Origin of the sequence: Rhizobium sp. 862_C5_N1_2 (assembly GCF_051811205.1) — a bacterium.
Taxonomy (GTDB): domain Bacteria; phylum Pseudomonadota; class Alphaproteobacteria; order Rhizobiales; family Rhizobiaceae; genus Rhizobium; species Rhizobium leguminosarum.
Genome location: NZ_JBPWPT010000001.1, coordinates 682,609 through 737,229, shown reverse-complemented (window position 1 = coordinate 737,229; position 54,621 = coordinate 682,609). Strand labels below are relative to the sequence as shown.

The following is a 54,621-nucleotide window of genomic DNA, read 5'->3' as shown; positions in this document are numbered from 1 at the left end:
GGCCGACGTCTTCCGCATCACGCTGAACCCCGGCGCCGTCATCACCTTCGTCGCCGAACTGTCGACGCCGGAACTGCCGCAGATCTATCTCTGGGAACCGGACGCCTACAAGGACACGATCAACGCCTTCACGCTCTATCGCGGCATCGTGCTCGGCATTGCCGGCCTGCTCGCCGTGTTCCTGACCATCCTCTTCGTCGTCAAGGGCACCTCGATGCTGCCGGCGACGGCGGCCCTTGCCTGGGCGGTGCTCGGCTATATCTGCGTCGACTTCGGTTTCCTCGGCAAGCTGATCAGCGTCGCTTCGGCCGACCAGCGAATATGGCGCGCCTGTGCAGAGGTGGCGCTGGCGTCGAGTTTCGTCATCTTCCTGTTCACCTATCTCAACCTCAACCGCTGGCATGCGCATCTCGGCTACGCGACACTTGCCTGGGTGCTTGGCCTTGCCCTGCTCTTTGGCGTGGCGATCTATGATCCGTCGATTGCCGCCGGCATCGCCAGGCTTTCCTTCGCGCTGACGGCGACGATGGGGCTGCTTTTGATCATCTATCTCGGCTTCAACCGCTATGACCGCGCCATCCTGCTGGTGCCGGCCTGGGCGCTGATCCTCGTCTGGCTGTTCGGGGCGTGGCTGACGGTCACCGGACGGCTCGACAACGACATCATCCAGCCCGCACTCGGCGGCGGCCTGGTGCTCATCGTGCTTCTGATCGGCTTCACCGTCATGCAGCATGCTTTTGCCGGCGGCGCCTTCCAGCAAGGGCTGTTTTCCGATCTCGAGCGGCAATCGCTGGCGCTGACCGGCTCCGGCGACATGGTGTGGGACTGGGACGTGGCGCGCGACCGCGTCGTCACCATTCCCGACGTCTCGATCAAGCTCGGCCTGTCGCCGGGCGCCATGCATGGCGCGGCGCGCAACTGGCTGCCGCGGCTGCATCCCGACGACCGCGACCGCTTCCGCGCCACGCTCGACGTGCTGCTCGAACATCGCCGTGGGCGGCTGAACCACGAGTTCCGCATCCGCGCCGAGGACGGGCATTTCCACTGGCTCTTGATCCGCGCCCGGCCGGTGCTCGGCTCGAACGGCGAAATCATCCGCTGCGTCGGCACGATCGTCGACGTGACCGAACAGAAGAATTCCATCGAGCGGCTGCTGCATGATGCGCTGCACGACAATCTGACCGGCCTGCCGAACCGGCAGGTCTTCCTCGACCGGCTGCAGTCGGTGCTGGCGCTGGCGCCAGGCGGCGACACGCTGCGCCCGACGGTGATGGTGATCGACATCGACCGCTACAAGCTGGTCAATGATTCGCTCGGCGTTGCCGCCGGCGACAACATCCTCATCGCACTGACGCGGCGGCTGCGCCGGCTGTTGAAACCGCAGGACACGCTGGCGCGGCTTGCCGGCGACCAGTTCGGCCTCATCCTGGTTTCCGAGCACAATCCGGCCAAGGTCGCCGATTTTGCCGATGCGATCAGCAAGGCGATCATGGTGCCGATCAACTTCGCCAATCGCGAGATCATCCTGACCGCCTCGGTCGGCCTCGCCTCCTGGGTCGACCGGCAGGAGAGCGCCACCGGCCTGCTCAGCGACGCCGAGCTCGCGATGTACCGGGCAAAACGGGCCGGCGGCAACCGTGTCGAACCGTTTCAGCCGGCCTTCCGCGACTTCGGCACCGACCGGCTGCAGCTCGAAACGGATCTGCGCCGCGCCATCGAACGCAAGGAATTGTCGATGGTCTACCAGCCGATCGCCCGGCTGGAGGATGTCGAGGTCGCCGGTTTCGAGGCATTGATGCGCTGGGAACATCCCAAACGCGGCAATATTCCGCCGTCCGAATTCATTCCGATCGCCGAGGCCTCCGATCTTATCGGCCCGCTCGGCATGTTCGCGCTGGAACAGGCGACCAACGACCTGATGAGCTGGCAGCACCAGACCGGCGAACTGCCGATCTTCGTCTCGATCAATCTGTCGAGCGTGCAGCTGCTCAACAACGAGCTCTATGACGACGTGCGTTCGGTTCTCGCCAAGACGCATTGCCAGCCCTCGCGCCTCAAGCTCGAACTGACGGAATCCATGGTGATGGAAAATCCGGAACAGGCCCGGCTCGTGCTGCAGAAGCTGAAGGAAGCCGGCATTGGGCTGGCGCTCGACGATTTCGGCACCGGATATTCGTCGCTCGCTTATCTCACCCGCTTCCCCTTCGACATGATCAAGCTCGACAAGGCGCTGGTGCGCGACGGCAGCGACAAGAAGGCGACCGTGCTCCGGTCGGTGATATCAATGGCGCGCGAACTTGAGATGAAGGTGGTGGCGGAGGGGATCGAATCCAACGAGGATGCGATCGAACTCGCCAAGATGGGCTGCAACTACGGCCAGAGCTACCTTTTCGGCCCGCCGATCCCATCGGAATCGGTGCTGCGGCTGCTGCGCGACCGGTTTCCGCTGACGAAACGGGCGTAAGCGGAGCCGCCGGTCTCGGCGGTTTCCTCGGTAGCAACCAAAGGCCGCCTTCAGCCCGAGGCGGACATCTGTTTGTTGTTGAGGGATGCGGCTACTTTGCGCCGTCTTGTTGGTCGTTAAGATATCCGGTTTCTCGTTCTGAGAGCTGCTCGACTACGAAAGCGATAATGCCGCCTGTGAGTCGTTCAGGCGACTAGCGTTCCCGCAATAATCGAGTGCCTCCCATCCCATTCTCATTACTTTCAGGGCGTCAGGTGAGTTGAGCGAGGATATCGTCGACGACACTTGGGACAGTACCCGTCGTGTCGATATTGATGCCGATGGGAAGATATTCCCGGGTATGATGATAGCGGAGCACCAGCGTCCGCTCGGCCGGCTCGAAGCCCGGCTCATTTGGCCGCCCATCCAATCGTCGGTTTAAAGTCTCAACGTCTATGTCGAGCACGAAAACCTTATCGAAAAGGTCCAGGAATTTGTGGAAATTGCGCGAGCCGCCACAGAAGAAAGTGGCAGGATGGATGGTGTCGGCAGCAATAGCGCGGACCTTGTCGACACGCCAGATCCAGTGGGCGTATCCCCAAACGATGCGGTCCGCGCCTTCGGGTGGTCGTGCGAGTGCCTGGCCCGTCTCGGGGTCGCCGACATAGGCCAAGACCCGGTCACCATGGACGACATGGTAGCCCCGCCGCTCCAGTTCGGTAGCGACAGACGTTTTCCCAGTGCCGGAACCGCCTTCGATCAAATAGTTCTTGATTCCCATAGGCGCCGCTTATCATGGACTTCGATCTGGTGAAAAGACACTCTCCCTAAGAACGCGTCGCCAAAGAAATGGCAGCCCCTCTCACCGCTCACCTATGTGTTCCGAGCGGCCAATCCTTGGCCGACCAGATCCTCTTAGATCATACCAAGATCGACAACACTTCAGGTACCCCGGGGGGGGGGGGTGGATATTGAGGATGCACTGGAACTAGAGCCTTTCCGGCTGGGTGACGGGTCTTCGTTGCTGGGCTGTATCCGTCAGAACCACTCGCCTTCGATGGTTCAAGCCCTCATCCGGGGGGTTTTGGCAAACACACTAAGACCGAGCCATTCCTGCATGTCGCGCGCGAGGACCCTGTCCCCTTCAAGTCTCAGCGTTTCTGCATCGGTTTCCTGACGTATGGTCGTGAGGCCCATCCAAATTGCGGTCATCGAACGGAGCGACCCTTCAACGAGAAGGTCTACATCATAGCCCGGATCGAAGTTGCAGAGATCGACTTTTCCGTTTTCGACCACAAGCCACCAGCTCTTTTGCGCGGCCGAAAGTTCCGGGTACAGAAACTGTATCGTACAACGGCGGGTCGGAAGTCTTCTTGTATCGAGGCTCCGCCGCATGTCCCACATGAGCAGAGAAGGGTCGAGATTCTTCAAGGAAAGTCGCGATTCCATCCACCGTTGAGCCCAATTTCCGAGACCTATGATCAGAGGTCTCAATTCTTCGCCCGCTGCCGTGAGTTGGTAATCGGCAATGCCGTTCGCACTCCTTGTCACCGTGATGACGCCCGATTGCTCCAGTTCTTTCAGGCGTTTTGACAGGAGTGCCGGAGACATTTTCGGTAGACCGCGACGCAACTCATTAAAGCGCGTCGATCCGCAAAGGAATTCGCGGACGACCAAGGTCGTCCACCGCGAGCAGAGGATTTCCGACGCCATTGATACTGGACAGAATTGCCCGTAGCCGTCACGCTCTACCATAAGGACCTCCACCGGTCTGGATCAGGCACAATATTGTAAAACAACCGTCCCTCCAAATGCTCCTTGCCTGGCCATACGGCGGCGGCGTTCAGTACAGTTCGTGTACTAGCCGCAATTGTGAAACGAGCGCAGAGTCTCAATCCTCACGAGATAGGAGGCATTGATATGCTCGGGCTTACAGAACCAAAACAGAACCTTGCCGACGGTCGGACCATTGTCGAACTAACCAATTCGGTCCTGCCCACCATCGCGCAACGCGCCGCATCGATCGACGAGAGCGACACCTTCGTCGGCGAGAATTACGCGCTGCTAAAGGAATCTGGACTCGTGCGGGCAGGCGTTCCAATCGAATTGGGCGGGCTGGGCGCGGAAGTGCCCGAACTTTCTGAGATGCTCAAATCCATTGCTCGTGCATGTGGGTCCACTGCGCTTGCCTTTTCCATGCATACCCATCAAGTCGCCATCCCCGCCTGGCGCTGGCGGCATCAAAAGGTGGCCGCGGTGGAGCCGCTCCTGAGACGTGTTGCATCGGAGCAAATCATATTGCTCTCGAGCGGCGGATCGGACTGGATCGGCGGATCGGGCAAGGCCATGAAAGTTGATGGCGGATACCGGATCACCGCGCGTAAACGCTTCACTTCCGGCGCGGCGGCAGGAAACATCCTGATGACCGGTGCTGTTTATGAAGAACCGGACGGCGCGCGCTCCGTCATCCATTTCGGCGTTCCGATGGCATCGCCAGAGGTTTCGATAGAGGATACGTGGCGAACACTTGGAATGAGGGGAACCGGGTCAAACGATGTCATCATCGAAAACCTCTTCGTGCCGGATGCCAGTGTCGCATTTTCCAGAAGCGCGGGACAATGGCATCCAGTATTTCAGGTCATCGGCACGATCGCGTTTCCTCTGATCTACGCGGTCTATCTTGGCGTCGCCGAGAGCGCCCGCGACATCGCAGTCAAGATGGTCCGTAGCAAGGCCAACAGCGATCATGTGATCGGGTTGGTCGGGCGCATGGAAACGTCTCTGAGGGCCGCACAGATCGCGCATCGCTGGATGTTAGAGGTAGTTGCTCGAAACGAACCGTCCGCGGAAACCGTCAACGAGGTTATGATCGACCGTTCCTTGGTCGCACGGCATGCTATCGAGGTGACGGAGCTTGCAATGGAGGTCGCAGGCGGCGCGGCATTCTATCGAGAGAACGGGCTGGAGCGCTGCTTCCGTGACATACAGGGCGCTCGCTATCATCCGATGCAGCCCGGAGCCCAGGCGCAATACGCGGGTTCATTCGCGCTCGGACTTCCCACCGAGAAGATTTTCTAGCGCCTGGCGCAACGACGAACTCCGCGGAATCATAGGCTAGGTGGGTAGTTTGACGTCCAGAATTCGAATGGACGAGCCTCGCCAGCAGGGACGACCGAGCAACCTCTTGTGCGCTTTGGGCCGATATGCGACCTCGACCACGGCAGCAATGCGCCCCCATGTCGGCCACAGAGGGGATCTTTGCCTTCGCCCGGAAGCCGACATTGCGGTGACCACCTAGAGTTCATAGTCGCGCCACAACCGGCCATTTCCGCAAGTTCTGTGTGCGTCACGCCCGACTCGCCCGAACGCTCAGCCACCGATCATGGGGCTTTCCGACGCACCGACGTACCTCGCTAACGATCCAGCCGGCGTCTGTGAGTGCGGACCGCAGGGCAGACTCGCGCCAGTACGTCTCGACGTAGCGCCGGGGCGCTGCAGCACTGCCGTGTGTGGACACATCCTCGCCTTCGCCCTCTCTAACCGAGGCGTGCAATCGGCCACCGGTCCGGGTCGCCTCGGCAAGCCGTCCAAGCACCGTGCCGAAATCCTCGCGCGCGACATGAATCAGGCAGGCACAGGCCCAGATCCCGTCGTATGGCGTGCCGGGACGCTGCGGGTCGGCCAAGTCTTCGGTCAGCGGGTCCAACAGGTCGGCCTCGAAGCCATTTTCGCGAAGCAGTTCGACGAAACCCTTTGCAATGTCGGTGCGCCGGACGCTAATTCCCCGCCTCTCCAGCTCAAGTGCATCTCGCCCGCCACCGCTTCCGATTTCCAGCACCCTGCCCGAGCCGCCCAGCTCGGTCACGAACGCATCGATCTCTGTCGCGACCCATTCGGGCATCGCCGCAGCCTCCGCAGCGTACTCCGCCGCGACCGTATCATAGGACCGCACGGTATCCAGGTCGGTGCTCATCCTAGCACTCCTCCTTCAAGACAAGAGGCCCGATGAGCGAGAGGCCCATCAGCCCGTTGCGCCGTTCACACTTCGGCAGTTGGTGACATCGTGGGCGATTTACTTCCCAGCTTTAGCAGAAATGCGATCAGAGACGCCACCGACCGAGCCAATGCTGCCGAGCGGCAATGCGCCCTCATTTTGGTCACTCACACCACCCGCGCGAGCTACTGGAAGCCGTCGGTCTGCTTCGCCAGCGGTCGCGCCCGGAAAGCGCCAGACCAAGACATGTTGGAGGACGCTTGGCAGACTGAATTTCGCGGGGCTTTACCAAGGCGCTGGTATCCGGTTTCGTCTCCATATCAACATCCGATGTCAATTTCCGATCGTTTGCGCGACATTCGATAGCTTCACGCCTTCAACGCTGCGATCAGCATGTCGACAAACACGGAAACTTTGGGCGGCCGAAATCGCCCGGCGGGATAGACCGTGTACACGCCGCCGGATGGGAGTTGCCATTCAGGCAGGACTGGAATGAGGTCTCCCGCCAATATGCCGGCGGTCGCGAGAAAATCGGGCAGAACCGACAGACCTGCGCCTTGTCGGACCGCCTCCATGACCGCTGGCGTGGTATTGATCGCGATGTCCGCTTTAAAACGGACGCTCCTGGCGTCTCCATCGCTGCGAGTGAACGTCCATATAAGCGGCTCTCTCAAAGCGTTGTTGGCCACGAAGGGTAGAGGCGTGCAGTCAATCGGCTCGCTCATTGCCGCTATCTCCGCGGCCAAGGCTTGCGATCCCACCAAGAGTTGGCGGAACGATCCGATTCGTCGTGCCTGCATGCTGGAATCAGCCAGCCAGCCGACGCGGATGGCAAGGTCCATGTTGTCGGCAACCAGATCAACCATCTTGTCGCTGAGGTTCAGTTCCACCTTGCAATCATTATAGCGTCGGCTGAAGGCGGCGACCAAGGGCACGACAACCGAGGTACCGTAGTCGTAGGGGGCGGTGATCCTCAGAAGGCCCTTGGGTTCCGTCCTGCGCTGAGCCAACTCTCCCAGGGCATCCTCTGCGTCGCGCAGGATCGAGACGCATCGGGCGTGAAACAACAGCCCGGCTTCGGTCGCCTGCACCCGCCGCGTCGTCCGCATCAGCAATGTGGTGCCGACCTCCTGTTCAAGCCTTGCGACCTGCTGGCTGACAACCGCCTTGGTGATGCCCAAATATTCCGCAGCTCTCGTGAACGATCCCGCGTCAACGACGGCCGCGAAATAAGCCAGCCGATTGAGATTGGTCGCTTCCTGCATAGTATTCTCCGATTTTATTGTCAGCCTCTAGCATACATTCTGTCATTTTTCTCGATCTTCTCGTTCCAATCGGCTCATGTCATCTATGGCTCAAGAAGGAGCCGACATGACTGGCAAGACCCACATCACCTATCTCTTCGATCCCCTTTGCGGCTGGTGTTATGGCGCATCGCCGCTGCTCGCACAGCTCGCCGCGGCACCTGATCTGACAGTGTCGCTCGCCCCGACCGGTCTGTTTTCCGACTCCGGGGCCAGAGCGATGGACGAACAGTTCGCCGCCTTCGCTTGGTCAAACGACCAGCGCATTGGGAGCCTCACGGGGCAGCGGTTTAGCGATGTCTACCGGAGCCAGGTTCTGGCAAAAGGCGGCATGCTGGATTCTGGTCCAGCCACGCTGGCACTAACTGCCGTTGCCCTGACGGCGGGGCAGCACGAACTCGATGCGCTCCGGTTCATCCAGGAGGCGCGCTATGTTTCGGGCCGCGATGTCACGGACATGTCCGAACTGCAGAGCGTGCTGGTCAGTGTTGGACTTGATGCGGCAGCCTCCCGCCTCGCTTCTCCCGATTCCGACCTGCTGGCCGCCAATCGAGCGCGCATGGCCTCGGCGCGCGCCCTGACGCGTGAGTTCGCAGTCAATGGCGTACCGGGATTGATCGTGGATGACGGCGCGGACCGGACTTTGCTCAAGGCGCAGGACCTATTCAGCGGCGGCGATCTCCTCGCCAGGCTGTCCAACACAGGCGCTTCACCTGCACGTCTCGGTCGCAATAGCCATCCGATGAAAGGATAACCCGATGATGATCAAGCGCACGACCTATACAGCACTGGCTGTCTTCATGCTCGCGGCAGCATCGGCGACGCCCGGTTTCGCCCAGAGTGTGCCACCCTACGGCGCGCCGATCAGCATCGAGCGCGCCAAGCAGGTCGCCGCGGCCGCCCTCGCGGAAATGCGCAAGAAAGGCTTTGAGATGACGGTCGCCATCGTCGATTCCGGCAGTAACCTCGTCTATCTCGAACGCTCCAATCAGGCGGGTATCGGCACGATCGACGCCGCGCTCGGTAAGGCGAAGGCCGCAAACGGTATCAAGACGCCGACCAAGGCGATCGAGGATATGATCCTTCATAACAACCAGAGCAATCTGCTTGCCGTGCCGGGAGCTTTTCCGGTCGAAGGCGGAGTGCCTCTCGTCGCCGATGGCCAGGTAATCGGTGCGATCGGCGTCAGTGGCGGCATGCCCGCAGATGATGGCGCGATCGCCAATACCGGCGCGAAGGCGCTCTAGCCCGACCGCCGATCCACATTGATATGACGCATGAATGAACCAAGACAGGACACCAGGACCATGTTCACCAGGAGAACCATCATGAAAACCACTCTCGCCGCTGGCGTGACTGCCGTACTTGCACCCGCAGGCCTCGGCCACGCAGCAGGAAGCCTCACTTGGAAGCATTTCCCTGCAGGGCAGAATGGCTTCTTCCGCGCCCCCGTTCTGGTTTCCAGCGCGAACGAAGCTGTGCTGATCGATGGCGGCTTCACGCTGCCCGATGGAAAGGCGCTCGCCGACGCCATCAAGGCGACGGGCAAAAAGCTGACCACGATTTACATCAGCCAGTCCGATCCGGACTATTACTTCAGCCTCGGCCCGATCAAGGTAGCTTTCCCCGATGCCAAGGTGATCGCTGCCTCGGCGACAGTCGATGCGATCAAGGCGAGCGTCGAAAAGAAGCTGGCCGTCTGGGGGCCGCAGCTCAAGGAAAACGGTCCCCAGACCCTGGCTGACATCGTCATGCCGGAAACCTTTGACGGAAAGAGGCTGACTGTTGATGGCGAGACCATCGAGATTGTCGATGCGGAAGGCATGGCCAATCGTCGCTACCTCTTCGTTCCATCGCTGAATGCCGTGTTCGGCGGCGTGATGATCTTCAACGGCGTCCACGTCTGGACGGCAGATACCAACAGCGCGGAACTGCGCGCCGCCTGGGTTGCCAATCTCGAAAAGCTCGCGGCGCGCAAGCCGGCCGTCGTCGTGGCCGGACACATGACGTCCGACGCCAAGAACGACCTCGCGGGTGTGGAACATACCATCGCCTACCTGAAGGCCTTCGAGGAAGAACTGGCCAAGGCCAAGGACTCCGCATCGCTGAAGGCCGCCATGGAAGGCCGTTTCCCCAACCTCGGCATGGCTGTTGCGCTCGATATTGGCTCCAAGGTCGCGACCGGCGAAATGAAGTGGGGCTGATCGCCATGAGCGCTAATCTCGAAATCATCCGGGCCACCTATGAGGGCTCATCGGAAGACAATGGCCGCAATCTACTTGCGGCCTTGGCACCTGATGCGACGTGGACGGAAGCCGAAGGTTTCCCCTACGCTGGTACCGTTGTCGGCCACTTGTTGAGGTCTTGAAGTCAGCTATCTCAAGCGGGAAAATATCCGGAACGCTGAGGCGCACGCATGACGAAGCATCGCATCTATTCAGTCAGCGTCGCCAGCGTCTATCCCCATTATGTCGCCAAGGCAGAGAAGAAGGGACGCACGAAGACAGAGGTCGACGAAATCATCTGTTGGCTGACGGGACATAGCCAGCAGAGCCTGGATGATCAGCTGACTGAGAAGACCAACTTCGAGGATTTCTTTGCGCAAGCGCCTCGGATGAATCCATCCCGATCGTCGATTACAGGCGTGATCTGCGGCGTCCGCGTGGAAGATATCCAGGAAACGACGATGCGGGAAATCCGCTATCTGGACAAATTGATCGACGAACTCGCCAAGGGGAAAGCGATAGAGAAAATCCTGCGGAAATAGCCAGTCGGGCTTGCATGCCAAGGCATCGGCGCAGAATCCGGCACCGCCTCGTCCAGGAATGACGAATGTTCATTGTCGCGGGGCAAGGCCATCAAGCAGGAAGTCGAGGCCCTTCCTGAACGCGCCGTCCCAATCATTGTCCAGCAGCAGACGAGAGCGCTCGATCGTCGGGTAGTCTTGGCTGAGACCTGTCAGGCGCTGTTGCGCAGCGGCCCTGTCGTCGTCCGAGAGGTCGAAGTTCGCCCGGGTGGTGGTCGCGCCGATCACAAAATTCCAGAGCGACCAGATCGCGACGTTCAAATCAGTATCGGCGACACCGGCTCCGGACAAGGTCTTGCTCAGCCGTTCCAGGCGGCTGAGGATGTTCGGGCCGAGCGCCCGGCGTGGCAGCAGCGATGCCGACCAGGGATGGCGCAGCATGCTGGCGCGCCAGTCTTCGAGCATATGAACGACGTCGCCGCGCCAGTCTCGGGACGCATCGACTTCAGGCGGGCCGCGATATTCAAGCACCGAATCGAGCGCCAGATCGAAGACCTTTTCCTTGTTGTCGACGTGCCAATAGAGGCTCATCGCGCCCGCGCCGAGGCGATCGGCCAGCCGACGCATCTTCAATCCGTCGATGCCCTCGGCGTCCAGCAGTTCCACCGCGGTCGCCACGATCCGTTCCAGCGAGAGAGGCGGTTCATTGCGCGGCTCCTGCCCGGACTGGGGTGACACACCTGTCCGCCCGGACCCTTTGCTCTCAGCGCCGCTGCGTTTGGCTGCCATTCGTCTCCCTTTACTCATCAGACGTCGATCTAAGCCGACAATGCTGGGAATGTCGATCCTGACCGATTGACTCGTACGTCGTACGATGCAATTTAATCGTACGACGTACGAGTCAATTCTATAGCGATAAAGTTCCATCCTGCAGGCCGCGAGGATCCGTTGCTCGCAGTCCTGAGAAGCCGAGAGAAAATCGTGTCAATCAAACATCTCATTATCGGAGGACTCATCATCATGACCATCAGCGTTCCCACTGCGGCGCCAGCCAATGAGGACGATCTCAAGCTTGATATCGTCAATCCGAAAAACCTCTACGACCCCTCGCCGAATGGCTACAGCACGGCGGTGATCGTGCCCCGCCAAGGCCGGCTGGCCTACATCTCCGGACAGGGCGGCCAGGACAGCACGGGAGCCTTGTCGCCCGATTTCGCCGTCCAGGTGAAGCAGGCCTATGCGAATTTGCGCACCGCCCTCGATGCGCTCGGCGCCAGGCCGGATCAGGTCGCCAAGCTCACGGTCTTCGTGGTCGATCACGATATGTCCAAGCTCGAGGTGCTGACCAAGAACGTCAAGGACATGTTCGGCGCGTCGCTGCCGGCGCAGACGTTGATTCCCGTTCCCAAGCTGGCCATCGATCCCATGCTCTTCGAGGTCGAAGCCACCGTCGTTCTGGAATAGCGGCGGCGCCGGATCTACACAATTTCGGATTTGGATCTACACAATTTCGGATTTTCCCGGTGGCGCGCCAACATCTGCTTGGCGTGCCACCTGCGCTTTTGTGGGTGGCCATTGACCAATCGCCTGCGATGTGCGCCACTCATTCCTTGTACAAGGAAAATCCCATGCTCAAGTTTCTGCTCGCCCTCTCGATGGGTGTTTTTTGCGTATCGCCGCTTCAGGCCGGCGACGTCACTCCCGTTACCAAGAGCTGCCAGCCGGGGGCAAAACAGGCGCAATGCGAGCGATGGGTCACAGATATTAAGAAAGCCGTCGAGCTGGCGTATAAAGGCGATCACGGGGCGCAGGCGACCGTTGCCTTCTGCCTGTCCACAGGTTGCCATGGTGCCGTCGCCATCGACAAGGTCGCCTCCTGCAGCTGGCATCTCGTCATCGCCAATTCCGGTACTACAACAGTGCTTGACAGTTCGAACACCAGGATCACCTGCCGGCCGATGACGGCGGCTGAGAAAGACGAAGCCCGCGCGCTGGCGAGCGATCTCGTCCAGAAGATCTACAAGCGGCCTCTGGCTAAGACCGACCAGATGTAATCTGCCGGCTCACAGCTTGCGGCGCAACGCCTGCGTGAAAATAAATCTCATTGCTCTCCCGGCTTTCGCCGCTATTGTCCTCCCAAAGAAAATCGGGCCAAAGAAAATCGGCCAAACAAAATCGGGAGGACCACGGATGATCCTGCACTGCGTATTCCTGCGGCTGAAAACCGCGGTGACGACCGACGACAAGCAGTCGCTGTTTGCGGCAATCGTCGCCCTGAAACAGGTCATTCCCGGCATATTGGACATCAAATACGGGCCGAATGTTTCGCCCGAGGGACTGCATGGCGGCTTCGTCGACGGTTTTGCCGTGACCTTTGAAAGCGCCGAGGCCCGCGACGCCTATCTCATCCATCCCGAACATGTGGCTGTTGGCGAGCGCATCGTCTCGTCGACGGATGGAGGCCTTGCCGGCATCCTGGTCTTCGACCTCAATTTGTGAAGACTGCGGGGTCAAACCCCGCAGCCCTCCGTTGATCAGCTCGATTTCGCCATGGCGGCGGCGAGCTGGTCGACATTGTATTTGAACATCTTTTCATAGGTCGGCGCCGGCCCCTTGGCGTCGGACAGGGATTCGACATAAAGCTCGCCGCCGGGCTCGGCACCGGTTGCCTTGGCGACCTGCTTGACCAGGCGCGGATCGTTGGAATTCTCGAAGAAATAGGCTTTCACATGCTCGCCCTTGATCTGCTCGATCAGCTTGGCGACGTCGGCGGCCGAGGCCTCGCTTTCGGTGGACAGACCAAGCGGCGCCAGGAAGCTGACATTATATTCGCGGCCGAAATAACCGAAGGCATCGTGGCTGGTCAGCACCTTGCGGCGATCGTCGGCCACCTTGTCGAATTTCGCGTGGGCGTAGGCGTTCAATTCATCCAATGTCTTTGTGTACTTCTCGGCATTGGCCTTGAAGGCGGCGGCGTCCGTGGGATCGGCCGATGACAGCGCCTTTTCGATATTGGCGACCCAGACCTTGACGTTGACGGGGCTGTTCCAGACATGCGGATCGGTGATTTTTTCGCCGTCCTCTTCCATGGTGCGGGTGTTGATGCCTTCGGAAACGGTGACCGGCTTGCCCTTATAGCCCGAGGCGGTGATCAGCCGGTCCATCCAGCCCTCCAGCCCCTCGCCGCTGACGAAGGTAACCTGCGCCGCGTTCAAATTCTTCGCATCGGCTGGCGACGGCTCGAATTCATGGGGATCGCCGTTCGGCCCGACGAGGCTCGTCACCTTGACGTGCTCGCCGCCGACCTGTTTCACAACATCGGCAAGCACGGTGAAGGAGGCCACAACCTTCAGCGTTTCGGCGGAGGCGGGCAAAGCCGACAGCGCCATCAAAGCGGGGATTGCTGCGGAGAGAAGCAGTCTGTGCGATGTCATCGAAGTCTCCAATGAAAGAACGCAAGGGGCAGAACACCAGCATTTGGCGGCTTTTCCTTGGGTTCGGTTAAGTTTTGACCGGCATTCGTACCGATCGGCAAAGTCTCTCTTTCCGCCGGACAGATCGCTTTGCTGTCCTTCGGTTCTTGAACCAGTCTCCAATGCGTGACCTGATGCCTGGGGCTTCGGTCACAGAGTGGCGTTCGGCTCCCGGTTTCCCATTCTCCTTGAGAAGCGCAACCCAGTTCTACCGGGCTCGCTAGACTGCCATCAGGACAACCGGGATATCGTCGACGCGCCTTCCATGGTGCTTTCGCCGCGCGGCTCGTAGGCGCGCTGGTCACGCAGGATCTGGAAGGTGATCGTCAAAAGCTTGCGCGCGATGGCAACCCGCGCCTTGTTTATTCCTTTGATCTTCAGATGCTCGTATTGGGCGCGCAGCTGTGGATCGCTGGCGATGGCAGGTGTTACCGCCTCGACGAAGGCCCAGCGCAGCCACTTGTTGCCCTGCTTGATGATCTTGCCGTGGAAGGTCTTGCCGCCGGAGGAATAGGTCGAGGGCACAAGCCCGGCATAGGCGGCAAGCTTCTTCGGTTGGCGGAACCGCGATATGTCGTCGATCTCCGCATCGATCAGCCGGGCGAAGAACTCGCCGATGCCGGGGATCGTCTTCAACAGCTTGACGTTGGCATTGGCCTTGGTCATCGCCCGGATCGTTGCTTCCGACTGTTTGATCCGCATGTCGATGTCGCCGATGAAGGCGAGACCACGGTCAATCTGGATGCGGTCGATCTCAGAGACGTTCACTTGAGCCAGCTGGACGCGGCCGGCCTTGCCAAACAGGTCGCCAAGCTTCTTCAATTGCGCCGTCTGCTCCGGATAGCGGTCGAACACCGTGACGATGCGGTTCTTGGTCATCGTGCGCAGCCGCACGTAAAACATCCGTTCGCGTAGCGCGACGCGAAGGTCCCGCGATCTCTCGCTTGGCGCCCAGGCTTCGGGTACCAGGTCGGCTCTGAGCAGATGTGCCAGCACCGTCGCGTCGATCTTGTCGGTCTTGATCTTGGCGTCGGCGATCGCCTTAACCTTCAGCGGATGGGCGAGAACGACATCATCACAAATGTCGTCGAGCCAGTCGTAGATCACCATCCAGTTGCGCGTCGCCTCGACAACCGCATGCGAGTTCTCCCGATAGCGTTCGAGAAACCCGCCGAGCGACTGTCGGTCGTTCTTCACCCGGCCGGATCTCAGCGTCTTGCCGCTGCTGTCCTGAACCACCAGGTGGCTGTAGGATTTGTGGTAGTCGACCCCGATATGGTATTCATAAGAGGCAGTCATGCTTCCAACTCCCTTATTGAGATCTTCGAAACCCCAATAAGATAAGCCGAAAGGCTGGAAGTGTGACTGTCCCTCGATCATCATCTGCATCTCAGTGATCCGTTCTCTCAACGGCCGCGGCCTCTTTCATGCCACCTCCTTGGGATCAGCCCTTCAAATGCGGGCGGGGAAAGAAGCGCCGGGCCAGGCCGGAGGGCGCGAAAAGAATAGAAAGGCCGTAGAGGATCGCCGCCGTCATGATGATCGTCGGGCCGGAGGCGAGCTCGAGATGGTAGGAGGCGATCAGGCCGAGATAGCCGGATGCGGCGGCACTTGCGGCTGATATCGCCATCATCACAGGCAGGCTGCGCGACCAGAGCTGGGCGACGGCTGCCGGCAGCATCATCAGGCCGACCGCCATCAGCGTGCCGAGCGCCTGGAAGCTGGCGACGAGGTTCAGCACCACGAGCAGCAGGAAGAGCACGTGATAGACCGGCCCGCGCCCGCCGACGGCGCGCAGGAACCCCGGATCGAAGCATTCGGCCACCAGCGGCCGGTAGATGAAGGCGAGGATGACGAGGGTCAGCGAGGTGATCGCGCCGATCAGATAAAGGGCGGGCGCATCGATCGCCAGGATGGTGCCGAAGAGCACATGCAGGAGATCGATATTCGAGCCGCGTAGCGAGACAATCAGCACGCCGAGCGCCAGCGACGCGAGATAGAAGCTGGCAAAGCTTGCATCTTCCTGCAGCACGGTCATCCGGCTGACGGCGCCGGAAAGCAGCGCCACCGACAGGCCGGCGATGAGGCCGCCGAGGCCCATCGCCGTCAGCGACAGCGAGCCGGCGACGAGGTAACCGATGGCAGCCCCCGGCAGCACGGCATGGCTCATCGCGTCGCCCATCAGGCTCATGCGCCGCAGCATCAGGAAAACGCCGATCGGGCCGGAGCCGAGCCCGAGGCAGAGGCAGGCGACGAGCGCGCGGCGCATGAAACCGTAATCGGCAAAGGGCGCCAGGAAGAGATCGTAGGCCGTCATGCCGCCGGCGCCTCTTCAGGTACGCAGGCATTCGCATCCTCGTCCCAGCGCTCGGCCATGGCGCGCGCCTTCAGGAGATTGACGGAGGACATGACGTCTGCGGTCGCACCCCAGCCGACAAGTTCGCGGGCAAGCAGCAGGGTTTGCGGGAAGTGGGCGCGGACGAGCTCGAAATCGTGCAGCACGGCGATCACCGTGCGGCCCTCGCCGTGCCAGCGGGTGACGATATCGATGAGGTCCCTGGTCGTGCGGGCATCGATCGCCGTAAACGGCTCGTCGAGCAGGATGATGCCGGCATCCTGCAGCAGCAGGCGGGCAAAGAGCACGCGCTGGAACTGCCCGGCCGACAGCGACCCGACATGGCGCCGGCCGAAGCCTTCGAGGCCGACGGCCGATAGCGCCTCGCCTGCCCTTTTCACCTCGGCGGGCGCGATGCGGCCGAAGGCTCCCGTCTTCTTCCAGGCACCGAACATGACGGTGTCGATGACCGAGATCGGAAAGCGCCGGTCGATCTCCGCCGCCTGCGGGAGGTAACCAAACTCCGCCCGCCCCAGCCGGTGCTCGACCCTGCCCTCGGCCGGACGAAGCTCGCCCATGATCGCCTTCAGCAGCGTCGACTTGCCCGCCCCGTTCGGCCCGGCGATCGCCGTCAGGCTGCCCGAGGCGAAGGCGCCGGAGACATGATGGACGGCGGGGTGCCTGTTATAGGCGACGGTCAAATTCTCCAGACGGATCAGCGGCGTCATGGCAAGAGAACCGCCCAGTGGATCGCCAGCCAAAGGATTGATATGACCAGCGCCATGCCGATCACCCTAGATAAAGCCGACTGTCCCAGCAGGCTGACGGAGGGGCGATCGGGGCTCGGGGGCATGGCGCATCCTACAATGTAATAACATTACGGTTATGTTATAACGATTGCGGCGAGATTGAGGCGAAGGCCAATCCCAGATTCATCGCTAAGCTAAATACGGGCAGCATTCGACATGAGATGATCGCGTGCGTGCACCCATTTGACAGCCATGTGCTGCCGGGCCAGACTTGACACATGATCAGGCCATGGCCCCTACTTGTTGACCATATTCGCAACGTGCGAGGACATTCGGAAGACGAAAAATTCTCGTCTGCCTTGCAGGGCATTGAGCAACTTGCCGATTTCATCGCTCGAAGTTCGCTTCGGAGTGCGCTGTTCGGATGGACATCGATGGCTGATCTATGCGTCCAACAAACCGACCATGCCCCTCCCTCGGTGCCCTACCTTCGGATTTCAGCGCAATCATCGGGCCTGATAGAGTTTCGCTATATCGACACGCATGTGGAACGCCGGCAATGGACGCGGACGGAAACGCCAGAACGAGCTGTTCAAAGGCTTAGGACCTTCTTGGGCCAACTTCATTGGGTTTCAGGTCCTGACAGCTTTGCTGCCATCCCGAACTAAGAGTTTGCGGCCTGGCCATCCAAACTCGCACCGGCCCATCCCGCCTTCAATTAGCCAACCAGCGTTACGCAAAGGGAAATGAAAAGTTGACCAGATCGCCTCCTGACGTTTGCGATGCTCTGGGTTTCTGCTTCACGCTCGATCGACACGGTTGGAGCGATCTTCTCATCTCTTGCAATGGCGGAATAGTGAGGTGCCGCATCAGTGACGTGTTCTCGGATCCAGCATCAGAGCTTCTGAAACTGTGCCGTGGCGTCTTAGCCAACGAGGTCGTGTCCATTGCGCTCTATGATGAATCCGGCGGCCATGCCCTGTCAGTGACCCCGGACGCTCGGCAACAACATACGATGCTGCTTATGATCCAAGAGTTCCCGCTGTGTCATGGGGCCTATGAGCTCACTGGCGATGAGAAAACCATCATCTCAATCCGGGTTAAACGCAAGCAACTGCTCGGGCTGCTCATGGCGGAACTGTGGAAAGTTGGTCGCTTCTTGCTTGAACCTTCGTTTCAAAAGGATCGGCAGCAGGGATTTCCAACAGAGACGCTCCAGGCGCTGAACGAGGAATGGGATGCCCATGAAACCCTCGGTCCATCATTCCTAAAGTGACGAAATGTAACTGTGTCCCATAATACTTTCCATTCGCGAAACTCGCGATGAAGGCGACATTGTTGCGACGCGTCCGATCTCCGCATTCGGGGCGGTCTCTGACATTTGGCGGAGATCGGCCTATGCCGCCCTTCAACCAAAGCCCAAGCCTCTGGCCGCTATAGGCCGAAACGAGTGTATCCTGACCCCTGCATCGTGCTCGAGGAAGGGCAAACTACCCTAGGCCCATACCCTCAGCGCCCGTTCCATCCGGTCGGCGGCATATGTGACGAGATAGGCGATCACCATGTAGATGACGACGGCGATCAGGAAGGCTTCGAGATAGTAGAAGTTCAGCGCCGCGGTCAGCTGTGACTGCGCGAAGATGTCGACGACCTCGATGGCAAATCCCAGCGACAGTGCCTTCATGATCACCATGATAGAGTTGGCAAGATCGGGGATGGCCGCGACGATGACCTGCGGCAGCATCACCCGGCGGAACACCTGGCTGCGCTTGTAGCCCAGGGAGTAGGCCGCATCGGCCTGACCGTTGTCGAAGGAGTTGAGGGCGCCCTTCACGACTTCCGCCTGGAAGGCTGCGACGCAGGCGGTCAGGGCGACGATGAGCGTGATCCAGTTCGGCGTCGAGTGGCCGTTGTAATCGATGCCGACGAGCGAGGTCAGGAACTGCAGCGTCGGCGGCAAGCCGTAATAGGCAAGGAAGATCACGATCACCATCGGAACGCCCTTGAAGACGACCTTGTAGGCGACGACCAGTTCCCGAAGCAGCGGGACCCGCCGGTATTCCACCATCGCAAAAAGGCTGCCGACGATCGTAGAACAGACGAAGATTCCAAGCGCCATGGCGAGCGTCACCGGGACCGCGCCGAGGATGTCCCAGAGATCGGGCAGAAGGACTTCGGAATCGAACATGTGATGACCTCCTATTCGATCAGACGCTTGCCATCATGGTGGCCTTGGCCGGTGCGGTATTGGGCGCAAACTTTGCGTTTCGCGTTTCGAAAAAGCGCACGACCATCCATGCCACGAGGCATAGCAGCGAATAGATCACCGCCAGCACAAGGTAGGTCTCGAACTGGTACTGATTGTAGTCGCGCTCCATGACGAGATGGGCGGTCGCCATGACATCCGCGGCGCCGATATACATCACGAGTGCGACGTTGTGGATGAGGTAGATGATCGAGTTGCCGTAGCCTGGCAGGGCGATGTGCACCGCCTGGGGTCCGACGACACGAAGGATCTTCTGAAGGAAGGTGTATCCGAGACTGTCGGCGGCGTCATGCTGACCGCGTTCTACGGCGAGGTAGGCTGGCCGCAGAACCTCGGAAAGATAGCCTCCATGGTAGAGGCTGAGGCCGACGATCGCCGCGACATTCGGGGACACGAAGTCCTCGACCTCGAACAAGGCGACGACCAGCGGCAGTCCGTAAAAGGCGACGAACAGTTGCAGCACGACGGGGACGCTCCGGGCATAGGACACGTAGAGGTCGGCCAGCTGGCTGAGAACCGGTATCCTGCGTACCCGGAACGTCGTCGCAATCAGGGCCAGCAGGAAGCCGGCGATCATGGCCGTGAACGTGATCGCAAGCGTCAGCGGCAATGCCTTGAGCAGCTCGGGGATCATGATGGAAAGGTCCACTTGGGAACACTCCTTGTTTCAAATTCAGCCTTGATCGTCGGCCCTGCCTTGGGCGTTACTTCATGTAGGTGGTGATGTCCTCGCCGAACCATTTCTGCGAGAGCTTGGCGAGCGTGCCGTCGGCCTTGAGCTCCTTCAGAGCCTTGTCGATGTCTGCGGAGAGCGCCTTGTTCTCCTCGGAGCGATGGATCAGCACGAATGTGTTGTTGATCGCGACCGGCTCGCTTGCCTTAACGTTGAGCTTCTGCTGGTCGATGACCGTCTGCTCGCCAAGGTTCGACGGCAAAACCAGCGCGTCGTATTTGCCGTTCTCGACCTCTTTCAGGCGATCCGGATAGGGAATGCCGGCGCTGGAGGCGGTGATCTCGATCTTGAAGTCGGGATTCTTTTCCTGCCAGGCGGTGGCGAATTTGTAGATGCCGCCGCCGGCCGTCACCGGCACGATCTTCTTGCCGACCAGATCCTTCATCTCGTTGATGCCGCTATCCTTGCGGCTGTAGATCTTGATCAGGCTGGCGCCGATCGGGCTCTCGGGAATGAGGAACTGCTTTTCGCGAGCGGGCGCCCGGTAGTAGCCGCCGGTCGCGATGTCGTATTTGCCGGTCGCAAGGCCGGTCTCCTGAGCGATGTCGGCAGCACCCTCCATCACGAATTTGTACTGGGGCAGCTTGGCGTTGATCGCCTTCAGGACATCGGGTTCGTAACCCTGCGGCTCGACGCCGATGGCACCCCACGAGAGCGGCTTGGATTCGGCAGCCGTGGCGATCTTGATGGTGCGCACGTCCTCGGCATGGGATAGGCCCGCGGTTGCGAGGGCAAAGGCAACGCCGGCGACAGCGAGGCCGAAGGTGCGGCGGGAAGTCGACTTGATGGAAGACATGTCAGGCATCCTTTCTTTACTGGATGGAGTGTTCGGAATTCAGGAACTGGGCAAGGCGCGGGTTGGAGGGCGTGTCGAAGATCTCGGCAGGGCTGCCTTGAGCGGCGACGACGCCCCGATCCATGAAGACGATGCGGTTCGAGATGTTCTTTGCGAACTGCATCTCGTGGGTGACGAGGAGCGAGGTGATGCCTGATGACGTGACGTCCCTGATCACCTTCAAAACCTCGCCGACGAGTTCGGGGTCGAGCGACGACGTCGGTTCGTCGAAGAGCATGACATCCGGCTTCACGGCCAGCGCACGCGCGATGCCGGTCCGCTGCAGCTGGCCGCCGGACAGCTGGGACGGGTAGCTGTCGACCTTGTTCGAAAGGCCGACCCGCTCAAGCTCCTGCAAAGCGATCGAACGCGCCTCGTCCTTCGACTTGCGCTGCACGACGACGAGCGGATCCATCACGTTCTGAATGACGGTCATGTTCTTGAAGACGTTGAACTGCTGGAAGACCATCGCTGTCCGCAGCCGGATCGCCTGGACCGCGGTGCTGTCCGGCTTCCGGTAGTCCATCTTGACCTGATCGAAGGCGATCGTGCCGGAGGCCGGCTTGGCCAGATAGTTGATGCACTTCAGCAATGTTGTCTTGCCGGTGCCGCTAGGGCCGATGATCGACACCACGTCGCCGCGGTTCACCGAGAGATCGACACCGTTCAGGACCTGGGTGTTGCCGTAGGACAGCTTTAGATCTTTGAGCTCAAGCATTTCGGGTCGGTGTCCTTTCGGCAGAGAGGTCGGAAAGCGTCGTGGTCTCGTCGTCGCTCCACTCGTCTCCGAGCAATTCGGGCGTGTCGAACGCCTGGAGATCGGCGAAATGACGCTCGCGGTCGGCGACGAACAACGCCCTGACGATGCCGCGGGCGAGCCGGTCGGCGCCTTCGCTGATCGCCGGAATATCGCCCGTGAGTTTGCCGTGGCTGAGCGTGGCCGGGAAATTGAAGCAGTGGATGCGGGCCAGCGCCGGGCAGGCGCCCGGCTCAACCTCGAGGAACTCGAACGCCTCGCCGAGGTCCGGCGAGGTTTCAAGCTCGTCGTTTCGCATGTCCGCGGGTACGGGAAAGCGGTCGCGCCAGAGACGGATATGCGATGCGACGGGGCCAAGTTCCGGCCGGTTCGTCAGGTCGACCTTGAAGCCGGTGCCGAAGATCAGGAAATCGACGGGATAGCTGCCTTTCGGCGTCGTCACGACGATATGATCGCCTTCCTGTTGCAGCCGGTTGATCGGGCTTGCGAGATGGAGATGGGCCTGCGGGAATGCGCTGACACGTAAGACGCTCGGACGCGGCGGCGGCGTCTGCGAGCGCATGGCGTAGTCGAGAAACCGCCACTTCCAGTCATCCGGCAGACCGGCGAAGCCGTGCACCACGCCCTGGCTGCCGATGCCGGTGAATTTGTTGATCCGTGGCAGGTCGGTCCTGCGCACGAACAGGTCAAGCCGGGCGGCGCCTGCCTCGAGCGCGGTGGCGGCGTTGTCCATCGCCGAGGCCCCGGCGCCGACGACGCCAACCCGTTTGCCGCGCAATGCGGCGAAATCGATTTCGTCGGCGGTGTGAGCCCAGAACTTGCGATCGACGTCATCGGCGATCGGCGGCACGAAGGGGCCGCCCAGGCCGTCGCGGCCCGTCGCCAGCACCACATGGCGCGCGATCGTCGTTTCGGTCCGGCCATCGTGACGGCAGACGACATCGAGCAGGCCGTCGGCGCGCGGACGAATGGCCTCGACGGCGACCCCATTGCGCACCGGCAGGTCAAGCACGCGCCGGTACCAGACGAGGTAGTCCATCCATGTCTGACGCGGCGCCCTGTCGAGCGCGACCCAGGCATCGCGGCCATGACGCGCCTCGTAATAGGCGCGGAACGTCAGCGCCGGCAGGCCCATCGCAGGCCCGGTCAGTTGCTTGGGAGAGCGTAGGGTTCGCATCCTGGCGAAGGTGACCCACGGCCCCTCGCTTCCGGCAGGCGCCTTGTCGAGAACGACGTGGTTGGCAACGCCGAGCCGCTTCAGCATGGCGGAGGCCACGAGCCCGGCCATACCAGCACCGATGATCACGATGTCGACCACCCCTTGGCCATCGACGACGCGGGGCGGAACCCAGGACTTGGCCGGCAGCTCCAGCCAGGCAAGGTCCTGCCGCAGGCGTGCCTCGAGGGCTTCGAGATTGTTCGGAAACGCCGAGAGGTCGCTCATGACGGCACGTCCTCGGTCATCGGGCTACCGCCGTAGACGGTGTCGGCCAATGCTTCGACGCCGCCTGAGTCATGCAGCCGGCACCCGGGCATCGCCAGGGCCACCGCGCGCGCCGCATCGATGACGGCGGCGACCGTCGGGGTCAGCGGCATCGCGGCCGGCGAGATGGCGCCGAACAGGAAGGGGATGGTGTGGTCGAGGACGCGCATCACGATCCCCTCGAGCGGAACTCCGCAGACGGTTGCCGGCTCGACGATGGCCGCTCCCAGTCCGGCCCGGACCATGGTGAGCGCCGTCAGCGAGGCGTTGACGTCGATCATCCGTTGCGGCGCGACGCCCGCCCGTTCCAGGGCTTCGTCGATGCGGTGCCGCAGGCGGTAGGGATTGGCGAGCGTGATGATGCGGCGCTCGGCAAGATCGGAAAGACGCACCATCTCATCGTTGGCCAGCGGATCGTTGGCGGCAAGAGCGACGACACACGGCGCTTCGGCAATCCAGTGCACGTCGAGGCCGGGATGTTCCAGCGGCAGGCTTGAGATCCCGAAGTCCGCCGAGCGGGCGAGCACCGCCTGCACGACGTTCTCGGCCGCCAGCGCCTGCACGTGGAGATGACGCGGTATCAGATCTGGCGAGACGGCCGCGATCGCCTGCGGCAAAACGCCGGCCGCAAGTGAAGGCGTGGCCGCGATTGTCAGCGACGGCGGCTCATCGAGACCGATGGCATTCGCTCGTTCGCGGATATGGGCGAGGCTGGCAAGATGGCGCTCCACCTCGGCGTGAAAGAGCAGACCGCGCGCGGTCGGGCTGATGCGCGGACCGCTTCGGTGCAGCAGCGCATAGCCGATATCGGCTTCCAGATCCTGAATCAGCCGCGTGACCGCCGGCTGCGACCGTCCCAGCAGCCTTGCCGCCCCGGTCACGCTGCCGGCGGACATCACCGCTGCGAAGGCTTCAAGTTGCCTTATATCGAAAGAGTTAGAATGCATAGTGGACATCAAACACTCTCCTTCATGTCAGTAAAGCATGACAATTCTCATTTGACGACTGGCAGTAGATAAAAAATTCACATCTAATGCTGTTTATCATTCCAGTTTGACATAATGAGGCGTCAGGCCTACCTAGGGCTTATGTCCTTTGACGTCTTGAGGAGCTTGTTTTGACACTCATCGAAACTCTTGCCTCCGTGAGCCCGGGTTCAGCCCTCGCGGTAGCCATGGGGAAACGCGCGGAAATCCTGCGCCTCAGTGAAGCCGCCCACGACGCCGTGCTTCTGCCGCGCGATCCCGGCGGACTGTCGCACGGCCTGAGGGCCGCCCTCGCCGCCCGCATGGCGCGCCACAACCGCAGCCCGGCGCTCGCAAGCCACTACGACACGCTCGTTGCCCGCGCCGACGAAGCGGCGACAGCCTTGCTCGCCGAGCCCGGCACGAAGGTGACGGACCCGCGCACCGTCGAGATCGTTCGTCATGCCGACCGGCTGACGCTCGCACCGCGCGATGCCACGCGTGCCCATGTCGAGGCATTGCGTCAGGTCGGCGTCACCGACGCCGACATCGTCCGGCTCGCGGAGCTTGCGGCCTTCGTCAATTACCAGGTGCGGGTGCTTGCCGGCCTGAAGCTGCTGGGAGAAATGCGATGAGCGAGGTCGTCCACACCTTCACCACCACGGTGCCCCGCTGGCAGCCCTATGTCATTCCGGTCGATTTCGCGACCGCCACCGACGAGCAGCATGCAGCGATGCAGACGACGCCGTCGAACAAGGGCATCTCGCCCTATGTGCTGACCCTGGCGCACGACCCCGAGACACTCGCGGTCCGCTCGCCGCTGTTCAACCTGATCATGTACGGCAAGGACGGACTGGCGGGGAGCGAGCGCGAACTGGGCGCGGTCGCGGCCTCCGTCGTCAACCGCTGCGTCTACTGCGCCGCCGTCCATGCCTCCCGGTTCAACAATCTGACAAAACGCACCGATGTCATCGAGGCCGTATTCACCGATGGTCTCGAGGCGACGCTCGACGAGCACCTCCAGGCAATCTTCGACTTTTCAGCCCGACTGTCGACCACGCCGCCCGAGGCGGTCGCGGCCGACGCGCAGTCGCTGGCAGATGTCGGGCTCGACGAGTTGGAGGCTCTCGATCTCGTCCTCTCGTCGGCCATCTTCGGCTGGGCGAACCGCCTGATGCATACGCTCGGTGAGCCGATGAAGGACTAAAGCGCGTCACGATCGCGCTGGATCTGGCTGCCCGGAGCGAGCCGATCACACAAGCGAAAAGAGCGACCGAACGGCCGCCCTTCATCTTTCAGGAATGAGCGCTCAGAGCTGCTCAACCCCGCACTAACCCGCAACCGCGCCGATTTGTTGCAACAAGCTCAGCAAGTCGGGTTGACCACGCTCTTCGACAAATTTTCCATTAGCCAGACGGTAGAAGTTCACGGCCTGGACCGTGATCGACTTACCTGTCGGCTCAACGCCGAGGAACGGACCCTGGTGCGTGCCGCGCATTGTGAAGCGTGCGGCTATCTTATCGTCTTCAGCGATGATTTCTTCCAAAGTCCATTGGATGTCGGGAAAGCCGCCTCGCATCATTCCAATGATCTCGAGGTACCCATCCGGGCCGCGCAGAGGCTCTTGCCGCCCAGGGACATGGAAAATCGCCTCCGGAGCAATCAACTCCGCGGCGAGTTGTTCGCTAGCTGTATTTATAAACTCGACAAACCGGCGCATTGCCATTTTGTTGCGTTCCATTGCCATTCCTGTTCTCCTTCAAGCACTGTTTCAAGCTGGATGGTTGCGATCGATCGACGATGAGTTTCGGCTTGTCGAAACGGCGGCGGTGAATTTCATGCGGCGCTCTGGGGAAATCGGCGGGGCATGAAAAGCGGGATCCGCGAGACCACCTGACGATAGCGCCGCGTCTTTTCGGAGTGTCGTCATGGTTCCTTGCCACGGCCACCCCACTCTTATCCTCAGAAGGAACCATCTGTCGACTTGGACAATTGCTCGTATGCGCGCAGCGCGTCGAGCTGTCCTTCGAGGGTCGGCTGGTAGGCCGCAAGAGCATCGCTTCCAGCCAGAAATTGCTTTGGCGGATTTTCCATGCCGACGAACTTGACAAGGACGTCGGCCAGCTTTGCGGGATCACCACCCTGTTTGCCGTTGTAGCCTGACCACATGTCTTCAGCGCTGCCTTCGGCGGCGTAGTCCTCGATGGTGCTGGCGGCGTACTTCGCATTCCGGGCGTCGAGCAGGTCTGTCCGGAAGAAGCCAGGCGCGACGGCGGTGATCTTGATGCCGAATTGTTCGACTTCCTGAGCAACCGCCTGCGAGAGGCCTTCGACCGCGAATTTCGAGGCGCTGTATGCCCCGCAGTGCTTGAAGCCGACGATCCCGGCAAGCGAACTGATATTGATGATCCGGCCCGACCGCTGCTTGCGCATGACCGGAAGAACCGCGCGCATCGCATACATGACCCCGTAGAAATTGGTCGACATCAGCCCTTCGATTTCGGCGGTGCTCAACTCTTCGAAGTTGCCGAGCAGGCTGTAGCCCGCATTGTTGAGCAGAACGTCGATGCGACCGAACGCCTTCACAGCTTCGTCTACCGCAGTTCTGGCCTGTTCCTCATTGGCGACGTCCAGCTGGACGAATAGAAGGCGGTCGCCTGCGACGTCGCTCAGGGCATTGCGTACCTTGTCGAGGTTGCGGCCGGTCGCGACGACGCGGTCGCCAGCCCTCAGGGCCGCTTTGGCACTGGCAGCACCGATACCGCTGCCTGCACCCGTGATAAACCAAACCTTGCTCATATCTCACTCCTGTTCCTGATGAACCGGAGGATAGATCGCCTAGCGGGGCACGATTAGATGGTATTATCGGCATGAACTTAGAAATGAGATTTATGAATGCGCCGGGAGAACGGACATGCTGACGTCCCGCGCCCCATTAAACCCCACTGGTGTTCAATCCTCCTTGTGAAGGAGGATTGAACCATCCCGTCCCCAAAGACGGGATCCTGTTTAAAGGGGAAGACGTCTGCGTTTAGGCGACGTTGATGTGAGTGGCGAACCAGTCCAGCACCAGTTGCGGGTTCTTCGCGAAATAATTGTAGCCTTGGAAACGCTGGTCCGTGCCTTCTATCCAGAAAAGCTTCTTATCCTTTGAGGAAATCGTGTCGTAGATCTCCTGAACATTAGACGGCTTGGTCAAGAAATCGTCGCGGACCTGCGCGACCAATGTCGGAACCGTCACCGACTTGGCATATTCCATCGGCCAGACGTCGGAGAGATGATAGCCGGTCCGCTTGTAGTAGGCGGCATCAAACAGCTCGACACCGTTGGCGATTTTTTGATTTTCCATCGCTGTCTGGACAAAGACGGCAGGCGTTACCGGCTGCAATGCAATCATCGCCTTGATGTGGGTGAACTCTTCCGGGTGCTTGTGCATGCCGACGATGGTAGAGTTGGCGCCCAGGCAACGGCTGTAGAGGGCCGTCTTCATATCCTTGGTGTCGGGCCGCGATTTGGCGTAACGCAGCGATCCGATCACGTCACGATATTCCAGGGTACCATGGGCATTGATGCCACCGCTTCCGCTGCCGCTGCGGCCATGGTTGCGCATGTCATAGGTGATGATGTTGTAACCTGCGTCATGCAGGATCTTGTATTCCGGCAGGAAGTTCACCTCGAAGCCGCCAAAGTCCTGCCAGGGCGCCATATGCCCCGGATAGCCATAGCGATTGCAGGGCATCGGGTGGTTCATGATGAGCAACTTGTCGGAGCCGGCGGCTGGAATGAACCAGCCCTCGATCGTGATGCCGTCCATCGCCGGGAAGAAGATTTCCTCATAGTCCATGCCGTATTCGTTCGGCCACCGCAGAACCGGTGTACGCGTCGAATGCGCCATCAGGTCGGCCATGCCGTTGATGAACGCTTCGGAGTTTGCATCCGGCGCTGTCGCAGCCGTGGCCGCTTTGGTATCTGCGGCCTGCGCGCTGGTCGCGGCCGCTGCCATGAGAGGCAGCGTCGCGAGTGCCGCGCTGGCTTTCAGAAGTTGGCGGCGGCTGTTGAAAGCACCTTCCGGTGAAACGATCTTATCAGTTTGCTTGGCCATATCAGGCTCCTGTTTGCTTGAGACGTTGCGTTATCGGGACGAGGCAGAGGGCACCGGGTAGGGGTGTCGGCACCCTCTGCCACTGTCCGCGTTCACTGCTTGGGAGGAACGAAGCCTTCGGTGATGATCACCGAGCCTTCGGTCGAGGCGACGCGAAATTTCCGCGCGGCCGTGTATTCCGGAGAATTGTAGAAGCGCTGCGCGTCAGCCACGCTTGGGAACTCGGCGATGGCCATGACCTTTTTCGGCTCGCCTTCCACCGCCGTCGCATTCAGATTGAACACGATGATCTTGCCGCCGAATTTCGGAGCGAGCGGACCGGCCTCTTCCATATATTTGTTGTAGCCGGCCTGATCCTTGATCGTATAATTCGCAATCATGTAGCCGGGGGCCTGCGAATCCTGGGCAAAGGCGGTCGTGGTGAGGGTCAAGGCGATGGCGGCAGCCACACCGAAAGCGATCTTCTTCATTGTGTCGGGTCCTTTGGTTTTTGAGTTGAGGATGATCAGAGAGATCCGTCCGTCGATCTGGACAGCTCGTCATGGGTTCGCATGTCGCTGAGACGGCTTTCTATGCCGGGCGCGATCATGGCGATCGCATCCGTTCCGGCGACGAATATCTTCGGCGGATTTTCCATGGCGGCGACGGTGACGACGGCCGCGCCGAGCTTGTCGGGATCGCCAGGTTGCACGCCATGGAAGCTCGACCAGGTGGCCTCGGATGTTGCATCGCCGGCATAGTCTTCGATGCCGCTTCGGGGAACGTAACGAACATTCTGGCTGTCCAGCAGATCCGTGCGGAAGGCTCCGGGTTCGACGGTCGTGAACTTGACGCCGAATGGCTCGACCTCGATCCCGACGGAAAACGCCAGACCCTCGATCGCGAACTTGGTGGCGGAATAGGCACCGCAGTGTTTCAGGCCGATGACGCCGGCTGCGGCGCCGATGTTGATGATGTGACCCGACCGCTGCCTGCGCATGACCGGAAGCACGGCGCGCACGACATGCACAACGCCATAGAAATTGGTGGCAAACTGGGCTTCGATCTGGGGAAGGCTCTGCTCTTCGAAGTTGCCGAGCAGGCAATAGCCAGCATTGTTCACCGCGACGTCGATGCGTCCGAACCGCGCGACGGCGTCTTCTGCAGCAGCATTGACCTGTGCTTCGCTGGTCACGTCCAACTTGATGAACGCAAGATCGTCACCAGCAACGTCGCGCAAGGCATCACGGGCCTTGTCGAGATTTCTGGAGGTGGCAACGACCTTGTCGCCAGCCTTCAATGCCGCTCTGGCGACCCCGGCGCCGATGCCGCTGCTCACGCCTGTGATGAACCAAACTTTGCTCACGCTTAACTCCCTGTTTCGACAGACAGGAAGATAGATGCGCTCAGTCTATTTGATTAGAATGCATAATTTGCATGAAGCTAGAAAGCGGGTTTCTAAATAGACCCGCGTTCAACTGCTTTATGGCCGACAGTACGCGTCCGGCGCTTTCGGCCCCTGATCAGCTTCAGGCCATAGTGGGTGATAGACACGAAAAGCCCAATGATCGCTATGTGATGCAGGAAAAAGGCCGGCGTCGCAGTCTGGAAATCCCAAAAGTCGAAGCTCATTTGCATGAACAATTTTGATCCGACATTGACAGTGAGCAAGCTCTGAACGCCATAGACGGCGATGGTGATGGCGACCACACGCAAAACAAGCGTCGGCAGTCTGCCCTCGGCCGTCATGCCGAACCTGCTGCTCACCACGCCGATGATCATCGACCAGTGCAGACCCAGGTGAATGGAGGCCATGAGCAGCGCCAGATAAGCCGCCGACGCGTGGATCTGGCGCAAGGTGAAGGTGCCGGTCAAAGACAGGAAGCCAAAGACGGTCTCTGAGATGATTATGCTGGTTACCAGCAAGGTCAGCATGGTGATCAGAAGCGAGAGATTGATCACCCTGGTGACGATACCGCGCGGTTCGCGCCAGCCCTTCGTGATCATGCCGTACCAACGGCGGTTGAAAATGTTGTGGCTGATCAGCAGCAGGAACATGCCTGTGCCGATTATCTCGTGTGCCGCATTGCCGAGCCAGTTGTAAGCCAGAGCGGCCTGCAACAAGCCGGCCGCCAAGACATCGAGGATCAACCGCAAGAGAAACAGCGGCTTCAAGGGACGTAAGCCCGCATTCTGTCGGTCGTGAACATGAAGTCATTATCTGCCTGCGACCCGTGGCACGATTGGCATCGCTCGGCGAACGCGGTCCGACTGACCTGCATGTTGGTATCGAACTGCTGAAAATGCCAGTCTCCGGTGCGCTGCTCCTCCGGGACGCTGAGACCCCAGTCCACACCTTTCTCCATGACGAAATAGCCGGTGAGCTTGTAGTCAGCCCAGATGCCCAGGACCAATTGCGTGCCGGGCGGCAGCGGTCGGCCGGACTTCGCGATCTCCAAAGTTTCGCGCGTTGCAAACGCCTCCTCCCTGGAAGAGCCACGGTCGTAGGTCGCATAGTGGACATACTCATCGAAATTCTTTGGGAAGGTTGCCCGGTTTCCGGTTGCCTGCGCCATTGCCGAAGAACTGAATGGGCCGAAGACGCTGAAGACGATAGCGGCCACGGTCACGACAAGACGTTGGATCGCGGCGAATGGTTCATTGGATTTTTTGGATCTGGCGTCAGCCATAGAGGATTCCCTTGGTTTGCCGGAGCGGGATTTGACACAGACAATCGACGACACCGTAGTCCGGCGAAGCCGATCAGATTAGGCGGTGGTATTTGCATGGGCTTAGAAAGCGGGCTTCTTAATCCGGCAATTGCTGCAGCAATTCAAAGTGCTGCAGCGTCGCGCGTCTGAAAAACGCGCGGCGCCTGTAGGTCGGAAAGATCGCGACGCGCTTTAGGTTGTTTGGTCAACCAGACCCATTTGCATTTCGTTCATGCGTCCGCCATGCACGGTCAGTGCCGCGAGGCCAGTCCCGATCTCGCGGAGGTCGTCAGGCGTCAGCTCGACCCGAAGTGCACCCAGGTTCTCGTTCAGATGATCGATATTGCGCGTGCCTGGGATAGGAACGATGAACGGCTTCTGCGCCAGCAGCCACGCCAGGGCAATCTGAGAGGGCGTTGAACCTTTCTTTTCGGCGAACTGCTTCAACAGCTCGACGAACGGCATATTGGCTGCCAGGTTTTCAGGGCTGAAGCGGTCGAATGTCGAGCGCAGATCGGTCTTCGGGTCGAACCGTGTGCTCGCGTCGATTTTGCCTGTGAGATAACCCATTCCCATGGGACCCCACGGGACGAAGCCGATGCCAAGCTCCTCACATGCTGCGAGAACGCCATTGCGTTCCGGGCTCCTTTCCATCACGGAGTATTCGGTCTGGACCGCCGTCACAGGCTGGATGGCATGTGCCCGGCGAATTGTCCCGGCGCTCGGCTCCGAGAGACCGAAGTGCAGAACCTTGCCTTCCTGGATCAGCTCCTTGATCGCACCAGCCACGTCTTCGATCGGTACATTGGGGTCGACGCGATGCTGATAGAAGAGATCGATGCGATCGGTTTTCAGGCGTTTGAGCGAAGCCTCCGCCACCTGCTTGATCCGTTCCGGACGACTGTTCAGCCCGGCCGTGCCGTCAATTGCGAAGCCGAACTTGGTGGCGATTTTCACCTGATCGCGTATCGGTGCCAACGCTTCACCGACAAGCTCTTCGCTCGTATACGGCCCATAGACTTCGGCGGTATCAAAAAATGTAACGCCTTTTTCGTGGGCGGCGCGGATGGTCTCGATGCCTTGGGCTGTCGAGGCGGCCGGCCCATAATTGGCGCTGATGCTCATGCATCCAGCTCCTATTTCCGAGACTTCCAGTGTTCCGAGTTTCCGGGTCTTCATCTGGGCTTGTCCTGCCTGGGGCGTGCTTTTAGTTGCCTGGGGCTGATCCGACGAAGCGGCCCAGGCCGGCGATGCGACGGTCAACATTGCCCCGGCGAGCGCCGAGTTGATCAAGAAGTCGCGGCGAGCAACACCCGGATGCTCGTTGGCATTGGAACCCGCATTTGGCTTGTTTTTGTCCATAGGTCGTCTCCTGAATTTAGCGGCAGAGCCGTCTTTTCATCGAAGGAGGGACGAGCCGTGCCAGGCCAGCTTGCACTCAGGCGATCTCGATCACCTCGCCGGCACAGTGATTTTGCGCCCGTCCTCGTGAGGTGAGATAAGCAGCGCAGCACCAGCGATTAGGCCCCATTTTCTGCATGGGGTTAGAAATGGGATTGATAAATGCCGTTACGGTCCCCGGTAACGGAGTGCCTCGACCAGGAGGGAGAAGGCCGGGGTGTGTTGTCGCCGGCTTGGATAATAGAGGTGATAGCCTGGGAATGGCGGACACCAGTCTTCCAGAACTCGGATCAAACGTCCCTCGGCCACATGGTGAGAAACCTGACTTTCGAAGACATAAACAAGCCCCAGTCCGTCAAGGGCCGCGTTTTCGAGCATCTCATTGTCATTGAGAATAAGCGATCCGCTGACGCGCGCCTCCAGCTCAATGCCGTCACGCTCGAATTCCCAGGCATAGAGACCGCCTCCCCTGCTCTGCCGATAGCTTACGCAAGCGTGGTTGTTCAGGTCACGTGGCGTTTCCGGGCGCTTACGATTGGCAAAATAGGAGGGCGATCCGACAACCGCCATTCGAACCTCGGGGCTCACCCGCACCGAGACCATGTCCTTCTCGACCTGTTCGCCGAGCCGTATGCCTGCGTCAAATCGGCCAGCGACAATGTCCGTGAGCCCTTCATCGACATTGATCTCAACGACGATGCCCGGATACTCGGGCGCGAGTTTCAGCAATGCGGGCCAGAGCACCATCCGGGCGGCATGCCGAAAGGTGGTGATGCGAATCGTGCCTGCGGGCTTGTCGCGAAGGGCACTGAGCGCGGCAATCTCGCTGTCGATGTGATCAAATGCGGGACGCAGGCTGTGAAACAGCCGTTCTCCCGCCTCTGTCGTCGAAAGGCTGCGCGTCGTCCGTGAAATCAACCGCACATCCAGACGTCGCTCGAGCATTCGAACAGCATAGCTGAGTGCGGACTGAGAGAGGCCAAGCTTTGCGGCCGCGCGCGTGAAACTTCCCTCCTCCACGACGGTGATGAATGCCGCCAGCTCGCTGAAATCACCTTTTCTCATTCATAAACCCCATTTCTAAGTTCATGCAGATTATAGCGGCTAATCGGCATGCCTGTCCTCCATTATTTAGTTGCTCGACACCGCATGCTGTTGGAGCGGTGCGAGGACGACGAGATCATGAGCAAGACACAACCGAAACTCTTCGACGCGTTCGCTTTCGCCAAGGGGATCACCCTTCGCAACCGGATTGTCATGGCACCCATGACGACATGGTCGGGCAATGAGGACGGAACGGTCTCTGACGAAGAGGTCGCGTATTACCGTCGCAGAGCAAAGGACGTCGGCCTGGTGATTACCGGTTGCACACACGTCATGCCGAATGGCGTCGGCTTCACGGGCGAGTTTGCTTCTTGCGACGATAGCTTCACACCGAGCCTGCGCCGCCTGGCAGGGGCGGCCAAGAGTGGTGGCGCGCCGGCGATCCTCCAGATCTTCCATGCCGGCAACAAAGCCGTGCCCGAACTGGTTCCAGGGGGCGAGATCGTCAGCGCGAGCGCCGTCAAGGCTGCTGCGGGTGCATTCAACACTGGCAACATGACAGCGCGCGCGCTGACTCACGATGAAATCCTGGCTGTCGTGGCTGCTTTCGGCGAGGCCACACGCCGGGCAATCGAGGCAGGCTTCGACGGCATCGAGTTGCATGGGGCGCACGGGTTCCTGATTCAGAATTTCTTCTCACCGCTATCTAACCAGCGAGAGGACCAATGGGGCGGTTCGCTGGAGAACCGCATGCGCTTTCCGCTCGCCGTTGCTCAAGAGGTAAAGCGGATCATCGACACGCACGCGAAGCGGCCCTTCTTGTTGGGCTACCGGATCTCGCCTGAGGAATCTGATGAAGGCGGCCTTCGGCTCAGTGACACCTGCGAACTGATTGATCGCCTCGTCGTCGCCGGTGTGGACTATGTGCACGTGTCGCTCTCGAGCGTGCTTCATGCCAAACCTATCCACGATGCCGGCGGCCGTTCCATCGCTGAGCTCATTGCCGAGCGCGTCGAGGGCCGTATACCCGTCGTCGCCGCCGGCCAAATCAGAAAACCCGATGAGGCCGAAAAGGCCCTCGAATTTGGCCTGTCGCTCGTCGCCGTCGGCCAGGGGCTGGTGATGAATCCGGAATGGGTTGAACTCGCCCAGAACCAAAGAAGTCATGAAATCGACATTGCGCTCAGCCCACTCACGGTTTCGGAGATCACGCTTCCAGTCAAACTCTGGAACATCATTCGTGCCACGGCGGGCTGGTTCGAAATCCGAACTTAACCCTGCGAAGCGAGGCCGGCAGGATGGAAGATATCGCACGCTGGCTGGCAAATGACGCGCCTCATAACGGCGTCAAGGAACTGTTTGCCGCCTTCTGCCAACAGATCGTTCGGTCCGGCATGCCAGTCGGGCGCGCCTCCCTGGGGCTCGAAGTGCTGCGCCCGGAAGTGAGTGGATGGCAGCAGGCCGAAGCGCAGGCCTGCCTCAACTCTCAAGCGCGTCCAGACGGACATTGGAGAGCTGGAGCCAGGGGGGATTGTCGGCATACATTTCGCGGATAATCTGCTTTGTCGATTCGATCCGGCCGCCGGCTTCGTTGCGCCGGTAGCTCATGATGATGGGTGAGGTCGCCCTCTCGTCGGCAATCATGCGATAGCAGACATCGTCCGGTCGCTGGCGCTGCGAGGCCGCGGGAATGATGCACAGGCCGGCGCCGGCTGCGACCATGCCCAGCGCCGTCTGGATTTCGCGAACCTCCTCGACATGCCCGGGGTTGACGTTGATCTCGCCGAGCAGGTTCAGCGTCTCGTCCGCAAAGCTTGGCCGGGGCGTCGAGGGATAGATGATCAGGGATTCCCCCTCCAGCTCGCAAAGCCCGATGGGCTCCTTGGCGATGGATTTGGCATGGCTCTTCGGGAAGGCGACGACAAGCCGCTCCTCTCGGAGCGTCAGCCGTTCGACTTCCCTGTCGTTGAAGCGCACCCTGCCGAAACCCAGATCGATGCGTCGCTCCTTGAGCGCCGTCACCTGTTCCGTCGACATCATTTCCCGGATCTCGATATCGAGATCAGGCCAGCGCTGCCGCATGCGCCTGACGAGATCCGGCATGCCTCCATAGAGGGTGGAGCCGACGCAGCCGATGACGAACCGTTCGCGCTGGGCTTTTCCTATTCTCTGGGTCTGATCACGGATGTGCTCGAGCCGGGCCATGATCTGCGAGGCCTGATCGAAGAAGAACCGTCCCGCCTCCGTCAAGCTCAACGGCCGCTTGGACCTGTCGATCAGGTTGACGCCCAGTTCTTCCTCCAGCTGCTGGATTTGCCGGCTGAGCGGTGGCTGCGCGATGTGGAGAATTTCCGCCGCGCGCGAGAAATTGCGCTCGGTGGCGACCGCCACGAAGTAGCGGAGTTGGCGCAGCTCCATTCCTATTATACCTCCGAGGTATAGATTTCGACTTATATGGTCTTGGACCTTACCTTAAACGAGGGCTAACCTTCCTGCAAATCAAGGGAGGAAGCGCGGTGCGTGCGAAAATTCGGATCGTTTCCATCGAGGCTACTATACTCGATCTGCCGACCATCCGGCCGCACACGCTCTCGATGGTCACCATGAACCGCCAGAGCATGACGATCGTGCGCGTTCGCTGCTCCGATGGGATCGAAGGCCTCGGTGAAGGCACGACCATTGGCGGACTTGCCTACGGACCGGAGAGCCCGGAAGGCATGAAACTCACCATCGACGAATATATCGCGCCCCTGCTCCTCGGCTGCGATCCGACGCGCGTACAGGCGACGATGGATCGCGTCCGGAAGGCGGTAAAGGGCAATCACTTTGCCAAATGCGCCGTCGAATCCGCGTTGCTGGATTGCCAGGCCCGCCGCCTCGGCGTGCCGATGTCGGAACTGCTCGGCGGCCGACGTCGTGAGAAACTGCCGGTTGCCTGGACGCTCGCATCCGGAGATACCGCAAAGGACATCGATGAGGCGCAGGCGCTGCTCGACCGACGTCGCCACAAGGACTTCAAACTGAAGATCGGCGTCAAGTCGATCAAGGAGGATATCCGCCACGTGGCTGCCATACGCAAGGCGCTGCCGGACATGGCCTCGGTTCGTGTCGACGTGAACATGGCCTGGCGGGAGCGCGAGGCGCGCAATGCGATTGCGGCACTCAGCGATGCGGGTTGCGTATTGGTCGAGCAGCCGGTGTGCGGCGTCGCGCCGCTTGCCCGGCTGACGCGAGTGTCACCGATCGCGATGATGGCCGATGAAGTGCTTGTCGGTCCCGAAAGCGCCCTCGAAGCGGTGACGGCGCACGCAGCCGACGTATTCTCGATCAAGATCGAGCAGGCGGGCGGCCTGTTCGCCGCCGCCAAGGTCATCGCCATCGCCGAGACGGCCGGCATCGGTGTCTATGGCGGTACCATGCTCGAAGGGCCGATCGGCACGATCGCTGCCGCGCAGTTGATGGCCGGCGTGAAGGATCTGCAATGGGGCACGGAGTTCTTTGGTCCGCTGCTGCTGACGGAAGAGATCCTCGCCACGCCCTTGGATTACAGCGATTTCGAACTGACCGTTCCCCAGGGACCGGGACTGGGGATCGAACTGGACGAGGATCGTGTGGCGTTCTTTGTTCGAGGCAGGATGCGCAAGACGATCAGCATTGCCGGATAAGGGAGGCGACCATGCTTTTCCATGTGAGGATGGATGTGAATATTCCCCATGATCTCCCCTCGGCGGAGGCGGCGGAGATCATCGCTCGGGAAAAGGCCTATTCGCACGAACTGCAGCGCAGCCGCAAATGGCGGCATATCTGGCGCATCGCCGGTGAATACGCGAACTACAGCATCTTCGACGTGAAGGACAATACGGAGCTGCACGAGATCCTGTCGGGGCTGCCATTGTTCAAGTTCATGGACATCGAAGTAACGCCGCTGCTGCGGCATCCCTCGGCGATCCGCGAGGACGATACCTAGCGCCGTGTTCGGCGCGGGAACGGGAGCCGCATCGACTTTCTGAACAATGCAAGAGGAGGAAAAAATGAGCGTGAAGATTTTCGGCAGGCCCGACATTCAGGATTTTCTGAGCGTCCTGAGCGGCCTCGACAAGGACGGCGGCAATCCGCGCGTCAAACTCATCGTCCATCGGATCATGTCCGACCTGTTCAAGGCGATCGATGATCTCGACATCACCCCCGACGAATACTGGACCGGCATTGCCTGGCTCAATGAGATCGGCGCCGCCGGCCAGGCCGGCCTGATCTCGCCCGGTCTCGGTCTCGATCATTTCCTCGACGAACGCCTCGACGCGATCGATGAGGCGCTCGGCATCGAAAACCCGACGCCGCGCACGATCGAGGGGCCGCTCTATGTGGCCGGCGCACCGGTCAGTCATGGCTTTGCCCGTCTCGATGACGGCACCGACGCCAATGGTCACACACTGATCATGCACGGCACCGTCTATGGTTCTGACGGCAAGCCGCAGCCGGGTGCGACTGTCGAAGTCTGGCATTGTGACACCCGCGGGTTCTATTCGCACTTCGACCCGACCGGCAAGCAGGCGCCGTTCAACATGCGCCGCACGATCGTGACTGACGAAAAGGGCTGTTACAAATTCCAGAGCATCGTGCCGCACGGATATGGCGTGCCACCGGGCAGCCCGACGGAACAGTTGCTTTCCGCCCTCGGCCGCCATGGCCAGCGCCCGGCGCATATCCACCTCTTCATCAGCGCCGACGGCCATCGCAAGCTGACGACCCAGATCAACATCGAAGGCGATCCGCTGGTCAATGATGATTTTGCCTATGCGACGCGAGACGGCCTGGTTCCGGCCGTGATCGAGCGCAGCGACGAGGCCAGCATCAAGGCCAATGGTCTGAGCGGCCCGTTCGCCGAGATCACGTTCGACATCCATCTGACCGCTCTGGTCGATGGCATCGACAACCAGATCAACGAACAGCGCAAACGCGCCGCCGCGTAAACGGCAAGGGCGGCGGCTGAATGGCCGCCAGCCCGCATATCATCGTCACCATCGACACTGTTGCAAGGGTTGCGCCGGTTACCGCGCACTTTGCGGGAGAGAAGCCATGTCTGCGATCATCGACAAAGCAAGAGAACTCGATCATCTGCTCGCCACTGCCGTGCAGGACGACAAGGAAGCCGGTCTATTCCGTTGCCGCCGGGACATCTTCACCGACGAAGACCTCTTCGAGCTGGAGATAAAGCATATCTTCGAAGGCAACTGGGTTTATCTGGCCCATGAGAGTCAAATCCCAGAGAACAACGATTATTACACGACCTATATCGGCCGGCAGCCGGTCGTCGTCACCCGCGACAAGAACGGCGAACTGCACGCGGTCATCAACGCCTGTGCCCACCGCGGCGCGATGCTGTGCCGCCGCAAGCACGGCAACAAGGGCAGCTTCACCTGCCCCTTCCACGGCTGGACCTTTTCCAACGCCGGCAAGCTGCTCAAGGTCAAGGACGAGAAGACCACCCAGTATCCGCCTCAGTTCGCGCAGAACGGTTCGCACGACCTCAAGCGCGTTCCCCGGTTCGAGAACTATCGAGGCTTTCTGTTCGGCAGCCTGAATGATGCGGTCGCGACGCTCGAGGACTATCTCGGCGAGACGAAGGTTATCATCGACCAGATCGTCGACCAGGCGCCGAACGGGCTTGAAGTGCTGCGGGGCAATTCGTCCTACATCTACGACGGAAACTGGAAGCTGCAGATGGAAAACGGCTGCGACGGTTATCACGTCAGCTCCGTCCACTGGAACTATGCCGCGACGATGGGGCGGCGCAAGGAAGAGGGCACGAAGGCGGTCGACGCCAACAGTTGGAGCCGTTCCGTCGCGGGTGTCTATGGTTTCGAGAACGGTCACATCCTGCTGTGGACCAACACCATGAACCCCGAGGTACGTCCGGTCTACGACCAGCGAGACGAGATCGCGGCGCGCGTCGGTGCCGAGAAGGCGAATTTCATCGTCAACCAGACCCGCAACCTCTGCCTTTACCCGAATGTATTCCTGATGGACCAGTTCAGCACGCAGATCCGCGTGACCCGCCCGATCAGTGTCGACAAGACCGAAATCAACATCTTCTGCTTTGCGCCGAAGGGCGAAAGCGAGGCTGATCGCCAGCTCCGTATCCGCCAATATGAGGATTTCTTCAACGTGTCCGGCATGGGCACTGCTGACGACCTGGAGGAATTCCGCGCCTGCCAGGCCGGCTATGCCGGCACCGCGGCGCTCTGGAACGACCTGTCGCGGGGCGCGCCGCTGTGGATCGATGGTCCGGACGAAAACGCCAAGCAGATGGGCATCGAGCCGCTGCTGTCCGGCGAGCGCAGCGAGGACGAAGGCCTGTTCGTCCGCCAGCACGAATACTGGGCCAAGGTGATGCGCCAGGCGCTGTCCGCTGAAAAGAACGGAGTTGTCGCATGAGCATTTCCTATGACGCCATCTGCGCGTTCTTCTATCGGGAAGCGCGGCTCCTGGACGATCGCGAGTGGGACGAATGGCTGACCTGCTATGCACCCGACGTGACCTACTGGATGCCGGCCTGGGATGACGACGACCGGATTACCGAAGACCCGCAGTCGCAGATTTCGCTGATCTATTATCCGAACCGCGACGGCCTGGAAGACCGGGTATTCCGCATCAAGACCGAGCGCTCCGGCGCTTCCACGCCGGAACCGCGCACGAGCCACAATGTCACCAATGTCGAAGTGCTGGCGCATCGGGGCGACGAAGTCGACGTGCGCTACAACTTCCACACGTTGAACCACCGCTACAAGGTAACCGACCACTTCTTCGGCACCATGTTCGCCACGCTGCGCAAGGACGACGACGCACTGCTGATCGCGCGCAAGAAGATCGTGTTGAAGAACGACTACATCCGCCAGGTTATTGACGTCTATCACGTTTGACAGGCGTCGCCGGCCGGCAGGGGATTGATGAGGAGGGCTCCATGGCCAGCTACAGGATCGCATTGAACTTCGAGGACGGGGTCACCCGGTTCGTCGAATGCAAGGACGGCGAGAAGGTTCTCGATGCCGCCTTCCGCAACAAGATCAACCTGCCGATGGATTGCTCCGACGGCGTGTGCGGGACCTGCAAATGTCGCGCCGAAAGCGGCTTCTACGATCTCGGCGACGACTATATCGATGATGCGCTGACGGCCGACGAGGCGGAGCGCGGCCTCGTGCTGACCTGCCAGATGAAGCCGACGTCGGACTGCGTCATCGCTGTGCCGACGACATCGACGGCCTGCAAAACCGGGCAGCAGAAATTCGCCGCCACTGTGGCGAAGGTGACGCCGCACAACGATGCGGCGATCGTATTGGAACTGGACGTGGACACTGGGGCGTCTCCCTCCTTCCTGCCCGGCCAGTATGTCAACATCGATGTGCCGGCCAGCGGCCAGAGCCGTTCCTATTCGTTCAGCACGGCGCCCGGCGAGCAACGCATCGGCTTCCTGATCAAGAAGATCCCGGGTGGGTTGATGAGCAGCTGGCTCGCCGACGCACAGGCCGGCGACAGGCTCAATCTGACTGGCCCGCTCGGCAGCTTTTATCTGCGGGATGTGCGCAGGCCGCTTTTGTTTTTAGCCGGAGGCACCGGCCTTGCACCGTTCCTCTCGATGCTCGAGGTTCTTGCCCGCGCTGGATCGGAACAGAAAATCCATCTGATCTATGGCGTGACGCGCGATCTCGATCTGGTTCTCGTCGACGAGTTCGCGGCCTATGCCACGCGCCTGCCCAACTTCAGCTTCACCACGGTGGTGGCCGAGGAGGCCTCGAGCCATCCGCGTAAGGGATGGGTTACGCAACATATGCCGGCCGCGCTGCTTCATGGCGGCGATGTCGACGTCTATCTCTGCGGCCCCCCGCCAATGGTCGATGCGGTGCGCAAGCATTTCGACGACAACGGCGTGAAGCCCAACAGCTTCCAATACGAAAAGTTCACGCCCAATGCAGCGGCGAAGGAGGCTGCATGAGCGCGCCGCGCTTCGCCGGTCGGTTTGACGGCAAGGTGCTGGTCGTCACCGGCGCCGCGCAGGGCATCGGCCGCGCCGTGGCCATCCGCGCCGCGGCAGAGGGTGGCAGGGTGCTGTTCGTCGACCGCGCCGATTTCGTGACGGAGATTGCAGCCGAAGCCAGAGACGCCGAAACCGCCGCCTTCAATGCCGATCTGGAGAGCTATGAAGGCGCGGCCTCGGCGATGCGCTTCGCCGAGCAACGCTTCGGTGGCATCGACATCCTGATCAACAATGTCGGCGGCGCCATCCGGATGCGCCCCTTTGCGGAATTCGGATCGCAGCAGATCGACGCGGAGATCCGCCGCTCGCTGATGCCGACACTCTATTGCTGCCACGCCGTCCTGCCGCATCTGTTCGCGCGCGGCGGCGGCACCATCGTCAACGTATCTTCGAATGCAACGCGCGGCATCCATCGTGTGCCTTATTCGGCAGCCAAGGGCGGCGTGAACGCCATCACCCAGTCGCTTGCCATGGAACTGGCGGAGCGCAACATCCGCGTGGTCGCCACCGCACCAGGCGGCACGGAAGCGCCGCCGCGTCGGATTCCGCGCAATGTCGCGGGCGATACGGACGCGGAGAAGGCCTGGATGACCGACGTCGTCGGCCAGGTGAAACAATCCAGTTTCATGAAGCGGTACGGGACCATCGAGGAACAGGTAGCGCCAATCCTGTTCCTCGCCTCGGATGAAGCGTCCTACATCACCGGCAGCGTGCTGCCGGTGGCCGGGGGCGATACCGGCTGACATCTCAATACTGACTGCGTAGAAACTCAGGGAGGAGCCATGATGCGCACTATCGATGTGAATGAAGCGATAGACAACAATCCATTCGGAAGGTTTCAGTGGTCGGTGGTGGCGCTCTGCGCGCTGCTGCTGATCGTCGACGGTTATGACGTCTTCGTCGCCGGCACCGTGCTGCCGACGCTGATTGCGGAATGGGGCCTGACCAAACCGCAGGCCGGCGCGCTGCAGGCCTGGGCGCTGTTCGGGATGATGTTCGGCGCCCTGGCTTTTGGCTCCCTGGCCGACAGGATCGGGCGCAAGAAGGGCATTGCGATCAGCTTCGTGCTGTTCACCGCTTCCACCCTTCTGACCGGTTTCGCCAGTTCGCCCGACCAGTTCAAAATCTTTCGCTTCATCGCCGGTCTCGGCTGCGGCGGACTGATGCCCAACGCGGTGGCGCTTATGAACGAATATGCCCCCAAGCGCCTCCGCAGCACCATTGTCGCGCTGATGTTCTCCGGCTACTCGGTCGGCGGCATGGTTGCCGCCGGGCTCGGCATCGGCATGATCCCGCAATATGGCTGGAAGCCCATGTTCTTCATCGCCGCCCTGCCGTTGCTGATGCTGCCGCTGGTGCTCTGGAAGTTGCCCGAATCCCTTGGCTTTCTGATCCGCCAGGGGCAGCAGGAGAAAGCCAGACGGATCTATGCGAAGATCGATCCGTCTGCCCGCCTTGGCAACGACGACATGCTGGTCTTCACCGAAACCAAGGGTGCGTCCGCATCGGTCGCCGAACTGTTCCGCCACCAGCGCACGTTGCGCACGCTCATGCTCTGGGTGGCGTTCTTCTGCTGCCTGCTGCTTGTTTATCTGCTGTCGTCGTGGCTGCCGAAAGTGCTGCAGGAAGCCGGCTATGCCGAAAGAGCCAGCCTCGTGAGCCTGTTCTCGCTCAATTTTGGCGGCATGGTCGGGGCCATCGCCGGCGGTTGGCTGGGCGACCGGTTCGGCCTGCCGAAGGTTGTCGTCGGCTTCTTCGTGGCTGCCGCCCTGTCGATCGCGCTGATTGGTTTCAACCTGCCGGCTGGGCTGCTGTTCCTGACGATCTTCATCGCCGGCGCCACCACCATCGGCACGCAGATCCTGCTCTATGCGAGCGTCGCGCAGCTCTATAACCTCTCCGTCCGGTCGACGGGGCTGGGCTGGGCTTCCGGTGTGGGCCGTATCGGCGCCATTGTCGGTCCGACCCTCGGCGGTGTGCTTCTGGCCCAACAGCTGCCGCTGCAGCAGAACTTCCTGATCTTCGCGATCCCCGCGGCCGTCTCGGCGCTCGCCATGCTGGTCTTCGCGATCAGCAACGCCCGCCGCGTCGACGCCGTTCTGCTCGCGGCAGCATGAGGGTCGGTACGTTGACGGCGGGCGGACAGAACATACCCGCAGGTCAGCGTCATGCTTCCGCCGACGGCCATCCCGATGTGGCCGTCGGCGCCTTCGCGTCGCGACTGCGGCGACCTTCGTCATCGGGATAGGAGGGTTCGGCCGGATCGTCGGGACATTGCCTCCAGCCATTTTCAAACACCGAAAGTCCTCAAGCCATGCCCTATCTCGATCTCGCAAGCCACCGCCTGCACTATCGCATCGACGGCGACAGGAGTGCGGCCGGCAAACCGTGGCTCATGTTCTGCAATTCGCTCGGAACCGACCTGCACATGTGGGATGCGCAGGCAGCCGCTTTGTCGCAGCATTACCGCGTGCTGCGTTATGACCGCCGCGGCCACGGCCTGTCGTCGGCCCCGCCGCCGCCCTATGCGCTGTCAGACCTCGGCAATGATGTCCTTGCGCTGCTCGATGCGCTGGAGATAGAGCGGACGCATTTCTGCGGTCTGTCGATCGGCGGCCTGACCGGACAGTGGCTGGGCATTCATGCCGGACAACGTCTGAACAAAATTCTTTTGTGTGCGACGTCCGCCAAGATCGGCACCGCCGAAAGCTGGGGCGCGCGCATGGCGGCCGTGCGGGAATACGGCCTTGGCGGGCTCACAGCTGCCACCGCAGAACGCTGGTTCACCCAGGCGTTCAACGCCAGCCAGCCCGGCATGGTGCGCGACATTCTCGACCGTTTCACCGCGACAACGGTTGATGGCTATATCGGCTGCTGCGCGGCGCTGGCCAACACCGATTTGCAGCAAGACATCGCACGGATCGCCAACCCCTTGCTTGCCGTCTCCGGTGAAGAAGACCCGGTATGTCCGCCGTCCGATTTGGAGAGCATCGCCGTTCGTGTGCGGCAGGGCCGTCATCTGTCCTTGCCTGGGCGGCATATCGTCAACCTGGAGTCGGCATCGGCGTTCAATGCTGCGCTGAGCCAGTTTCTCGACGATTGATAGTTCGGAAAGGCGAAGGGAAGCATGCCGGTTTTTGCGCGCCGGTCGGTTCTAAGACCGTTTTGCACGCCCTGGCATAACCTGGCCCATCGTTGAGCACCGACGCAACTGAAAAAGGGCGACCAAACGGCCGCCCCTTCATAACGTAAGCAATGAACGCTCAGAGCTGTTCCAGCATCGCGGCAGCGCCCGAGACGGTTGCCTGGCCGGGGCTTTCCTCGACGTTGAGGGCCTTCACCACGCCGTCCTCCACCAGCATCGAATAGCGCTTGGAGCGCAGGCCGAGGCCGCCGGCGGAGAGGTCGGCGTCGAGGCCGACAGCCTTGGTGAAGCCGGCATCCCAATCGGCGAGGAAGTGGATCTTGCCCATGCCGCCGGATGATTGCGCCCAGGCGCCCATCACGTGCCAGTCGTTGACTGATACAACGGCGATATCGTCGACGCCCTTGCCAAGGATGGTGTCGCGATTTTCGAGATAACCCGGCAGGTGGTTCAGCGAGCAGGTGGGCGTAAAGGCGCCCGGCACGGCAAAGAGCACGACGCGCTTGCCGGCGAAGAGCTGATCGGTGGTGATTTCAACCGGGCCGTCAGCCGTCTTTTCCTTGAAGGTGGCGGCAGGAAGCTTGTCGCCGATCGCGATGGTCATGGTCTTCTCCTTGGTTCTGGCTTGGGGGTTTCCGGCTTTGGGGGTTCTGCTTGGCGGCGGGCGCCGCAGGGGATCTGCGGCGACTATAAGACCCGGTCATTGAAAGGCAAGAGTGGTCTCCATCGCCCTTTCGCCGTCGATGACCAGTACGCCCCAGCGCTTGCCGGATATGTCGTAATTTTCAGGCAGTTTGCCGATAGCGACATCGACCTTGAAAGTGGCGCCGTCGCGCTTGCCGCCGATCTGCTTGGTGAAGGCATGGCCGCTCGGGCCGGTGACGATGATATCGGGCGCGCTCTTCCCCTCGCCCGCCCCCCCGCCCGGCAGAGCGAGTGTCAAAGACAGCGTCTTCCTATCGGGCGACATCGCATGCGCCGTCACGTCGAAATCCTGCGACGGCGGCTTCGGCAGCTTCGCATCGGCGGCCTGAAGGATCGCCTCCTCTTGCGGGTGCGACTGGATGGCGGGGCCAAGCTTCAGCTGAAAATTCGCCTGGAAGGGAATGCAGATATCCCTGCAGATGCCGATGAAGGCGGCAGCGTCGATCGTAACCGGGTCTTTGCCGGCCGCCGTCAGCGACAGCGGCAGCGTCACCGGCGTGTCATAGGCGATATCCTCGACCGTGCCGTTGAAAAAATGCTTCGGAACGGGATAGGCGATGGCATCGAGCGTGACGCCACTGCCCGCCGCGATGGTGATCTGGGGCGGAATGCCATTGCCGCCGGGCTCTTTCCAATAGGTGATCCAGCCGGGTTTCGGCTCGATCTGAAGGGCGGCGCGGATTTTGCCGCCGGCATCGGGCGCGAGCGCCACGAGGCGCATGCGGCCGCCCTCGTTATCCGCCCAGGCGCTCATTTCCGCATGGGCGGAATAAAACGGCACAAGGGCTGCGACCACCGACACAACCGCGATTAAAAGCCTGCGCGGGCCTGAGGAAATAATCATCATGGAACAAAGGTTTACCGAATGTGCTGTTTCGCCGCCAGAAGCCGCGGCGATTTAAATCTTCATTTTCAGTTGATTGATGTGTGACATTGGCCCATGTTTCTTTTGTCGAGGCCTTGGTGCGGTCTAGCAGCAGGAGGAACGATGTCCTTATTGACGCTGAAGAACAGACGGGAACGTGGCTTCTTCGATGGCCAGTTCCTCATCGCCATGCCGGGCATGGAAGACCGCAATTTTGCGCGCACCGTCATCTACATCTGCGCGCATTCGGATGCCGGGGCCATGGGCTTCGTCATCAACCGACCACAGAGCCTCACCTTCACCGATGTGCTGCTGCATCTCGACATGATCAAGCAGGAAGATTCGATCGTGCTGCCGAAGCGGGCGCGCGACTTTCCGATCCAGACCGGCGGCCCGGTGGAAAGCGGCCGTGGTTTCGTCCTGCATTCGGACGATTATTCCAGCGACTCCAGCATTCCCGTCAGCGACGACATCTGCCTGACGGCGACGCTCGATATCGTCCGCGCCATCTCCAAGGGCAATGGGCCGACGCGGGCGACGATGCTGCTCGGCTATTCCTCCTGGTCGGCCGGCCAGCTCGAAAGCGAGGTCGTCAACAATGGCTGGCTCACCTGCCCGGCCAATGAGGAACTGATCTTCGACCGCAGCCTCGACGACAAATACGAGCGGGCGCTCGCCGGTATGGGCGTGACCGCTGCGATGCTTTCGGCCGAAGCCGGCCATGCCTGAAAGGCTGGCCTGACGGCAGCGGGAACGAATAGCCAAGAGTGACGTTTCATTTCGGCAAGCATGGACAAAAGGCCCATGCCGACCAAGGAGACATCACTTATGGGTAGCACCAGCGACAAGATTTCCGGTAAGGCAAACGAAATTGCCGGCAAGACCAAGCAGGCCGTCGGCAAGGCGACGGACGATCGCGAGATGCAGGCCAAGGGCGCCGTCCAGGAAGCCAAGGGCAAGGGACAAGTCGCAACCGGCAAGGTCAAGGACAAGCTCAAGGGCGCCGTCGATCGGCTCTGAGCGACAGCACTAAGACGCGCAAAGGACGCTGTGATTCCGCTTTAAGGAATGCGCAGTAGACGCTCATCCTTTATCACCATGCCTGCTGCGCCCTCGCGCGGCAGGCATTTTTAATCCGTCACCCTCATGCTCTGCAGAGATAGATACGATGAAACTTTTTGCCTGCGACAACTGCGATCAGGTCGTCCACTTCGACAACCGTCGATGCGTGCGCTGCAACCATCGCCTCGGCTTCCTGCCCGGCGATCTGGCGATGCATGCGCTGGAGCCGCGCGACGAAACACTCTGGCAGCTCGTTTCCAATCCCGATCGCGACGTCCGCTTCTGCGCCAATGCCGGCCTCGATATCTGCAACTGGCTGGTGGACGGTGACGGCGAGAGCGAATTCTGCGTTGCCTGCCGCCATAACCGGCTGGTTCCGAACACCGATACCCAGGACGGCATCGACCGCTGGCGGCGCATCAGCCAGGCGCAACGTCATCTGTTTTATTCGCTGCTGCGCTGGAAACTGCCGCATCCCGATCGGGCGCAAGACCCGCAAGGCGGCCTGGTCTTCGATTTTCTCGAGGATTCGATAGAGAGCAACGGTTATATCGTGCCGGCCATGACCGGTCATGAGGAAGGCCTGATCACCATCCGCGCCGCCGAGGCCGACGATGCGACGCGCGAACAGGCGCGCAGCTCGATGAACGAACCCTATCGCACGCTGCTTGGCCATTTCCGCCACGAGGCCGGCCATTTCATCTGGAACAAGCTGGTGCGCGATCGGGGCGGCCTTGCCGATTTTCGCGCCGTCTTCGGCGATGAACGGCAGGACTATGCGACAGCCCTCCAGAACCATTATGCCGGCGGTGCGCCCTTGGGATGGCCGGACAATTTCATCAGCGCCTATGCGGCGTCGCACCCCTGGGAGGATTTCGCCGAATGCTTCGCGCATTACCTCCATATCGTCGATACGCTCGAAACGGCCCGCGCCTTCGGCATCGCCATCGATCCGCGCGGCCATGAGGAAATATCAGGCGAGGTGGATTTCATCCCTTACCGGGCAAGAAGCGCCGAACAGCTGGTCAGCGCCTGGGTGCCGCTCAGCCTGGCGATCAACGCCATCCAGCGCAGCATGGGGCAGCCGGACTCCTACCCCTTCGTGCTGTCCTCACCCGTCGTGGCAAAACTCGAATATCTGCACCGGCTGATCCAGGGCGCCGCGACGGCGCCGCAGCAGCAGGCGGCTTGAGGAGCTGGAAAGCCGTCGCTATCGTGAGGCGTCACAATATCTCCACCCGTCGGCTCTGCGAAGCCCGAGCGGTTAGCGGCAAGCGTTGCGGCGGCAGAGAGTTTGGCGAGAACGCCACCCCAATCTCCGTCATCCTCGGCCTTGAGCCGAGGATCTATGCCCGATGCTGATGGACACCAGCGTGGATCCTCGGGTCAAGCCCGAGGATGACGGATGGGATGGGCGGAAGGCAATTCACGCAAGCGGGCTTTTCCTGGCGAACGCGTGAGGCTGCACATTTAAAACGAAACCGCCTTGCCCTTCTTGAACGGCTCCATGCCCCGGCGGGCGAGTTCGTCGGCGCGTTCGTTTTCCGGGTGGCCGGCGTGGCCCTTGACCCAGTGCAGCGTCACCTTGTGGCGGTCACGGGCCGCCTCCAGCGCCTGCCAGAGCTCGGCATTCTTCACCGGCTTCTTGTCTGCGGTCTTCCAGCCGTTTTTCTTCCAGCCGAATATCCACTTGGAGATGCCGTCCTTGACATAGGCGCTGTCGGTATAGAGATCGACCTCGCAAGGGCTCTTCAAGGCCGATAGCGCCGAGATCGCCGCCAGCAGTTCCATACGATTGTTGGTCGTATCCGCCTCGCCGCCGCAAAGCTCCTTTTCGACATCGCCATAACGCAGCACCGCGCCCCAGCCGCCAGGGCCGGGATTGCCGGAGCACGCGCCGTCGGTGAAGATATCGACGTGTTTCATAGGCTCAATCCGTATTCGGCGGGCGATTTGATCTGGCGGTGGAACCGCAGCTTGCGGAGATATTCGAGGGGGTCTTTCTTGGTGACCATGGCGCCCTCAGGCGTCGTCAGCCAGTCATAGAGCCGGGTCAGGAAGAACCGCAGCGCCGATCCACGCGACAGCACCGGCAGGGCTGAGATTTCGGCATCGCTCAACGGCCGGACGCTCTGGTAACCCTCGAGCATCGCCGTGCCCTTGGTGATGTTGTAGGCGCCGTCCTTCTCGAAGCACCAGGCATTCAGGCAGATCGAGACGTCATAGGCGAGCAGGTCGTTGCAGGCGAAATAGAAATCGATCAGGCCGGAGAGCTGGTCGCCGAGGAAGAAGACGTTGTCGGGGAAGAGGTCGGCGTGGATGACGCCGGCCGGCAGGCCGCTCGGCCAGGCAGTGGAGAGGAAGTCGAGTTCGCTGCGGATCTCGGTCTGCAGGCCGGGCTCGACCTCGCCGGCGCGCGGCTCGGATTTTTCCCATAGCCCCCGCCAGCCGTCGATCGACAGCGCATTCGCCCGCTTCAGCTCAAAACCATCGCCGGCCACATGCATCTCGGCCAGCGCCCTGCCGACTTCGCGGCAGTGCTTGGCCTCCGGCTTTCTCAGCCACATGCCTTCGAGGAAGGAGATGAGTGCTGCCGGGCGGCCGGACAGTGAGCCGAGCAGCGCGCCATCCCGGCGCGGCAGCGGCAGCGGGCAGGACAGACCGCGGGCGGCGAGATGCTGCATCAGGCCGAGGAAGAAAGGCAGATCGCTCTTTTCCACGCGCTTTTCATAGAGCGTCAGGATCAGCGGATCCTTGGAGGTGTGAAGCAGGAAGTTGGAGTTTTCGACGCCTTCGGCAATGCCCTTGTAGGAGAGCAGCGTGCCTGCGTCATATTCCGTCAGGAACCACTTCAGATCGTCTTCGGCGATATCGGTATAGACTGCCAAGTGAGGTCTCGCCCTTCATGCCTTGTTGATATTGGATTTGCCGGAGTGGACGCTAGGCCGAAAGGCCGATCTAGCCGTTGACGAAAGCCATGTCGGCCGCCGTCAGCTCGATATTGCGCAGTTCGCGATTGACGAGGAAGTTTTCGGTTTCCTGCACCGTTTCTGCCAGTTCGACGCGGGCGTCGAAGCGGGCGCGGAAAGCCTCGATGATCTCGTTGACGATGACCTCGGGGGCGGAAGCGCCGGCGGAAAGGCCGAGCGTGGAAATCGCGCCGATCTCGTCCCAGTCGAGCTCGGCGGCGCGCTGCACGAGGATCGATTTCTTCGCCCCTGCCCTGAGCGCCACTTCGACGAGGCGCTTGGAATTGGACGAGTTCGGGGCGCCGACGATGATGAAGAGATCGCAGCCCGGGGCTGCCTGCTTCACCACTTCCTGGCGGTTGGTCGTCGCATAACAGATCGAGTCCGCGGCCGGCGCCGTCAGGTTCGGGAAGCGCTCGTGCAGGCGGGTGATGACGCCGGCCGTATCGTCGACCGACAGCGTCGTCTGGGTAACATAGCCGAGATTATCGGGATCAACAGGGACGTAGGCGTCGGCATCCTCGATCGTCTCGATCAGAGAAACCGAACCCTCCGGCAGTTGCCCCATCGTGCCGATCACTTCGGGATGGCCGGCATGGCCGATGAGGACGACATGGCGGCCGAGGCGATTGTGGCGCATCGCCTGCTTGTGGACCTTGGAGACCAGCGGGCAGGTGGCGTCGAGATAGAAGAGGTTACGGCTTGCCGCATCCTCCGGCACGGATTTCGGCACGCCATGGGCGGAGAAGACCACCGGCTGGGCGCGATGTTCGGCCGGGATTTCGTCCAACTCCTCGACGAAGACGGCGCCCTTGGCCTCCAGCCCCTCGACGACATAACGATTGTGGACGATCTCGTGGCGCACATAGACCGGCGCGCCATAGGATTTCAGCGCCAGCACGACGATCTGGATGGCGCGGTCGACGCCGGCGCAGAAGCCGCGCGGACCGCAGAGCCTGATCGTCAAAGGAGGTTTCGCCGCAATATTCATGTCAGTTCCGGGTTGAGAGATTTAGGGACCTCTAGCCCAATATGGTCGAGAATTGAAGTGATACTATTGCTGAGATGTCTTGGCGCCCTTGCGGAACCAGGAGATTGCCACGACGACGATAAGCACGGCGGCCAGCCCGTACCAGGTGAAAGCATATTGCAGATGGTCGTTCGGCAGATCCACCTGGGTGACGCCGCCGATCGGCAGGCCGGCCGGATTGGGGGTGGAATCGGCATCGACGAAGAAGGGAATGACGCGCGCTTTCTCCAGCCCGACGCTGGAGGCCATGACGTCGAGATCCTTCCAGTAGAAGATGTTCTTGGCGACGTCGTTGTCCGGCACCACCCAGGAGGGCTTGCCGGGAAGCTTTTCGCGCGCCAGGCCGGTGACGGTCTGCTGATCCGTCAGCTGGCCCTGCATGCGCATTTCCGGCTCCTTGTTGTCAAAGGGAACGAAGCCGCGATTGACGAAGAGAATGCGCCCGTCGGCTAACTCCAGCGGGGTATAGATGTAATAGCCGGTCTGGCCGCGCCAGGTGGCGAAGAAGTGCCGCTCCTTGTTGTTGATATAGCGGCCGGTGGCGGTGACCTTGCGGTATTCGATGTCACCGCCTGCAGCCGCCATCGCCTCGATGTCGGCAAGCGGCACGGCGGCTGCAACTTGCCGCGCAGCGATATCGGCGATCAGGCCTTCCTTCCAGTGGAGGCGCTCCACCTGCCAGGTGCCGAGCGAAATCAGGATGGCAAGGGCGATCAGCACCAGGATACCGGTCAAGACAGGCAGTCGCCGGCGCGGCGTTACATGCACCATTTCAGTCACTCAGGCGTCCTTCGCGGGCATTATGACGGTATTGCATGGCGATCAGGATGCCCTTGAACCAGCGCAGCGTCAGCAGCGACAGGACGATCGTCAACGGAGCAAAGAGCAGGATGTGCACCCAGATCGGCGGCCCATAATTCACCTGCAGCCACAACACCATGCCGATGATGATGAAGCCGACGATGAGGATGACGAAGACGGCGGGGCCGTCACCGGAATCGGCAAAGGAATAATCGAGGCCGCAGGCGGCGCAACGCGGCTTCAGGCCGAGCAGACCGTCGAACAGCTTGCCCTGACCGCAGCGCGGGCAGCAGCCTTTGATGCCGGTCTTCACCGGATCGACGGGGGGGAAATGGGCGCTGTCCTCGTTCATGGCATTCCTTCCCGCAGATGCATTCGCGGTCGCGGCTTCTTCAATGCTGCCTTAACTCTCCCATAAAGTATTCGCATCCCGAATGGAAAGGCCTGCGCGGTTTCGCCTCAGCGATTCGCGCCAAACAAAAGAAGAAGACTGATGAGCAACGATAGCCATAGCGGACAGATCATTATCCTGAACGGCGCGCCGCGAAGCGGCAAATCCAGCATTGCGCGCGCAATTCAGGAAGGATTCGAGGGACCTTGGATCAACCTGGGCGTCGACACCTACAATGCCATGACACCGAAGCGCTACCTGCCCGGTATTGGGCTCAGGCCCGGCGGCGAGCGGCCGGAGCTGGAGGAACTGGTGCCGTTCCTCTATGCGGCGCTTTATGAATCGATCGCCATCCATGCCGGATTAGGACTCAATGTCGTTGCCGATCTCGGTCATCACGATAGCTATTCGCAGCCGCTCGGCATTCTCGGCGACTGCGCCCGGCGGCTGCAAGACTTTTCCGTGCTGTTCGTCGGCGTGCGCTGTCCGATCGAGACGATCATGCAACGGCGGGAGGTCGTACAGGAAGGGCGCGAGACCCTCTACCTGCGCGGCAGCGAGGAGACACCGGTTCCCGAACCGGTGCAGCGCTGGCAGGACGAGGTTCATCGTCCCGGCATCTATGACATGGAGGTCGATACGTCGGTGCGTACGGCGCTCGAATGTGCCGCGGCGATCCGCCACCAGCTTGATCTCGGCATTCCCGAGCCATCGGCCTTCGAAAGGCTGGCCGGATTGCGTTGAAGCAAAAAAGGCGGGGCCAATGGCACCCGCCTTTTTGATTTTTGTCCGTCCCGATCAGCCGGCTGCGAGGGGTGCGCCCCAGCCGCCCCAGACGTAGATGCAGAAGAACAGGAACAACCAGACGACGTCGACGAAATGCCAGTACCAGGCTGCCGCCTCGAAGCCGAAATGCTGCTTCGGGGTGAAGTCGCCGCGCAGCGCACGGATCAGGCAGACACCCAGGAAGATCGTGCCGACGAGGACGTGGAAACCGTGGAAGCCGGTCGCCATGAAGAAGGTCGCGCCGTAGATCGAATTCTTGAAGGCGAAGGGCGCGTGGGCATATTCATAGGCCTGGACGCTGGAGAACAACACGCCGAGCAGCACCGTCAGCGTCAGGCCCTGGATCAGGCCCTTGCGGTCGTTGTGCAGCAGCGCATGGTGCGCCCAGGTCACCGTCGTGCCCGACAGGAGCAGGATGACGGTGTTGTAGATCGGCAGGTGCCAGGGATCGAGGACCTCGATGCCCTTCGGCGGCCAGGTGCCGCCGGTATAGAGCAGGCGCGAGGCCTGGATCGCTTCGTTCGGATAGAGGCTGGCGTCGAAATAGGCCCAGAACCAGGCGACGAAGAACATCACTTCCGAAGCGATGAACATGATCATGCCGTAGCGCAGGTGCAGCGAGACGACGCGGGTGTGGGAACCCTCATGGGCTTCCTTCACCGTGTCGGCCCACCAGCCGTACATGACGTAGAGCACCAGCGCGAAGCCGATGTAGAAAAGCCAGGGATTGGCGAGTTCCGCGCCGGCGACCTTGAAGGAGCCGCCGTTCAGGTAGCGCATGTAGCAGACGCCGCCGATCGCCATGATGAAGGCGCCGAGCGAGGCGAGAATCGGCCACGGGCTCGGATCGATGATGTGATAGTCGTGATTCTTCTGGTGAGCATCGGCCATGTAGCTATCCCCGGATGTCTTCCTTCACTCCGTTCCCGGCATAGCCGGAAACGAGCCTTGATCAAAGTTTCTTTTCAATCTTCTCCGCTCCACCCTCATTCGAAGCCACCGGCTTCGGACCCTCTTTCGGGTAGAACGTATATGACAGCGTGACCGTGTGGATATCCTTGGATTCCACGGCCTTGACGATTTCCGGATCGATGTAGAACACGACAGGCATGTCGAGCTTCTCGCCCGGTTTCAGGTCCGTTTCCGTAAAGCAGAAACATTGCACCTTGTTGAAATAGACGCCCGCTTCGCCCGGCGTGACGTTGAAAACCGCCTGGCCGCGCTGGGTTTCGTTCGAACGATTCTCGGCAGTGAAATTGACCTGGATCGTCTCGCCGATCTTCGGATTGACCTCGCGCTCGACCGGCTTGAATTCCCATTGCAGGCCGGGCGCGACATTGGCGTCGAAGGTGACGCGCATCGTGCGATCAAGCACAACGCTCGACACCTGGTCGACGCGCTGCGTCGTGCCGTTATAGCCGGTCACCTGGCAGAAGATGCGGTAGAGCGGCACGGCGGCATAGCTCATCGCGCCCATGCCGAAGACGAAGCTCAGGCACATCATCACGACGGCGC

General features: G+C 60.9%; 62 protein-coding genes (2 of these 62 cut by a window edge). 27 read left to right on the top strand and 35 right to left on the bottom strand.

Annotation, left to right across the window (positions count from 1 at the left end; all coding sequences use genetic code 11):
- Positions 1–2,464: the 3' portion of a sensor domain-containing phosphodiesterase gene (locus ACD590_RS03590; RefSeq protein WP_130715783.1), read on the top strand. 449 nt of this gene lie to the left of the window's left edge; only the last 2,464 of its 2,913 coding nucleotides appear in the window; its start codon lies beyond the left edge, outside the window; its stop codon occupies positions 2,462–2,464.
- 250 nt (positions 2,465–2,714) lie between these two features.
- On the opposite strand, the gene ACD590_RS03585 is transcribed toward ACD590_RS03590, so the two are convergent.
- Together ACD590_RS03585 and ACD590_RS03580 are read right to left on the bottom strand one after the other, a co-directional pair.
- Positions 2,715–3,224 (bottom strand): nucleoside kinase, encoded by a 510-nt coding sequence (locus tag ACD590_RS03585; RefSeq protein ID WP_166480473.1) that lies wholly within the window; start codon positions 3,222–3,224, stop codon positions 2,715–2,717.
- A 281-nt stretch (positions 3,225–3,505) separates the two neighbouring features.
- A complete protein-coding gene (locus ACD590_RS03580; RefSeq protein ID WP_028734827.1) occupies positions 3,506–4,198 on the bottom strand; it encodes a winged helix-turn-helix transcriptional regulator in 693 nt (230 codons plus the stop codon).
- Positions 4,199–4,363: 165 nt separating this feature from the next.
- On the opposite strand from ACD590_RS03580, the gene ACD590_RS03575 reads away from it, so the two are divergent.
- A complete protein-coding gene (locus tag ACD590_RS03575) occupies positions 4,364–5,521 on the top strand; it encodes an acyl-CoA dehydrogenase family protein (protein WP_439020844.1) in 1,158 nt (385 codons plus the stop codon).
- A gap of 268 nt (positions 5,522–5,789) precedes the next feature.
- On the opposite strand, the gene ACD590_RS03570 is transcribed toward ACD590_RS03575, so the two are convergent.
- Both ACD590_RS03570 and ACD590_RS03565 read right to left on the bottom strand, forming a co-directional pair.
- Positions 5,790–6,416, bottom strand: coding sequence for a class I SAM-dependent methyltransferase (locus ACD590_RS03570; RefSeq protein ID WP_439002157.1), 627 nt, complete (start codon positions 6,414–6,416; stop codon positions 5,790–5,792).
- A 389-nt stretch (positions 6,417–6,805) separates the two neighbouring features.
- Positions 6,806–7,702, bottom strand: coding sequence for a LysR family transcriptional regulator (locus ACD590_RS03565; protein WP_130651870.1), 897 nt, complete (start codon positions 7,700–7,702; stop codon positions 6,806–6,808).
- 106 nt (positions 7,703–7,808) lie between these two features.
- On the opposite strand from ACD590_RS03565, the gene ACD590_RS03560 reads away from it, so the two are divergent.
- From ACD590_RS03560 to ACD590_RS03540, 5 genes are read left to right on the top strand one after another with little or no spacing between them, the layout of a single operon-like run.
- On the top strand, positions 7,809–8,495 hold the full coding sequence (locus ACD590_RS03560; protein WP_222286308.1) for a DsbA family protein: 687 nt from the start codon (positions 7,809–7,811) through the stop codon (positions 8,493–8,495).
- Positions 8,496–8,499: 4 nt separating this feature from the next.
- Entirely contained in the window at positions 8,500–8,988 is a 489-nt protein-coding gene (locus ACD590_RS03555; protein ID WP_130715777.1) for a GlcG/HbpS family heme-binding protein, read from the top strand.
- A gap of 60 nt (positions 8,989–9,048) precedes the next feature.
- Complete coding sequence (locus tag ACD590_RS03550) at positions 9,049–9,945, top strand: MBL fold metallo-hydrolase (RefSeq protein WP_439002156.1); 897 nt, start codon at positions 9,049–9,051, stop codon at positions 9,943–9,945.
- A gap of 5 nt (positions 9,946–9,950) precedes the next feature.
- Positions 9,951–10,109, top strand: coding sequence for an AsnC family transcriptional regulator (locus ACD590_RS03545; protein ID WP_157214111.1), 159 nt, complete (start codon positions 9,951–9,953; stop codon positions 10,107–10,109).
- A gap of 48 nt (positions 10,110–10,157) precedes the next feature.
- On the top strand, positions 10,158–10,508 hold the full coding sequence (locus ACD590_RS03540; RefSeq protein WP_439002155.1) for a DUF2200 domain-containing protein: 351 nt from the start codon (positions 10,158–10,160) through the stop codon (positions 10,506–10,508).
- A 69-nt stretch (positions 10,509–10,577) separates the two neighbouring features.
- On the opposite strand, the gene ACD590_RS03535 is transcribed toward ACD590_RS03540, so the two are convergent.
- The gene (locus ACD590_RS03535; protein WP_439002154.1) at positions 10,578–11,276 is read right to left on the bottom strand and encodes a TetR/AcrR family transcriptional regulator; all 699 of its coding nucleotides are present in this window, start codon (positions 11,274–11,276) and stop codon (positions 10,578–10,580) included.
- Between the two features lie 231 nt (positions 11,277–11,507).
- On the opposite strand from ACD590_RS03535, the gene ACD590_RS03530 reads away from it, so the two are divergent.
- From ACD590_RS03530 to ACD590_RS03520, 3 genes are all read left to right on the top strand, one after another.
- Positions 11,508–11,951 carry a RidA family protein gene (locus ACD590_RS03530; RefSeq protein WP_050566337.1) on the top strand — a complete coding sequence of 148 codons (444 nt, stop codon included), beginning with the start codon at positions 11,508–11,510 and terminating at the stop codon, positions 11,949–11,951.
- A 164-nt stretch (positions 11,952–12,115) separates the two neighbouring features.
- Entirely contained in the window at positions 12,116–12,541 is a 426-nt protein-coding gene (locus ACD590_RS03525) for a hypothetical protein (RefSeq protein ID WP_018449254.1), read from the top strand.
- Between the two features lie 136 nt (positions 12,542–12,677).
- The gene (locus ACD590_RS03520; protein WP_018245137.1) at positions 12,678–12,986 is read left to right on the top strand and encodes a Dabb family protein; all 309 of its coding nucleotides are present in this window, start codon (positions 12,678–12,680) and stop codon (positions 12,984–12,986) included.
- A gap of 35 nt (positions 12,987–13,021) precedes the next feature.
- Here ACD590_RS03520 and ACD590_RS03515 read toward each other — a convergent pair whose 3' ends face one another.
- The 5 genes from ACD590_RS03515 to ACD590_RS03495 all read right to left on the bottom strand — a co-directional run bounded on the left by ACD590_RS03515 (position 13,022) and on the right by ACD590_RS03495 (position 17,148).
- Positions 13,022–13,921: a metal ABC transporter substrate-binding protein gene (locus ACD590_RS03515; protein WP_439002153.1), complete on the bottom strand. Its 900-nt coding sequence runs from the start codon at positions 13,919–13,921 to the stop codon at positions 13,022–13,024.
- Positions 13,922–14,191: 270 nt separating this feature from the next.
- On the bottom strand, positions 14,192–15,259 hold the full coding sequence (locus ACD590_RS03510) for an IS110 family transposase (RefSeq protein WP_222284184.1): 1,068 nt from the start codon (positions 15,257–15,259) through the stop codon (positions 14,192–14,194).
- A 145-nt stretch (positions 15,260–15,404) separates the two neighbouring features.
- Positions 15,405–16,277, bottom strand: a complete 873-nt coding sequence (locus tag ACD590_RS03505) for a metal ABC transporter permease (protein ID WP_018449256.1) — start codon at positions 16,275–16,277, stop codon at positions 15,405–15,407.
- A complete protein-coding gene (locus tag ACD590_RS03500) occupies positions 16,274–17,023 on the bottom strand; it encodes a metal ABC transporter ATP-binding protein (protein WP_439002152.1) in 750 nt (249 codons plus the stop codon). Before ACD590_RS03500 ends, ACD590_RS03505 begins: the two co-directional genes overlap by 4 nt.
- Positions 17,020–17,148 (bottom strand): hypothetical protein, encoded by a 129-nt coding sequence (locus ACD590_RS03495; RefSeq protein WP_261321247.1) that lies wholly within the window; start codon positions 17,146–17,148, stop codon positions 17,020–17,022. Before ACD590_RS03495 ends, ACD590_RS03500 begins: the two co-directional genes overlap by 4 nt.
- A 650-nt stretch (positions 17,149–17,798) precedes the next feature.
- On the opposite strand from ACD590_RS03495, the gene ACD590_RS03490 reads away from it, so the two are divergent.
- Positions 17,799–18,320: a hypothetical protein gene (locus tag ACD590_RS03490; protein ID WP_439002151.1), complete on the top strand. Its 522-nt coding sequence runs from the start codon at positions 17,799–17,801 to the stop codon at positions 18,318–18,320.
- A 219-nt stretch (positions 18,321–18,539) separates the two neighbouring features.
- Here ACD590_RS03490 and ACD590_RS03485 read toward each other — a convergent pair whose 3' ends face one another.
- Genes ACD590_RS03485 through ACD590_RS03460 form a run of 6 tightly spaced genes read right to left on the bottom strand, consistent with a single transcriptional unit; the run spans position 18,540 to position 24,074 of the window.
- Entirely contained in the window at positions 18,540–19,232 is a 693-nt protein-coding gene (locus ACD590_RS03485) for an amino acid ABC transporter permease (RefSeq protein ID WP_047622090.1), read from the bottom strand.
- A gap of 19 nt (positions 19,233–19,251) precedes the next feature.
- Positions 19,252–19,959, bottom strand: a complete 708-nt coding sequence (locus ACD590_RS03480; protein ID WP_018245130.1) for an amino acid ABC transporter permease — start codon at positions 19,957–19,959, stop codon at positions 19,252–19,254.
- A 55-nt stretch (positions 19,960–20,014) separates the two neighbouring features.
- Positions 20,015–20,839, bottom strand: a complete 825-nt coding sequence (locus ACD590_RS03475; protein WP_018245129.1) for an amino acid ABC transporter substrate-binding protein — start codon at positions 20,837–20,839, stop codon at positions 20,015–20,017.
- Between the two features lie 16 nt (positions 20,840–20,855).
- Positions 20,856–21,596 carry an amino acid ABC transporter ATP-binding protein gene (locus tag ACD590_RS03470; RefSeq protein WP_130715771.1) on the bottom strand — a complete coding sequence of 247 codons (741 nt, stop codon included), beginning with the start codon at positions 21,594–21,596 and terminating at the stop codon, positions 20,856–20,858.
- Positions 21,589–23,079, bottom strand: a complete 1,491-nt coding sequence (locus ACD590_RS03465; RefSeq protein WP_439002150.1) for an NAD(P)-binding domain-containing protein — start codon at positions 23,077–23,079, stop codon at positions 21,589–21,591. Before ACD590_RS03465 ends, ACD590_RS03470 begins: the two co-directional genes overlap by 8 nt.
- Positions 23,076–24,074, bottom strand: coding sequence for a LysR family transcriptional regulator (locus tag ACD590_RS03460; RefSeq protein WP_439002149.1), 999 nt, complete (start codon positions 24,072–24,074; stop codon positions 23,076–23,078). Before ACD590_RS03460 ends, ACD590_RS03465 begins: the two co-directional genes overlap by 4 nt.
- 161 nt (positions 24,075–24,235) lie before the next feature.
- On the opposite strand from ACD590_RS03460, the gene ACD590_RS03455 reads away from it, so the two are divergent.
- Complete coding sequence (locus ACD590_RS03455; protein WP_439002148.1) at positions 24,236–24,718, top strand: CMD domain-containing protein; 483 nt, start codon at positions 24,236–24,238, stop codon at positions 24,716–24,718.
- Entirely contained in the window at positions 24,715–25,290 is a 576-nt protein-coding gene (locus ACD590_RS03450; RefSeq protein ID WP_439002147.1) for a peroxidase-related enzyme, read from the top strand. The genes ACD590_RS03455 and ACD590_RS03450 overlap by 4 nt, the downstream gene beginning before the upstream one ends.
- Before the next feature lie 123 nt (positions 25,291–25,413).
- Here ACD590_RS03450 and ACD590_RS03445 read toward each other — a convergent pair whose 3' ends face one another.
- The 9 genes from ACD590_RS03445 to ACD590_RS03405 all read right to left on the bottom strand — a co-directional run bounded on the left by ACD590_RS03445 (position 25,414) and on the right by ACD590_RS03405 (position 33,341).
- The gene (locus ACD590_RS03445; protein WP_439002146.1) at positions 25,414–25,830 is read right to left on the bottom strand and encodes an ester cyclase; all 417 of its coding nucleotides are present in this window, start codon (positions 25,828–25,830) and stop codon (positions 25,414–25,416) included.
- 215 nt (positions 25,831–26,045) lie between these two features.
- Positions 26,046–26,882 (bottom strand): SDR family NAD(P)-dependent oxidoreductase, encoded by an 837-nt coding sequence (locus ACD590_RS03440; RefSeq protein WP_283186148.1) that lies wholly within the window; start codon positions 26,880–26,882, stop codon positions 26,046–26,048.
- A 232-nt stretch (positions 26,883–27,114) separates the two neighbouring features.
- Positions 27,115–28,185, bottom strand: coding sequence for an alpha/beta hydrolase family protein (locus ACD590_RS03435; RefSeq protein ID WP_439002145.1), 1,071 nt, complete (start codon positions 28,183–28,185; stop codon positions 27,115–27,117).
- Between the two features lie 92 nt (positions 28,186–28,277).
- Positions 28,278–28,655 (bottom strand): DUF1330 domain-containing protein, encoded by a 378-nt coding sequence (locus tag ACD590_RS03430; RefSeq protein ID WP_166480483.1) that lies wholly within the window; start codon positions 28,653–28,655, stop codon positions 28,278–28,280.
- Positions 28,656–28,690: 35 nt separating this feature from the next.
- Entirely contained in the window at positions 28,691–29,530 is an 840-nt protein-coding gene (locus ACD590_RS03425) for an SDR family oxidoreductase (protein WP_439002144.1), read from the bottom strand.
- 92 nt (positions 29,531–29,622) lie between these two features.
- On the bottom strand, positions 29,623–30,339 hold the full coding sequence (locus tag ACD590_RS03420; RefSeq protein WP_439002143.1) for a DUF4405 domain-containing protein: 717 nt from the start codon (positions 30,337–30,339) through the stop codon (positions 29,623–29,625).
- Positions 30,336–30,854 (bottom strand): cytochrome P460 family protein, encoded by a 519-nt coding sequence (locus tag ACD590_RS03415; RefSeq protein WP_018449271.1) that lies wholly within the window; start codon positions 30,852–30,854, stop codon positions 30,336–30,338. The genes ACD590_RS03420 and ACD590_RS03415 overlap by 4 nt, the downstream gene beginning before the upstream one ends.
- A 213-nt stretch (positions 30,855–31,067) precedes the next feature.
- Positions 31,068–32,237 carry an aldo/keto reductase gene (locus tag ACD590_RS03410; protein WP_439002142.1) on the bottom strand — a complete coding sequence of 390 codons (1,170 nt, stop codon included), beginning with the start codon at positions 32,235–32,237 and terminating at the stop codon, positions 31,068–31,070.
- A 207-nt stretch (positions 32,238–32,444) separates the two neighbouring features.
- Positions 32,445–33,341 (bottom strand): LysR substrate-binding domain-containing protein, encoded by an 897-nt coding sequence (locus tag ACD590_RS03405; RefSeq protein WP_439002141.1) that lies wholly within the window; start codon positions 33,339–33,341, stop codon positions 32,445–32,447.
- Positions 33,342–33,458: 117 nt separating this feature from the next.
- On the opposite strand from ACD590_RS03405, the gene ACD590_RS03400 reads away from it, so the two are divergent.
- Complete coding sequence (locus tag ACD590_RS03400) at positions 33,459–34,595, top strand: NADH-dependent flavin oxidoreductase (RefSeq protein ID WP_439002140.1); 1,137 nt, start codon at positions 33,459–33,461, stop codon at positions 34,593–34,595.
- A gap of 204 nt (positions 34,596–34,799) precedes the next feature.
- Here the strand turns inward: ACD590_RS03400 and ACD590_RS03395 are convergent, their stop codons facing one another.
- Positions 34,800–35,738 (bottom strand): LysR family transcriptional regulator, encoded by a 939-nt coding sequence (locus ACD590_RS03395; RefSeq protein WP_439002139.1) that lies wholly within the window; start codon positions 35,736–35,738, stop codon positions 34,800–34,802.
- Between the two features lie 98 nt (positions 35,739–35,836).
- Between ACD590_RS03395 and ACD590_RS03390 the strand changes: the two genes are divergently transcribed.
- From ACD590_RS03390 to pcaD, 9 genes are all read left to right on the top strand, one after another.
- Complete coding sequence (locus tag ACD590_RS03390; RefSeq protein ID WP_439002138.1) at positions 35,837–36,985, top strand: muconate/chloromuconate family cycloisomerase; 1,149 nt, start codon at positions 35,837–35,839, stop codon at positions 36,983–36,985.
- An 11-nt stretch (positions 36,986–36,996) separates the two neighbouring features.
- The gene (catC, locus tag ACD590_RS03385; protein WP_018245111.1) at positions 36,997–37,287 is read left to right on the top strand and encodes a muconolactone Delta-isomerase; all 291 of its coding nucleotides are present in this window, start codon (positions 36,997–36,999) and stop codon (positions 37,285–37,287) included.
- A gap of 64 nt (positions 37,288–37,351) precedes the next feature.
- Positions 37,352–38,290 carry a catechol 1,2-dioxygenase gene (gene catA / locus ACD590_RS03380; protein WP_018245110.1) on the top strand — a complete coding sequence of 313 codons (939 nt, stop codon included), beginning with the start codon at positions 37,352–37,354 and terminating at the stop codon, positions 38,288–38,290.
- A 106-nt stretch (positions 38,291–38,396) separates the two neighbouring features.
- Positions 38,397–39,755, top strand: a complete 1,359-nt coding sequence (locus ACD590_RS03375) for a Rieske 2Fe-2S domain-containing protein (RefSeq protein ID WP_247266096.1) — start codon at positions 38,397–38,399, stop codon at positions 39,753–39,755.
- Complete coding sequence (gene benB / locus ACD590_RS03370) at positions 39,752–40,240, top strand: benzoate 1,2-dioxygenase small subunit (protein ID WP_018245108.1); 489 nt, start codon at positions 39,752–39,754, stop codon at positions 40,238–40,240. The genes ACD590_RS03375 and benB overlap by 4 nt, the downstream gene beginning before the upstream one ends.
- A 41-nt stretch (positions 40,241–40,281) precedes the next feature.
- Positions 40,282–41,310: a benzoate 1,2-dioxygenase electron transfer component BenC gene (gene benC, locus ACD590_RS03365; RefSeq protein ID WP_439002137.1), complete on the top strand. Its 1,029-nt coding sequence runs from the start codon at positions 40,282–40,284 to the stop codon at positions 41,308–41,310.
- On the top strand, positions 41,307–42,095 hold the full coding sequence (gene benD / locus ACD590_RS03360) for a benzoate diol dehydrogenase BenD (RefSeq protein ID WP_065277979.1): 789 nt from the start codon (positions 41,307–41,309) through the stop codon (positions 42,093–42,095). The genes benC and benD overlap by 4 nt, the downstream gene beginning before the upstream one ends.
- A gap of 39 nt (positions 42,096–42,134) precedes the next feature.
- A complete protein-coding gene (locus ACD590_RS03355; RefSeq protein WP_080764119.1) occupies positions 42,135–43,469 on the top strand; it encodes an MFS transporter in 1,335 nt (444 codons plus the stop codon).
- 197 nt (positions 43,470–43,666) lie between these two features.
- Entirely contained in the window at positions 43,667–44,455 is a 789-nt protein-coding gene (gene pcaD, locus ACD590_RS03350) for a 3-oxoadipate enol-lactonase (RefSeq protein ID WP_439002136.1), read from the top strand.
- Positions 44,456–44,615: 160 nt separating this feature from the next.
- Here the strand turns inward: pcaD and ACD590_RS03345 are convergent, their stop codons facing one another.
- Entirely contained in the window at positions 44,616–45,101 is a 486-nt protein-coding gene (locus ACD590_RS03345) for a peroxiredoxin (protein ID WP_003557102.1), read from the bottom strand.
- A gap of 96 nt (positions 45,102–45,197) precedes the next feature.
- On the bottom strand, positions 45,198–46,049 hold the full coding sequence (locus ACD590_RS03340) for a protein-disulfide reductase DsbD domain-containing protein (protein WP_439002135.1): 852 nt from the start codon (positions 46,047–46,049) through the stop codon (positions 45,198–45,200).
- A gap of 141 nt (positions 46,050–46,190) precedes the next feature.
- Between ACD590_RS03340 and ACD590_RS03335 the strand changes: the two genes are divergently transcribed.
- The 3 genes from ACD590_RS03335 (at position 46,191) to ACD590_RS03325 (ending at position 48,321) form a co-directional block, all read left to right on the top strand.
- Positions 46,191–46,796, top strand: a complete 606-nt coding sequence (locus ACD590_RS03335; protein ID WP_018245102.1) for a YqgE/AlgH family protein — start codon at positions 46,191–46,193, stop codon at positions 46,794–46,796.
- Positions 46,797–46,895: 99 nt separating this feature from the next.
- Positions 46,896–47,087, top strand: coding sequence for a CsbD family protein (locus tag ACD590_RS03330; protein ID WP_003546001.1), 192 nt, complete (start codon positions 46,896–46,898; stop codon positions 47,085–47,087).
- Positions 47,088–47,235: 148 nt separating this feature from the next.
- Positions 47,236–48,321, top strand: coding sequence for a zinc-binding metallopeptidase family protein (locus ACD590_RS03325; RefSeq protein ID WP_130715758.1), 1,086 nt, complete (start codon positions 47,236–47,238; stop codon positions 48,319–48,321).
- Positions 48,322–48,599: 278 nt separating this feature from the next.
- Here ACD590_RS03325 and rnhA read toward each other — a convergent pair whose 3' ends face one another.
- The 5 genes from rnhA to ACD590_RS03300 all read right to left on the bottom strand — a co-directional run bounded on the left by rnhA (position 48,600) and on the right by ACD590_RS03300 (position 52,281).
- Positions 48,600–49,055, bottom strand: a complete 456-nt coding sequence (gene rnhA, locus ACD590_RS03320) for a ribonuclease HI (RefSeq protein ID WP_003545999.1) — start codon at positions 49,053–49,055, stop codon at positions 48,600–48,602.
- A complete protein-coding gene (locus ACD590_RS03315; protein ID WP_439002134.1) occupies positions 49,052–50,017 on the bottom strand; it encodes a homoserine kinase in 966 nt (321 codons plus the stop codon). The genes rnhA and ACD590_RS03315 overlap by 4 nt, the downstream gene beginning before the upstream one ends.
- Before the next feature lie 70 nt (positions 50,018–50,087).
- Positions 50,088–51,089: a 4-hydroxy-3-methylbut-2-enyl diphosphate reductase gene (ispH, locus tag ACD590_RS03310; RefSeq protein ID WP_011650764.1), complete on the bottom strand. Its 1,002-nt coding sequence runs from the start codon at positions 51,087–51,089 to the stop codon at positions 50,088–50,090.
- A 63-nt stretch (positions 51,090–51,152) separates the two neighbouring features.
- Complete coding sequence (locus ACD590_RS03305; RefSeq protein WP_439003507.1) at positions 51,153–51,899, bottom strand: SURF1 family protein; 747 nt, start codon at positions 51,897–51,899, stop codon at positions 51,153–51,155.
- 1 nt (position 51,900) lies between these two features.
- Positions 51,901–52,281 (bottom strand): DUF983 domain-containing protein, encoded by a 381-nt coding sequence (locus ACD590_RS03300; RefSeq protein WP_018449289.1) that lies wholly within the window; start codon positions 52,279–52,281, stop codon positions 51,901–51,903.
- Between the two features lie 141 nt (positions 52,282–52,422).
- Between ACD590_RS03300 and ACD590_RS03295 the strand changes: the two genes are divergently transcribed.
- Entirely contained in the window at positions 52,423–53,064 is a 642-nt protein-coding gene (locus ACD590_RS03295; RefSeq protein ID WP_439002133.1) for a chloramphenicol phosphotransferase CPT family protein, read from the top strand.
- A gap of 54 nt (positions 53,065–53,118) precedes the next feature.
- On the opposite strand, the gene ACD590_RS03290 is transcribed toward ACD590_RS03295, so the two are convergent.
- Positions 53,119–53,997, bottom strand: coding sequence for a cytochrome c oxidase subunit 3 (locus ACD590_RS03290; RefSeq protein ID WP_018245095.1), 879 nt, complete (start codon positions 53,995–53,997; stop codon positions 53,119–53,121).
- Between the two features lie 61 nt (positions 53,998–54,058).
- Positions 54,059–54,621, bottom strand: the 3' portion of a protein-coding gene (locus ACD590_RS03285; RefSeq protein WP_018245094.1) for a cytochrome c oxidase assembly protein. It continues 46 nt past the right edge of the window; only the last 563 of its 609 coding nucleotides appear in the window; the start codon falls outside the window, past its right edge; its stop codon occupies positions 54,059–54,061.

Bases quoted from the DNA above. Each gene is read 5' to 3' on its own strand.
- ACD590_RS03585 (WP_166480473.1), bottom strand. From the start codon at position 3,224: ATGGGAATCAAGAACTATTTGATCGAAGGCGGTTCCGGCACTGGGAAA.
- ACD590_RS03580 (WP_028734827.1), bottom strand. From the start codon at position 4,198: ATGGTAGAGCGTGACGGCTACGGGCAATTCTGTCCAGTATCAATGGCG.
- ACD590_RS03575 (WP_439020844.1), top strand. From the start codon at position 4,364: ATGCTCGGGCTTACAGAACCAAAACAGAACCTTGCCGACGGTCGGACC.
- ACD590_RS03570 (WP_439002157.1), bottom strand. From the start codon at position 6,416: ATGAGCACCGACCTGGATACCGTGCGGTCCTATGATACGGTCGCGGCG.
- ACD590_RS03565 (WP_130651870.1), bottom strand. From the start codon at position 7,702: ATGCAGGAAGCGACCAATCTCAATCGGCTGGCTTATTTCGCGGCCGTC.
- ACD590_RS03560 (WP_222286308.1), top strand. From the start codon at position 7,809: ATGACTGGCAAGACCCACATCACCTATCTCTTCGATCCCCTTTGCGGC.
- ACD590_RS03555 (WP_130715777.1), top strand. From the start codon at position 8,500: ATGATGATCAAGCGCACGACCTATACAGCACTGGCTGTCTTCATGCTC.
- ACD590_RS03550 (WP_439002156.1), top strand. From the start codon at position 9,049: ATGTTCACCAGGAGAACCATCATGAAAACCACTCTCGCCGCTGGCGTG.
- ACD590_RS03545 (WP_157214111.1), top strand. From the start codon at position 9,951: ATGAGCGCTAATCTCGAAATCATCCGGGCCACCTATGAGGGCTCATCG.
- ACD590_RS03540 (WP_439002155.1), top strand. From the start codon at position 10,158: ATGACGAAGCATCGCATCTATTCAGTCAGCGTCGCCAGCGTCTATCCC.
- ACD590_RS03535 (WP_439002154.1), bottom strand. From the start codon at position 11,276: ATGGCAGCCAAACGCAGCGGCGCTGAGAGCAAAGGGTCCGGGCGGACA.
- ACD590_RS03530 (WP_050566337.1), top strand. From the start codon at position 11,508: ATGACCATCAGCGTTCCCACTGCGGCGCCAGCCAATGAGGACGATCTC.
- ACD590_RS03525 (WP_018449254.1), top strand. From the start codon at position 12,116: ATGCTCAAGTTTCTGCTCGCCCTCTCGATGGGTGTTTTTTGCGTATCG.
- ACD590_RS03520 (WP_018245137.1), top strand. From the start codon at position 12,678: ATGATCCTGCACTGCGTATTCCTGCGGCTGAAAACCGCGGTGACGACC.
- ACD590_RS03515 (WP_439002153.1), bottom strand. From the start codon at position 13,921: ATGACATCGCACAGACTGCTTCTCTCCGCAGCAATCCCCGCTTTGATG.
- ACD590_RS03510 (WP_222284184.1), bottom strand. From the start codon at position 15,259: ATGACTGCCTCTTATGAATACCATATCGGGGTCGACTACCACAAATCC.
- ACD590_RS03505 (WP_018449256.1), bottom strand. From the start codon at position 16,277: ATGACGGCCTACGATCTCTTCCTGGCGCCCTTTGCCGATTACGGTTTC.
- ACD590_RS03500 (WP_439002152.1), bottom strand. From the start codon at position 17,023: ATGACGCCGCTGATCCGTCTGGAGAATTTGACCGTCGCCTATAACAGG.
- ACD590_RS03495 (WP_261321247.1), bottom strand. From the start codon at position 17,148: ATGCCCCCGAGCCCCGATCGCCCCTCCGTCAGCCTGCTGGGACAGTCG.
- ACD590_RS03485 (WP_047622090.1), bottom strand. From the start codon at position 19,232: ATGTTCGATTCCGAAGTCCTTCTGCCCGATCTCTGGGACATCCTCGGC.
- ACD590_RS03475 (WP_018245129.1), bottom strand. From the start codon at position 20,839: ATGTCTTCCATCAAGTCGACTTCCCGCCGCACCTTCGGCCTCGCTGTC.
- ACD590_RS03470 (WP_130715771.1), bottom strand. From the start codon at position 21,596: ATGCTTGAGCTCAAAGATCTAAAGCTGTCCTACGGCAACACCCAGGTC.
- ACD590_RS03465 (WP_439002150.1), bottom strand. From the start codon at position 23,079: ATGAGCGACCTCTCGGCGTTTCCGAACAATCTCGAAGCCCTCGAGGCA.
- ACD590_RS03460 (WP_439002149.1), bottom strand. From the start codon at position 24,074: ATGTCCACTATGCATTCTAACTCTTTCGATATAAGGCAACTTGAAGCC.
- ACD590_RS03450 (WP_439002147.1), top strand. From the start codon at position 24,715: ATGAGCGAGGTCGTCCACACCTTCACCACCACGGTGCCCCGCTGGCAG.
- ACD590_RS03445 (WP_439002146.1), bottom strand. From the start codon at position 25,830: ATGGCAATGGAACGCAACAAAATGGCAATGCGCCGGTTTGTCGAGTTT.
- ACD590_RS03440 (WP_283186148.1), bottom strand. From the start codon at position 26,882: ATGAGCAAGGTTTGGTTTATCACGGGTGCAGGCAGCGGTATCGGTGCT.
- ACD590_RS03435 (WP_439002145.1), bottom strand. From the start codon at position 28,185: ATGGCCAAGCAAACTGATAAGATCGTTTCACCGGAAGGTGCTTTCAAC.
- ACD590_RS03430 (WP_166480483.1), bottom strand. From the start codon at position 28,655: ATGAAGAAGATCGCTTTCGGTGTGGCTGCCGCCATCGCCTTGACCCTC.
- ACD590_RS03415 (WP_018449271.1), bottom strand. From the start codon at position 30,854: ATGGCTGACGCCAGATCCAAAAAATCCAATGAACCATTCGCCGCGATC.
- ACD590_RS03410 (WP_439002142.1), bottom strand. From the start codon at position 32,237: ATGGACAAAAACAAGCCAAATGCGGGTTCCAATGCCAACGAGCATCCG.
- ACD590_RS03405 (WP_439002141.1), bottom strand. From the start codon at position 33,341: ATGAGAAAAGGTGATTTCAGCGAGCTGGCGGCATTCATCACCGTCGTG.
- ACD590_RS03400 (WP_439002140.1), top strand. From the start codon at position 33,459: ATGAGCAAGACACAACCGAAACTCTTCGACGCGTTCGCTTTCGCCAAG.
- ACD590_RS03395 (WP_439002139.1), bottom strand. From the start codon at position 35,738: ATGGAGCTGCGCCAACTCCGCTACTTCGTGGCGGTCGCCACCGAGCGC.
- catC (WP_018245111.1), top strand. From the start codon at position 36,997: ATGCTTTTCCATGTGAGGATGGATGTGAATATTCCCCATGATCTCCCC.
- catA (WP_018245110.1), top strand. From the start codon at position 37,352: ATGAGCGTGAAGATTTTCGGCAGGCCCGACATTCAGGATTTTCTGAGC.
- ACD590_RS03375 (WP_247266096.1), top strand. From the start codon at position 38,397: ATGTCTGCGATCATCGACAAAGCAAGAGAACTCGATCATCTGCTCGCC.
- benB (WP_018245108.1), top strand. From the start codon at position 39,752: ATGAGCATTTCCTATGACGCCATCTGCGCGTTCTTCTATCGGGAAGCG.
- benC (WP_439002137.1), top strand. From the start codon at position 40,282: ATGGCCAGCTACAGGATCGCATTGAACTTCGAGGACGGGGTCACCCGG.
- benD (WP_065277979.1), top strand. From the start codon at position 41,307: ATGAGCGCGCCGCGCTTCGCCGGTCGGTTTGACGGCAAGGTGCTGGTC.
- ACD590_RS03355 (WP_080764119.1), top strand. From the start codon at position 42,135: ATGATGCGCACTATCGATGTGAATGAAGCGATAGACAACAATCCATTC.
- pcaD (WP_439002136.1), top strand. From the start codon at position 43,667: ATGCCCTATCTCGATCTCGCAAGCCACCGCCTGCACTATCGCATCGAC.
- ACD590_RS03345 (WP_003557102.1), bottom strand. From the start codon at position 45,101: ATGACCATCGCGATCGGCGACAAGCTTCCTGCCGCCACCTTCAAGGAA.
- ACD590_RS03340 (WP_439002135.1), bottom strand. From the start codon at position 46,049: ATGATGATTATTTCCTCAGGCCCGCGCAGGCTTTTAATCGCGGTTGTG.
- ACD590_RS03335 (WP_018245102.1), top strand. From the start codon at position 46,191: ATGTCCTTATTGACGCTGAAGAACAGACGGGAACGTGGCTTCTTCGAT.
- ACD590_RS03330 (WP_003546001.1), top strand. From the start codon at position 46,896: ATGGGTAGCACCAGCGACAAGATTTCCGGTAAGGCAAACGAAATTGCC.
- ACD590_RS03325 (WP_130715758.1), top strand. From the start codon at position 47,236: ATGAAACTTTTTGCCTGCGACAACTGCGATCAGGTCGTCCACTTCGAC.
- rnhA (WP_003545999.1), bottom strand. From the start codon at position 49,055: ATGAAACACGTCGATATCTTCACCGACGGCGCGTGCTCCGGCAATCCC.
- ispH (WP_011650764.1), bottom strand. From the start codon at position 51,089: ATGAATATTGCGGCGAAACCTCCTTTGACGATCAGGCTCTGCGGTCCG.
- ACD590_RS03305 (WP_439003507.1), bottom strand. From the start codon at position 51,899: ATGGTGCATGTAACGCCGCGCCGGCGACTGCCTGTCTTGACCGGTATC.
- ACD590_RS03300 (WP_018449289.1), bottom strand. From the start codon at position 52,281: ATGAACGAGGACAGCGCCCATTTCCCCCCCGTCGATCCGGTGAAGACC.
- ACD590_RS03295 (WP_439002133.1), top strand. From the start codon at position 52,423: ATGAGCAACGATAGCCATAGCGGACAGATCATTATCCTGAACGGCGCG.
- ACD590_RS03290 (WP_018245095.1), bottom strand. From the start codon at position 53,997: ATGGCCGATGCTCACCAGAAGAATCACGACTATCACATCATCGATCCG.